At 69.7% G+C, this 54,542-nt stretch carries 50 protein-coding genes, 1 tRNA gene and 1 pseudogene (1 of these 52 only partly in view); 19 read left to right on the top strand and 33 right to left on the bottom strand.

Annotation, left to right across the window (positions count from 1 at the left end):
- Nucleotides 1-40 precede the first annotated feature (40 nt).
- Entirely contained in the window at nt 41-262 is a 222-nt protein-coding gene (locus tag ACWEFB_RS28425; RefSeq protein WP_452290245.1) for a winged helix-turn-helix domain-containing protein, read from the bottom strand.
- A gap of 311 nt (nt 263-573) precedes the next feature.
- On the opposite strand from ACWEFB_RS28425, the gene ACWEFB_RS28420 reads away from it, so the two are divergent.
- The 3 genes from ACWEFB_RS28420 to ACWEFB_RS28410 are packed head-to-tail and all read left to right on the top strand — an operon-like array spanning nt 574 to nt 3,169.
- Nucleotides 574-957 (top strand): DivIVA domain-containing protein, encoded by a 384-nt coding sequence (locus ACWEFB_RS28420; protein WP_452290243.1) that lies wholly within the window; start codon nt 574-576, stop codon nt 955-957.
- Complete coding sequence (locus tag ACWEFB_RS28415) at nt 954-1,217, top strand: hypothetical protein (protein ID WP_452290241.1); 264 nt, start codon at nt 954-956, stop codon at nt 1,215-1,217. Before ACWEFB_RS28420 ends, ACWEFB_RS28415 begins: the two co-directional genes overlap by 4 nt.
- On the top strand, nt 1,214-3,169 hold the full coding sequence (locus ACWEFB_RS28410) for a hypothetical protein (RefSeq protein WP_452290239.1): 1,956 nt from the start codon (nt 1,214-1,216) through the stop codon (nt 3,167-3,169). The genes ACWEFB_RS28415 and ACWEFB_RS28410 overlap by 4 nt, the downstream gene beginning before the upstream one ends.
- 8 nt (nt 3,170-3,177) lie before the next feature.
- On the opposite strand, the gene ACWEFB_RS28405 is transcribed toward ACWEFB_RS28410, so the two are convergent.
- The 5 genes from ACWEFB_RS28405 to ACWEFB_RS28385 all read right to left on the bottom strand — a co-directional run bounded on the left by ACWEFB_RS28405 (nt 3,178) and on the right by ACWEFB_RS28385 (nt 9,585).
- The gene (locus ACWEFB_RS28405) at nt 3,178-4,014 is read right to left on the bottom strand and encodes a GNAT family N-acetyltransferase (protein WP_452290237.1); all 837 of its coding nucleotides are present in this window, start codon (nt 4,012-4,014) and stop codon (nt 3,178-3,180) included.
- 33 nt (nt 4,015-4,047) lie between these two features.
- On the bottom strand, nt 4,048-4,884 hold the full coding sequence (locus ACWEFB_RS28400; protein WP_452290235.1) for a GNAT family N-acetyltransferase: 837 nt from the start codon (nt 4,882-4,884) through the stop codon (nt 4,048-4,050).
- Nucleotides 4,885-5,027: 143 nt separating this feature from the next.
- A complete protein-coding gene (locus ACWEFB_RS28395; protein ID WP_452290233.1) occupies nt 5,028-6,677 on the bottom strand; it encodes a hypothetical protein in 1,650 nt (549 codons plus the stop codon).
- 155 nt (nt 6,678-6,832) lie between these two features.
- The gene (locus tag ACWEFB_RS28390; protein WP_452290231.1) at nt 6,833-8,335 is read right to left on the bottom strand and encodes a hypothetical protein; all 1,503 of its coding nucleotides are present in this window, start codon (nt 8,333-8,335) and stop codon (nt 6,833-6,835) included.
- Between the two features lie 206 nt (nt 8,336-8,541).
- Nucleotides 8,542-9,585, bottom strand: coding sequence for a YeiH family protein (locus tag ACWEFB_RS28385; protein ID WP_452290229.1), 1,044 nt, complete (start codon nt 9,583-9,585; stop codon nt 8,542-8,544).
- Between the two features lie 97 nt (nt 9,586-9,682).
- Between ACWEFB_RS28385 and ACWEFB_RS28380 the strand changes: the two genes are divergently transcribed.
- The 3 genes from ACWEFB_RS28380 (at nt 9,683) to ACWEFB_RS28370 (ending at nt 12,350) form a co-directional block, all read left to right on the top strand.
- The gene (locus ACWEFB_RS28380) at nt 9,683-10,612 is read left to right on the top strand and encodes a LysR family transcriptional regulator (protein WP_452290227.1); all 930 of its coding nucleotides are present in this window, start codon (nt 9,683-9,685) and stop codon (nt 10,610-10,612) included.
- 151 nt (nt 10,613-10,763) lie between these two features.
- A complete protein-coding gene (locus ACWEFB_RS28375) occupies nt 10,764-11,297 on the top strand; it encodes a hypothetical protein (RefSeq protein ID WP_452290225.1) in 534 nt (177 codons plus the stop codon).
- 111 nt (nt 11,298-11,408) lie between these two features.
- Nucleotides 11,409-12,350 carry a LysR substrate-binding domain-containing protein gene (locus ACWEFB_RS28370; RefSeq protein ID WP_452290223.1) on the top strand — a complete coding sequence of 314 codons (942 nt, stop codon included), beginning with the start codon at nt 11,409-11,411 and terminating at the stop codon, nt 12,348-12,350.
- Between the two features lie 312 nt (nt 12,351-12,662).
- Here ACWEFB_RS28370 and ACWEFB_RS28365 read toward each other — a convergent pair whose 3' ends face one another.
- The 7 genes and pseudogenes from ACWEFB_RS28365 to ACWEFB_RS28335 form a co-directional block, all read right to left on the bottom strand.
- Complete coding sequence (locus ACWEFB_RS28365; protein ID WP_452290221.1) at nt 12,663-13,577, bottom strand: GNAT family N-acetyltransferase; 915 nt, start codon at nt 13,575-13,577, stop codon at nt 12,663-12,665.
- A gap of 14 nt (nt 13,578-13,591) precedes the next feature.
- Nucleotides 13,592-15,382, bottom strand: a complete 1,791-nt coding sequence (locus ACWEFB_RS28360) for a protein kinase domain-containing protein (RefSeq protein ID WP_452290219.1) — start codon at nt 15,380-15,382, stop codon at nt 13,592-13,594.
- Nucleotides 15,383-15,413: 31 nt separating this feature from the next.
- Entirely contained in the window at nt 15,414-15,881 is a 468-nt protein-coding gene (locus ACWEFB_RS28355) for a hypothetical protein (RefSeq protein WP_452290217.1), read from the bottom strand.
- A 283-nt stretch (nt 15,882-16,164) separates the two neighbouring features.
- Nucleotides 16,165-19,851 (bottom strand): annotated as a pseudogene (locus tag ACWEFB_RS28350) (adenylate/guanylate cyclase domain-containing protein); the annotation flags it as partial.
- On the bottom strand, nt 19,848-20,717 hold the full coding sequence (locus ACWEFB_RS28345; protein ID WP_452290215.1) for an MBL fold metallo-hydrolase: 870 nt from the start codon (nt 20,715-20,717) through the stop codon (nt 19,848-19,850). The pseudogene ACWEFB_RS28350 and the gene ACWEFB_RS28345, both read right to left, overlap by 4 nt.
- A 227-nt stretch (nt 20,718-20,944) precedes the next feature.
- Nucleotides 20,945-21,406 carry a RidA family protein gene (locus ACWEFB_RS28340; protein WP_452290213.1) on the bottom strand — a complete coding sequence of 154 codons (462 nt, stop codon included), beginning with the start codon at nt 21,404-21,406 and terminating at the stop codon, nt 20,945-20,947.
- Nucleotides 21,403-21,558, bottom strand: a complete 156-nt coding sequence (locus ACWEFB_RS28335) for a hypothetical protein (RefSeq protein ID WP_326561638.1) — start codon at nt 21,556-21,558, stop codon at nt 21,403-21,405. The genes ACWEFB_RS28340 and ACWEFB_RS28335 overlap by 4 nt, the downstream gene beginning before the upstream one ends.
- Nucleotides 21,559-22,638: 1,080 nt before the next feature.
- Here ACWEFB_RS28335 and ACWEFB_RS28330 point away from each other — a divergent pair.
- From ACWEFB_RS28330 to ACWEFB_RS28320, 3 genes are read left to right on the top strand one after another with little or no spacing between them, the layout of a single operon-like run.
- On the top strand, nt 22,639-23,217 hold the full coding sequence (locus ACWEFB_RS28330) for an Rv0361 family membrane protein (protein WP_452290253.1): 579 nt from the start codon (nt 22,639-22,641) through the stop codon (nt 23,215-23,217).
- A 39-nt stretch (nt 23,218-23,256) separates the two neighbouring features.
- Nucleotides 23,257-24,231: an ArsA-related P-loop ATPase gene (locus tag ACWEFB_RS28325; RefSeq protein WP_452290211.1), complete on the top strand. Its 975-nt coding sequence runs from the start codon at nt 23,257-23,259 to the stop codon at nt 24,229-24,231.
- 54 nt (nt 24,232-24,285) lie between these two features.
- Nucleotides 24,286-25,437, top strand: coding sequence for an ArsA family ATPase (locus ACWEFB_RS28320; protein ID WP_452290251.1), 1,152 nt, complete (start codon nt 24,286-24,288; stop codon nt 25,435-25,437).
- Here the strand turns inward: ACWEFB_RS28320 and ACWEFB_RS28315 are convergent.
- Nucleotides 25,424-25,720 (bottom strand): WhiB family transcriptional regulator, encoded by a 297-nt coding sequence (locus ACWEFB_RS28315; RefSeq protein WP_326561641.1) that lies wholly within the window; start codon nt 25,718-25,720, stop codon nt 25,424-25,426. The genes ACWEFB_RS28320 and ACWEFB_RS28315 overlap by 14 nt on opposite strands.
- Before the next feature lie 409 nt (nt 25,721-26,129).
- Between ACWEFB_RS28315 and ACWEFB_RS28310 the strand changes: the two genes are divergently transcribed.
- Nucleotides 26,130-28,562 carry a penicillin-binding protein gene (locus ACWEFB_RS28310; RefSeq protein ID WP_452290209.1) on the top strand — a complete coding sequence of 811 codons (2,433 nt, stop codon included), beginning with the start codon at nt 26,130-26,132 and terminating at the stop codon, nt 28,560-28,562.
- Between the two features lie 140 nt (nt 28,563-28,702).
- Here the strand turns inward: ACWEFB_RS28310 and ACWEFB_RS28305 are convergent, their stop codons facing one another.
- Nucleotides 28,703-29,158 (bottom strand): GatB/YqeY domain-containing protein, encoded by a 456-nt coding sequence (locus tag ACWEFB_RS28305; protein ID WP_326561642.1) that lies wholly within the window; start codon nt 29,156-29,158, stop codon nt 28,703-28,705.
- A 25-nt stretch (nt 29,159-29,183) separates the two neighbouring features.
- Here ACWEFB_RS28305 and ACWEFB_RS28300 point away from each other — a divergent pair, with 25 nt between their 5' ends.
- The 3 genes from ACWEFB_RS28300 (at nt 29,184) to ACWEFB_RS28290 (ending at nt 31,101) form a co-directional block, all read left to right on the top strand.
- Nucleotides 29,184-30,077 (top strand): metallophosphoesterase, encoded by an 894-nt coding sequence (locus ACWEFB_RS28300; protein WP_452290206.1) that lies wholly within the window; start codon nt 29,184-29,186, stop codon nt 30,075-30,077.
- A 95-nt stretch (nt 30,078-30,172) separates the two neighbouring features.
- A tRNA-Pro gene (locus tag ACWEFB_RS28295) sits at nt 30,173-30,246 on the top strand.
- A gap of 678 nt (nt 30,247-30,924) precedes the next feature.
- Nucleotides 30,925-31,101: a hypothetical protein gene (locus ACWEFB_RS28290; RefSeq protein ID WP_452290204.1), complete on the top strand. Its 177-nt coding sequence runs from the start codon at nt 30,925-30,927 to the stop codon at nt 31,099-31,101.
- Nucleotides 31,102-31,169: 68 nt separating this feature from the next.
- On the opposite strand, the gene ACWEFB_RS28285 is transcribed toward ACWEFB_RS28290, so the two are convergent.
- The 13 genes from ACWEFB_RS28285 to ACWEFB_RS28225 all read right to left on the bottom strand — a co-directional run bounded on the left by ACWEFB_RS28285 (nt 31,170) and on the right by ACWEFB_RS28225 (nt 40,229).
- Nucleotides 31,170-32,333, bottom strand: coding sequence for a site-specific integrase (locus ACWEFB_RS28285; protein ID WP_452290202.1), 1,164 nt, complete (start codon nt 32,331-32,333; stop codon nt 31,170-31,172).
- On the bottom strand, nt 32,333-32,530 hold the full coding sequence (locus tag ACWEFB_RS28280; RefSeq protein ID WP_452290200.1) for a helix-turn-helix domain-containing protein: 198 nt from the start codon (nt 32,528-32,530) through the stop codon (nt 32,333-32,335). Before ACWEFB_RS28280 ends, ACWEFB_RS28285 begins: the two co-directional genes overlap by 1 nt.
- A 182-nt stretch (nt 32,531-32,712) precedes the next feature.
- The gene (locus tag ACWEFB_RS28275) at nt 32,713-34,050 is read right to left on the bottom strand and encodes a DUF3631 domain-containing protein (protein WP_452290198.1); all 1,338 of its coding nucleotides are present in this window, start codon (nt 34,048-34,050) and stop codon (nt 32,713-32,715) included.
- A complete protein-coding gene (locus tag ACWEFB_RS28270; protein WP_452290196.1) occupies nt 34,047-34,931 on the bottom strand; it encodes a bifunctional DNA primase/polymerase in 885 nt (294 codons plus the stop codon). Before ACWEFB_RS28270 ends, ACWEFB_RS28275 begins: the two co-directional genes overlap by 4 nt.
- Nucleotides 34,932-35,083: 152 nt before the next feature.
- A complete protein-coding gene (locus ACWEFB_RS28265) occupies nt 35,084-35,380 on the bottom strand; it encodes a hypothetical protein (RefSeq protein ID WP_452290194.1) in 297 nt (98 codons plus the stop codon).
- On the bottom strand, nt 35,377-35,628 hold the full coding sequence (locus ACWEFB_RS28260; protein ID WP_452290192.1) for a hypothetical protein: 252 nt from the start codon (nt 35,626-35,628) through the stop codon (nt 35,377-35,379). Before ACWEFB_RS28260 ends, ACWEFB_RS28265 begins: the two co-directional genes overlap by 4 nt.
- 141 nt (nt 35,629-35,769) lie before the next feature.
- Nucleotides 35,770-37,965, bottom strand: a complete 2,196-nt coding sequence (locus tag ACWEFB_RS28255; protein ID WP_452290190.1) for a cell division protein FtsK — start codon at nt 37,963-37,965, stop codon at nt 35,770-35,772.
- A gap of 93 nt (nt 37,966-38,058) precedes the next feature.
- Nucleotides 38,059-38,193 (bottom strand): hypothetical protein, encoded by a 135-nt coding sequence (locus ACWEFB_RS28250; RefSeq protein ID WP_452290188.1) that lies wholly within the window; start codon nt 38,191-38,193, stop codon nt 38,059-38,061.
- A complete protein-coding gene (locus ACWEFB_RS28245; RefSeq protein WP_452290186.1) occupies nt 38,190-38,327 on the bottom strand; it encodes a hypothetical protein in 138 nt (45 codons plus the stop codon). The genes ACWEFB_RS28250 and ACWEFB_RS28245 overlap by 4 nt, the downstream gene beginning before the upstream one ends.
- Nucleotides 38,328-38,414: 87 nt before the next feature.
- Entirely contained in the window at nt 38,415-38,570 is a 156-nt protein-coding gene (locus ACWEFB_RS28240; protein WP_452290184.1) for a hypothetical protein, read from the bottom strand.
- Nucleotides 38,570-39,037, bottom strand: a complete 468-nt coding sequence (locus ACWEFB_RS28235; protein ID WP_452290182.1) for a DUF3307 domain-containing protein — start codon at nt 39,035-39,037, stop codon at nt 38,570-38,572. Before ACWEFB_RS28235 ends, ACWEFB_RS28240 begins: the two co-directional genes overlap by 1 nt.
- Before the next feature lie 92 nt (nt 39,038-39,129).
- The gene (locus tag ACWEFB_RS28230) at nt 39,130-39,978 is read right to left on the bottom strand and encodes a DUF2637 domain-containing protein (RefSeq protein ID WP_452290180.1); all 849 of its coding nucleotides are present in this window, start codon (nt 39,976-39,978) and stop codon (nt 39,130-39,132) included.
- Nucleotides 39,975-40,229, bottom strand: a complete 255-nt coding sequence (locus ACWEFB_RS28225; protein WP_452290178.1) for a DUF6284 family protein — start codon at nt 40,227-40,229, stop codon at nt 39,975-39,977. The genes ACWEFB_RS28230 and ACWEFB_RS28225 overlap by 4 nt, the downstream gene beginning before the upstream one ends.
- Nucleotides 40,230-40,390: 161 nt before the next feature.
- Between ACWEFB_RS28225 and ACWEFB_RS28220 the strand changes: the two genes are divergently transcribed.
- Entirely contained in the window at nt 40,391-41,272 is an 882-nt protein-coding gene (locus ACWEFB_RS28220; RefSeq protein ID WP_452290176.1) for a GntR family transcriptional regulator, read from the top strand.
- Nucleotides 41,273-41,856: 584 nt separating this feature from the next.
- Here the strand turns inward: ACWEFB_RS28220 and ACWEFB_RS28215 are convergent.
- Nucleotides 41,857-42,816 (bottom strand): AbiTii domain-containing protein, encoded by a 960-nt coding sequence (locus ACWEFB_RS28215; RefSeq protein ID WP_452290174.1) that lies wholly within the window; start codon nt 42,814-42,816, stop codon nt 41,857-41,859.
- Nucleotides 42,817-43,585: 769 nt separating this feature from the next.
- On the opposite strand from ACWEFB_RS28215, the gene ACWEFB_RS28210 reads away from it, so the two are divergent.
- Nucleotides 43,586-44,998, top strand: a complete 1,413-nt coding sequence (locus ACWEFB_RS28210) for a diguanylate cyclase (protein ID WP_452290172.1) — start codon at nt 43,586-43,588, stop codon at nt 44,996-44,998.
- Between the two features lie 150 nt (nt 44,999-45,148).
- Here the strand turns inward: ACWEFB_RS28210 and ACWEFB_RS28205 are convergent, their stop codons facing one another.
- Entirely contained in the window at nt 45,149-46,216 is a 1,068-nt protein-coding gene (locus ACWEFB_RS28205; protein WP_326561646.1) for an aspartate-semialdehyde dehydrogenase, read from the bottom strand.
- 6 nt (nt 46,217-46,222) lie between these two features.
- The gene (locus tag ACWEFB_RS28200; RefSeq protein WP_452290170.1) at nt 46,223-47,488 is read right to left on the bottom strand and encodes an aspartate kinase; all 1,266 of its coding nucleotides are present in this window, start codon (nt 47,486-47,488) and stop codon (nt 46,223-46,225) included.
- A 313-nt stretch (nt 47,489-47,801) separates the two neighbouring features.
- Here ACWEFB_RS28200 and ACWEFB_RS28195 point away from each other — a divergent pair, with 313 nt between their 5' ends.
- The 3 genes from ACWEFB_RS28195 to leuA all read left to right on the top strand — a co-directional run bounded on the left by ACWEFB_RS28195 (nt 47,802) and on the right by leuA (nt 51,474).
- Nucleotides 47,802-48,770, top strand: coding sequence for a hypothetical protein (locus ACWEFB_RS28195; protein ID WP_452290168.1), 969 nt, complete (start codon nt 47,802-47,804; stop codon nt 48,768-48,770).
- Between the two features lie 85 nt (nt 48,771-48,855).
- Nucleotides 48,856-49,401, top strand: a complete 546-nt coding sequence (locus tag ACWEFB_RS28190) for a nitroreductase family protein (protein WP_452290166.1) — start codon at nt 48,856-48,858, stop codon at nt 49,399-49,401.
- 324 nt (nt 49,402-49,725) lie between these two features.
- Entirely contained in the window at nt 49,726-51,474 is a 1,749-nt protein-coding gene (leuA, locus tag ACWEFB_RS28185; RefSeq protein WP_452290164.1) for a 2-isopropylmalate synthase, read from the top strand.
- 66 nt (nt 51,475-51,540) lie between these two features.
- Here the strand turns inward: leuA and ACWEFB_RS28180 are convergent, their stop codons facing one another.
- Nucleotides 51,541-53,046 carry an MFS transporter gene (locus ACWEFB_RS28180; RefSeq protein WP_452290162.1) on the bottom strand — a complete coding sequence of 502 codons (1,506 nt, stop codon included), beginning with the start codon at nt 53,044-53,046 and terminating at the stop codon, nt 51,541-51,543.
- 88 nt (nt 53,047-53,134) lie between these two features.
- Here ACWEFB_RS28180 and ACWEFB_RS28175 point away from each other — a divergent pair, with 88 nt between their 5' ends.
- Nucleotides 53,135-53,797 carry an HNH endonuclease family protein gene (locus tag ACWEFB_RS28175; RefSeq protein ID WP_326561651.1) on the top strand — a complete coding sequence of 221 codons (663 nt, stop codon included), beginning with the start codon at nt 53,135-53,137 and terminating at the stop codon, nt 53,795-53,797.
- Between the two features lie 63 nt (nt 53,798-53,860).
- Here ACWEFB_RS28175 and ACWEFB_RS28170 read toward each other — a convergent pair whose 3' ends face one another.
- Nucleotides 53,861-54,542, bottom strand: the 3' portion of a protein-coding gene (locus tag ACWEFB_RS28170; RefSeq protein WP_452290159.1) for an ABC transporter ATP-binding protein. 452 nt of this gene lie beyond the right edge of the window; 682 of the gene's 1,134 nt are visible here — the last part of the coding sequence; the start codon falls outside the window, past its right edge; it ends in the stop codon at nt 53,861-53,863.

Here is a 54,542-nt window from a genome sequence, read left to right as displayed (position 1 = left end):
CCGCGCACGGCGAGAGCATTTCGATGGCCGATCCACTCCTTCAGGCACCTCGATCCACAACATAGACGCCTCGGCCCTGCTGGCCGTAGACGAGGCCCTGTGCCTTGAGCTGGATCATGACGAAGCGGATCACGGTCTCGCTGACCTCGTACCGCTCCATGAGCTGCTTGGTGCTCGGAATCCGGTCGCCGGGCTTGAGCACGCCGCTGTTGATCTGCTCGGCGATGTCGTTGGAGATCTGTTGGTACAGGGGTGTGGACATACGTCGCTCCCTCGGTCGGCAGCGTCAACACACCACACGCCCGGGGGAACATGCGTTACGGGGTAGCCTTACGTTACTCCGTAACGTAAGTTGAAGGACGAGATCGCTCGGTCGGCACTGAGCCTCTCCCGTTCAGGTTCCACCGGCACAGGCAGCCCCACCAACTGTGCCGTTCGGTTCTCTACCAGCGACTTTGTCGGCATACGGCGACCCGAAGGGCGTACGCCGACAGAGGCGGGGATGGTCTGTCCGTGCTCAGCACGCGGGCAGGCCATCCCCGGTCACCTCGTACCCGAAAGGCAGGTCTGCCCGTGCGTACGTTCCTCCGTCGCCTCTTCGCGTCCCGCTCCCGCCCACCGACCCCGATCCCCACCACCAGCACCCCACCCACACCCCGCCCCGACACCGGCCCGTTCCACCGGAACTCCCGTGCCTCCACCTACCGCAGCACCGCCCAACTCCCCCTCCGCCCGTGGCACGTACGCAACCAGCGCTTCCACCCCACCCGCCTCGGTCGCCGTGGACTCGACCCCGACGAGGTGAACGTCTTCCTCAACCGGGTGGCCGATGACCTGCAACGGGTCTACGCCGAGCTGGCCGCGAGCCGGGACGAGAACGTACGCATCAAGACCGCTCTGCGGCAGTGGCAGTCGACGCAGGCGCCGCACCCCCGTCACCTGGCGAGGCACCGGTGAGCGGCAACCGCCGGCAGTTCACCGTCCACCTGCCGATCCGGGCCGCGAACCCGCAGACCGCGGCCGTCATCGCCCGCACGATCGGGCACACGATCGCGGCGGCGTTCCGCGCGCTCGACACCCGGGACATCACGCTCACCTCGCCGGACGAGCCTGAGGTCGTACACCGGGTGTTCTGTGGTCGGGCCTTGACCACCGGACGGCGTTGCGTGCTGCGCAGCGACCATTCTGGCGACTGCAACCCCCGGATCGCCCGATGACCGGACCACCAGCCCCGGTCGAGTGCCCGGACTGCGCCGGCACCACGTTTCTCCTGGTCAACTGCCGGTGCACCCGAGGCGGGAACCGTCTCCTGGTCGACACCACCAACCCCACAACCCACGAGGCGTACGTCGACTGCCTGCTCTGCCACGGCATCGGTACGGTCGCGGTCCCCTGCCACGACTGCCGCCAGCTCGGCACCCGCCGCCCCCAGCTTGTGCTGACCGTCGTCAACCTCGACACCGGTGCGGTCGCCTCCGCGAGTGTGGTGCCCGGCAGTGTCGAGCCGGGCTTCGACCGCGAGGGTCATCCCGCCCTCGACCTGGCCCCGTTCGTCCTGGACCTCGCCGCCCAGGTCGGCGTCGCCTCCGTCCACGAACCGACCACCCCTGACCGGCCGTTCGAGGAGCTGACCGTCCTGCTCCCCGACGCGTGGCGACCGGACCTGCCCGCCGAGCAACGGCGGAGCCTCGAAGCCATCGCGCTGGCCCGCCGCTCCGGGGACCCGTGGCTCGTCCACCTGGGCCGCAGCACGCCGGCCCCGCCACCGCCCACCGTCCAGGAGCGACTGGCCCACCTGGCGATTTTCGCCGGTCAGCTCTGCCTGGACCTGGTCATCGAGGCCCGCAGCCAATGGTCAGGCGACCTGACCTGGGCGATCCGCTACGACACCCCGGCCGCGCCCGTACCCACCGAGCAGCATCGTCGGTTCGACAGTCTGACCGCCGCCCTCGATTCGACCACCGTCACCGACGCCCTGCACGGGCTGCGCGAACGTGCCCTGACCGCGCCGGCCTACCTGGTCGTGCCGAACGGCCCACCGCAGCCGCCCACCACTCTCGACCTGGACGTGGACCGGCTCGAACAGCGAATCCGCGCCGACTGTGTCGACGCCTGCACTGACAAGCCGATGCTCGGTGCCCAGGCGATCTGGCGGGACGGCCGCTGGTGGCACACCGGGCTGAGGCGGGCCGGAAGCTGGGAGACGTACAGCGCTTCGGACACCGGCCAGATCGTCCGTCGCCGGCACACGCGGGCAGAGAGGGCCTGCGAACCGCCGGATCCGAGCTGGCAGGGCGCGGCGGTCCCGAGCCTCGACTGCCCCGACTGCACCGGCTCGCAGTCACCGTTGCCGGGCTGCCGCACCTGTCGGGGCAGTCGTCGGCGCTATCTCGGCGCGGTTGTCATGATCACCGACCTCGACAACCGAGTGCTGCACCTCAACTGGCTCGCCGACCCCGAGCGACCGGTGCCCGCGCCGCCGGTCGCCCTGCAACCCGACGGCACGCCGGTGGTCGCCCTCCCCAGTCACTACCGGCTCGCGCACTGGGCCAACATCCTCGGCGTACGACCGGAGCACCTGACCGAGCTCGACACCGGTGTCCCCGTCGATCCGGGCAGCCGGGACGGGCTCATTCCGCTGCACCACCCCGACGATGACCCACTCACCCGACACGTTGCCACCCTCACCGCCGGCCGCCCCGCCGCCCGCCTCCTCGTACGTACCAGCCTGCCGGCCGCGCCCCCGCTGCCCGAGCTGATCCGGCTGGTCCACGGGCTGCACCTCGCCCTGGCGGTCACCGTCGAAGTGAACCAGCCCCAGCCCCACACCTCACTCCGTCAGTACGCCGAAGCGTGGCAGGTCGACGTGCTCCGGCCCGACCAGGTCGAGCACTTCACACCCCAGCGCCCGTTTCATCCGAGCGTGGGGTCGGCGGTTGCCACCTGTTGGGCGTACCTCGGAATGTCGATCTGTGCGGCCGTGCCCACCGACCCACGCCGAGCAATCCCGGTGCCGCAGTCCCCGGCGCTGGCGGCCGGAACCGGCGACGACCCGGAGGAGTGCATTCGCCAGCTCGGTCGTCGCCATCCTGGGCAACCGGTCGCCGCGCTCCTCACACCCACCGGGTGTCACATCCACCTGCGGTTACCCGACGGCAGCGGCACCTGACAGGCCGGTCAGTCGGTGCTGCTGGGTTCGCGTCGCCAGACCTGTCCCTGGCGTTCGTAGAGCGGGGCGAAGCCCGAGCGGACCAGGTTGTTGTAGGAGGTAACGGGGAGGTCCGCCGTCGGCTTGGCGGTGACGGCCGTCAGCCAACGGCAGCCGGATTCGGCGGCGGCCACCGCCCTGGCGGTCACCAGGGCCGACTGGGCACCACGGTTGCGGTGGGTCGGCTTGGTGATCCCCATGTTGAACGAGGCGCATTCGCCGTACACGAAGAGGGTGGCGACGGCGACCAGTTCGTCCCCGTCCCACGCGGCGAACGCACGGACCCGGGGGTTCGCGACGAACGCGCCGAGCATCCGGAGCATGTCCGGGTCGGTCGACCGGAGCACGGTGCCGACCAGCCTGGTCCAGTCGTCCACGTGCGCGGGCAGGACCGGGCCGACGCGGAGGTCCGACGTGGCCGGCTTGAAGTCGTCGACGTCGCAGGCGAGTTTCACCTGACGGTCACCGGGGATGAGGCCGTACGCCGAGCAGATTGCCTCCCAGTCCGGGGGCAGGAAGTCCGGGGCGATGGTGATCTCTGTCCTCGGGCTGCCGTGCTCGCGGTGGAAGTTGACGACCCGACCGATCAACTCGTCGGTGACCGGTTCGGTGACACCGAACGCGCCGGACTTGTCCCAGAACCCACCGGTCGGGTCGTTGCTCATCGCGAGCACCACACCCCCACCGATCCGGTCCACGGTGACACCGAGAGCCGACCGTACGGACTCCGGGGCGCTGCTTCCGAGCTGGTATCCGAATTCGGCCTCGGTGAGTTCCGCGAGGGCGATCAGTTCCGGTGCTGACATCCAGTCCCCCGTGAACGTCGGTCGTCGTACGGGTCAGCCTGCGGTGGTGTTGCCTTCGGGGCGCCAGATCCAGCTCTGGTTGTTGTACATCGGGGTGAGCCCCGAGCGGATCATGTTGTTGAGCGACGGGTTCGACTCGCCCTCGGCCGGCTTGCCGGTGTCGCTGAACAGCCAGCGGACACCCGCCTCGACGGCGGCCTGCGCCCTGGCCGTCAGCAGAGCCGACTGTGCGCCACGGTTGCGGTGACTTTCCCGGGTCGCCCCATTGTGCAGCGAGGCGAACTCGCCGTACAGGAAGAGGCCGGCGCCGGCGACCATCGTGTCCCCGTCCCAGGCCGCGAAGGTGAGGAAGTCCGGGCGCCCGACGGCGGCGACGAGCGACGAGTTGAACTGCTCGGGCAGGCCGAAGACCTCTTCGAGCATGCTCGCCCACTCCTCGGCGTCCTCCACCCCGACCCTGCCCACCCGCAGGTCGGTGGTGCCGGGTTTGAAGTCGTCCACGTCCCCGACGAGCTTCACCGTGGCGTCACCGGCGGTCAGCCCGTACGCGGCGCGGATGTCGTCCCAGTCCGGCGGCAGGACCTCCGGGGCGAGCTGGATCTGCGCCGACGGGCTGCCGTGCTCCCGGTGGAAGTCGACAACCTCGCCGATCAGTTTCGCGCTCACGGGTTCGGTGAAACCGAGTCCGATCGTCTTGTTCCAGCCACCGTCGGTGGGGTCGTTCCGCATCGCCAGCGCGGCGCCGCCGCCGATCCGGGCGCCGGTCAGACCGAGTTCGGTCCGGCCGCGCTCGGACATGATTTCGACGTACTGGAAGTTCAACTCGGCGGTGATGAACTCGGTGATCCTGGTCAGGTTCTCTGACGGCACGGGACATCCCAATGAATATTCGCGGATTCGCGAGGCTTTCGCGGAGACGCCGCAATTCAACCGGCAGGCCCCGGTTGCGGGTAGCCCCGGAAGGCGATTGTGATGTGAATCGCCGGACAAACGGGCAGTTCACTCGCGTCGGGTCAGCAGCCGGAGGGGCGGCTCACCGTACCCGACTTGGAGATCCGGGTACCGGTGATCATGTCCCCGTTGACCCACACCTCCAACTCCCAACCCGCTGTGGGCGACGTCAGCTCGTGGTCCAAGCCGTAGTACTTCGGCACGGTCCCGGAGAAGCTGGTCGAGCCGTCCCCGCTGATCGGATAGCCGTAGATGGTGCCGTTCTGGTGGTCGACGCCCCCGTGCGGGTCGTACCCGACCGACGCGTTGTGCAACGTCCCCGAGATGGAGAAGCCCCAGCTCCCGCCGCCCCGACACTCGGTGCTCACCGAAGCGGTCAGGTACGGCGTGGCCGCCGGCTTGGGCTGTGGCGCCGGTGCCCCCACGGGCTCGTTCCCCCTGGCCGGGGTCGTCGGCGCGGTGGTTCCGGGCCGAGCCGTCGTAGGCCGTACGGCAGTCGGGCTGACCGGAGGGCGGGTGGAGGTGGCCGTGGCCGGGGTTGGCGTGACGGTCGGCGCGGGCGCGTTCGGGGCGGGATCGGGCGTGCCGTCCTGCACCGGTACGTCAACGCCCTCCTCCTCCCCCGGCTCTTCGTCCAGGGCGTACGGGTCCTCGACGCCGGGCTGGTAGCCGTCGTCGGGTGCGGGGCGGAGGTATCGCAGGACCCCACCTACGCCGATCAGCAGGAGGATCAGCACCAACGCCCCGGAGAGCACGCGTGCCGCCCAGCCGGTCCGGTACATGATCGGCGGGATCAGCCAGCGCAGCCCCGCCGGCCTCGGCACGTCGACCGCCGGGTCCCGCCGATGTACACCCGTCCACCGGTAACGCTCCTGTAGCGCTGTCGCGGCAGCCAGCGGCCGTGGCGCGGGCTGCGTGGTCGGCCACCCGTCCCCGGCGTCGCCGCGCTCCTCCCCTGCCGGCTCGCCGGCAGGCTCGTCTGTCGGCTCGTCTGTCGGTGGCTTTGCCGGCCGCTCATCCGTCGGCACCTCCGCGGACCCACCCGCCCGCAGCTCCCCCGCCGTTCCGCCCTCTGCCGATGGCACAGGTTCACCGTCTGCCGATGGCACGGGTTCACTGTCTGCCGGTGGCACGGGTTCACCGTTTGCTGAGGGCGGGACCGGCGTGGGACCGGCGTCGGCGAAGCGCTCCTCCGCCATCACGGTCGCCGGCTTCGCCACCGAGGAAAGCTCCTCCGCAACCACGGGAAACCCTGCCGCGACCACGGGGAAACCTGCTGCGACCAAGGGAAGCTCTGTCGCAATCGCCGGAGGTTTCTCCGCGACCACGGGCTTGTCCGCAGACGCTGGAGGCTCCGCCGCCGGCATGGACACGAGTTCGTCGGCTGGGGGCTGCTCGGTTCGGGCGGCGATGCTCTTGCGGATCGCCACCCACTGCTCGACCGCCGCCTCGGAACCGCCACAGGCGCGTACGAACGCGCGCAGCAGCTCCTCCCGAGGAAGGGTGCCCCGGCCGAGTACGGCCGCGAGGGTGCTGTGCGGGAGCACGTCCCCGGCCGTCTGGGCCCGACCCTGCAACTGCCGGTACGTGAAGCCCGACCATTGGCGTAACGCGCGCATCGCCCTGACGAACGTCGCCGCGGATGCCGTCGCCTCCGGTGGCCCCGGCAGAGCGTCGCTTTCTTTACGCGCACCACTGTCGTGCGTCGACACGATTACCTCACCCCCGTGATGGTCCCGATCACCTGCCGTTCGTACGGTCAGAGAGCGGGTTCGATGCCACGCAACAGTTCACCCTGCCCGGTCATCGCTGTAAAGGACCGATCGGCCGACGCCGCCCGGCTGGAACGATGGCAATGCCGGCAGTTTCACCGCGCCTCGATGGCAAAAACCTGGTGTTTACCGCCGTCACAGCGGGTCTGGATCAGTTGCACACCCACGTCGTCGCTGCCGTTGTAGACCCCGATGCAATAGCTGCCACCAGCGACGGAACGTATCCGGTGACCGGCCGCCGGTGTGCTGACCGGTTCCAGGGTGAACTGCTGGTCCTTCCGACTCGCTCCGCAGTTGGCCCCGGCGACCAGCAGGCCGTCGCCGGCCGCTCCTTCGTCCACTGTGGCGCATCCGATGCCGTGCGTCGGGTGGTCGAGTTTGATCCGGTAGACGCTGCCGCTGACCCGTTCGAGAATCGTCGGCGGTCCCGCCGATCCGCAGCTCTGCTGGCCGAGCACGGTACGCCCCGACGACTTGTACAGCTCGGGCCCTTCGCCGACGCAGAGGCCGGTGTGCGCCGGACGGATCCGGTAGACACCGGCGAACGTACCCGGATTGCCGTTGGCCGGGGCTGGCGCGGCGGCCGTGGTAGGGGCGGGTTTCGGAGTGGTGGGCTTCGGGGTGGGCGTTTTGGCCTGTGGCTGGGCCGGTGCGCTACCGGGGGCCGGGGTGGGTGTGGGTCCCGTGGTCGGGGCCGGGGGCGTGACTCCACCGGCGCCGTCGTCGAGGGCGTCACCGGTCTCGGCGGGCTCGTCGCCCTCGGGTGCCTCGGCCAGGGTCGACGGGATCGCGCCGGGGTCGTCGCCGCCTACCTCGCGGATGATCCGTACGGTGACCGCCGCGGCGACGAACACGAGGACGACCACGATTCCGGCGGAGAGGACGCGGGTCGCCCAACCCGTCCGGTACATGATCGGCGGCACCAGCCAGCGCAGCCCGGCCGGGCGCGGCACGTCGACGGCGGGGTCGTACCGGTGGGTCCCGACCCACTCGTCCTTCTTCCGCCGGGCGACCGTCGACGCCAACGTCCCCGAGGCGAACGACGGAACGGCCGGTTCGACGCCGGCCCGGTCCGGGGTCGACTCCTGCTCCGTCGCGTCCCCCGGTGGCGGCCCGTCGTCCGCCGCCGGCTCCTCCTCGGGTACGACCACAGCCGCTGAAACCTCAACCGGTTCAACGTCAACCGGTTCAACCTCGGCGGGCTCGGCGACGGCGGTGGCGGGCGACGGTTCGTCCGTACCCGAATCGGGGGTCGCCTCGACCGCGGCGGGCACGGGCAGACCTGCGGCGATCCGCTTCCGTACGGTGAGCCAGCCGGCGGCGGTCGCCTCGTCCTGGCCGCAGGCGCGGACGAAACCGGTCACCAGGTCCTCGCGCGGCAACGTGTTCCGGCTCAGTGCGGCGGCGATCGTGCTGTGCGGCAGCAACTCGTCGACGGCCGCCGCCCGGCGCTGGAGCTGCCGGTAGGTCAGGCCCGACCACTCCTTCAACGCGCGCATCGCGTTGACGAACTCACCCGGAGAGGTGGCGCCGTACGGATCCGGAGCCCGCATCACGTCGCTCGCCGGGTTCACCTCCCGACTGTCAATCCCCCGCATAACCGCCTCTTTTCCCCGTACCTGCCGGCTGTTTGCCTCCACAGGTTAGGGTCGCCGGTCCATTGTGGCTACCCGAGTCGGTCAAGGGCATTGCTCGATCACGCAAGACCACGATCACGGGGCCGCTGTGGAATACGCGCGGGACAAACGATTCCCGTACTCGCGGGAGCAGTTAATGAAACGCACTCTTCTCGTTCGGAGAAGCATCAGGGGGTCGCGACGACCAGCAGCCCGCCGAGCGACGTGGCCGCCAGGACAACCGTGCCGACCGCTCCCGTCGCCAGGGCCCGTCCACTGCTCCGGGTGACCGTACGCAGGTCGACCGAGGTTCCGACGGCGAACATCGCGGCGGCCAGGAGCAGTCCGGCGCCCGTCGACACCGAGGAGACCACCTGGTGTGGCAGGAGGCCGGTGGAACGCAGTGCCATCGCCGCCAGGAACCCGACCACGAACCAGGGCAGGACGGGTGGCCCGGAACGCTGCCCCTCCACCGTCGCCGTCGCGGTACGGCGGCCGATGGCGACCAGCGCCACCAGCGGTGCGAGCAGTACGACGCGGCAGAGCTTCACCACGACGGCGGTGGCGAGGGCGGCAGCTCCGATCGCACCGCCGACCGCCACGACCTGGCCGACCTCGTGGATGCTGGCACCGGCCCAGAGGCCGATCATCGTGTCGTCCAGGCCGAACAGCAGTCCCAGGGCGGGGATGAGCAGCATGCAGAGCGTGCCCAGGACGGTGACCACCCCGATGGCGGTCACCACGTCCTCCTCCTCGCCGTCGGCGACCTCGTTCATGCCGAGCACCGCGGACGCACCACAGATCGAGACCCCGGTGGCGACCAGGAGCGACGTGGCGGGACGCAGGCCGAGTCGGCGCCCGACCCACCGGGTGGTGAGCCAGGCCACCGCGACGCTGACGACCACCACACCGATCGGCCCGAACCCGAGGTCGACGATGTCGGAGGCGACGAGTTGCAGGCCGAGCAGGACGATTCCCGCCCGGAGGAGCCCCTTGGCGGCGAAGGTCAGTCCGGGGCGCATCCACTCCCGGTAGCCGCCGAGACTGCGTACCAGTACGCCGAGCAGGATCGCCACGATCATCGGGCTGACCGGGGTGGCTAGCTGGTTGACGCCGTACCCGATTGACGCCACGGCGGCGGCGAGGGCGAGGCCGGGCAGGATGGCGGTGGGTCCGGGCGGGGTCGGGGCTGGTGCCCGCCCGCTGACTCGTACCCGTTCCGCTACCGCCACCCTGTCACCCCCCGATACCGGTCCCACCGGCCCAGCCTGCGCCGACAGCTCGGCCGGCAGTAGTCCTCGATCACGAACGACGTCATAGCCTGGGGCTATGAGTGGTCTTCCGGATCTCGAAACCCTGCGGCTCCTGGTCGACGTGGCCGAACTCGGCAGCATCGGTCAGGCGGCGCGGGCGGCCGGTATCGCCCAGCCGTCGGCGACGAAGCGGCTCGCCGCCCTGGAGCGCTGGGCCGGGGTGCCGCTGCTGCTGCGCACCCACCGGGGTTCACCGCTCACCGACGACGGAAGGGTTGTCGTCGGCTGGGCCGTACAGCTGCTCGGTGCGGCGGACGAGTTCCAGCACAGCCTCGTCGCGCTGCGTGAGGCGCGGGCCGCCCAACTCCGGGTTGCCGCGAGCATGACGGTCGCCGAGGCGCTGCTGCCCCGGTGGCTGCACCACCTGCGGTTGACGTACCCGGACATCCGGGTCGGGCTGACGGTGATCAACTCGACCGAGGTGGCCCGGTTGGTCCTCGCCGACGAGGGGATCGACGTCGGTTTTGTCGAGGGACCGACGGTCCCGGAGGGGCTCGACAGCCTGATCGTCGGGCACGACCAGTTGATCGTGGTGGTGGCGCCGGGGCACCCGTGGGCGCGACGGCGCCGACCGCTGGAGCCGGCCGAGTTGGCCGGCACCCGGTTGGTGGTACGCGAGGTCGGTTCCGGCACCCGGGAGACCCTGGAACTGGCGCTGGCCGACCTCGACCCGCTCCCGCCGGAGCTGGCCCTCGGTTCCAACGCCGCGGTCAAGGGCGCCGCCATGGCCGGGACCGCCCCGGCGGTGCTCAGCCGGAACGCGGTGGAGATGGAACTGTCCGCGAAACTGCTGGTCGAAGTGCCGGTACGGGACCTTCGGCTGGCCCGTACCCTGCGGGCGGTCTGGCCGCGCGGACGGCGACTCACCGGCTCGGCCACGGCGCTGCTCCAGGCGATCGACCGGGCCGCGCGGACGCACCCGCCCGAGCATCGTCCCGCCGGCTGAGCAGGCCGGGCGCGACCGGCTCCCGGCCCGACCCATAAGCCAGGCTTTGACCCGGCCAAGAAATCGCGATTGGTACGCCGACCGCCCGGTCCGCACACTGACCCTTGGGTGCCCGAGTCATCGCAGCTACTCGGGCCGGAAGGGGGCGAAGATGTCAGCGGAGCAGCTCGGCAACCTGGTCGACAGCGTGCGGGCCGCCGCCAACCGGGTCTGCCCACCGGAGGAGACCGCCGCCCTGGTCAGCGCCGCCCTCCAGGCTCACCTGCCGACTCGGGAGATCCTCACCCCGGAGCAGTTGGCCGGTGACCCGGACGGCTACGTGCAGCACGTACTGCACGTCGAGCCGGACGGCCTCTTCTCCATCGTCGCCCTCGTCTGGCGCCCCGGACAGGTCACCCCGATCCACGACCACCTCTGTTGGTGCGTGGTCGGAGTGGTCGACGGGGTCGAGTCCGAGGTCCGGTACGAGGTCACCGAGCGTGAGGGGGACGTGTTCCTGTCCCAGGCGGAGGTGACCGAGAACCCGACCGGGAGCGTCTGCGGCATCGCCCCACCCGGAGACATCCACGAGGTACGCAACGCCGGCACCGCCACCGCCGTCTCGATCCACATCTACGGCGCGGACATCTCCCGCGTCGGCAGCAGCATCCGCCGCCGCTACCACCTCCCGGTCCTCGTCGGTTAGCCGTTCCCCGACGGGTCGGGCGTCCCGTTTCGACCGTTGACGGCGTCGCGGCCGTCACAGCCCGTGATCGGACAAGCGGGAAGGTCGATAAGCAGTGGTTATGCTTCCGCCGTGATCGACCTGCGCCAGCTTGTGATGTTCCGCCAGGTGGTGGAGAGCGGCTCGTTCTCCGCCGCCGCCCGCGCCATGCACTGCACCCAGCCGGCGGTGAGTCAGCAGATCAAGGCGCTGGAGCGTACGGTCGGCGGTCCGCTGTTCGCCCGGGTCGGGCGTACCCTCCGGTTGACCGAGGCGGGCACCACGCTGGCCCGGCACGCCGTCGACATCCTCGACAACATGGCCGTCGCCCAGCAGCAGGTCAGGGCGGTCGCCACCCTCGAAACCGGGACAGTACGGGTCTGCGCCTTCCCGAGCGCCAACGCGACCCTGGTGCCGTACGCAGCCGCCGCGCTCAAGGAACGCCACCCACAGGTACGGCTGGAGCTGCTGGAGGCCGAGCCACCCGAGTCGTACCAGGTCCTCCGGCGGGCCGAGTGTGACGTGGTGGTCGCCTTCACGTACGAGTCGGACCTGGCACGGCCGGCGGAGAACGGCCCGGCCGAGGCCGGCATGCTGGAGGTGCCGTTGCTGGTCGACTCGCTCGTCCTGCTGGTGCCGACCGGGCATCGGCTCGCCGGGCGGCGATCGGTACAGCTCTCCGACCTGGCCGAGGAGACCTGGATCGCCGGCTGTCCCCGGTGCCGGAGCAGCTTCGTGGACGCCTGCGCCGGGAGCGGGTTCACGCCCAGCATCGCCTGCGCCACCGACGACAACCTGGCATTGCAGGGCCTGGTCGCGGCGGGTCTCGGGGTCGCCCTGCTGCCGAGTCTGGTGCTCGCCTTCCTCCAGCACCCCGACGTCGTGGCGGTACGGGTCGAGCCGGTGCTGCGACGTACGGTCTCGGCGTACACCTGGCCGGACCTGGCGAGGACGAGCGCGATCACCGCGATGCTGGAGTCGCTGCGTTCCGCCGCCGACTCGATCGGCCCGACCGCCTTCGCAACCTCCCCGTAGGGCGGTCCGTCGCCACGAGCCCCGCCCGATGGTCAGATGTTCAGCAGGCCGCCGTTGCATAGGTTGTCGTCCTTGATCGCGATCAGATTCGCGGAGACGTACGGAATGTTGTGCTTCTGGTGCCACTCACTCGGGAAGTACGTGCCCAACCGCGACGCCTGGAATCGGCATTTGACCCACACCAAGCGCGTCCGCGTAGCTGCGGGAACTCGGCCGATCTTGCAGTTGTGGTGCCCGAAAAGCGTTAGTGACCCGGCTTTGCGTACCACCACAAGTGCAAGATCGACGCGCTGCTCGGGGCGGGCGGAGGGGCTACGGGTGGGGTGGGGGTGGGCGGTGGTAGCCGTACGTCTGGTGGCGTCGGTGGAAGCCGAGGGATTCGTACAGGCGGGCGGCGGGCTCGTTCTCGGTGTCGTGGTTGATGGTTACGGTGGTCATTCCGGCCGCGCGCATCAGGCGCATGGCGTGCAGCATCACCGCCCGTGCCAGCCCCCGCCGCTGGAATTCGGGGTGGGTGCCGACCGGCTCGAAGTGCCCGGTGCCGTTGCGTACGTCGACCCAGTAGACGGCGAACGCGGCGATCCGCCCGTCCGGCGCCTCGACCACGATCTCCCGTTCGGGCTGGTAGCCGGGTTTCTCCATCACTGCCGTCCGGTACAGCTCCCCGGTCCAGTTGTCGTCGAACGAGTGCTTGCGTGCTGCCGCGAGTTGCTCGGCGTCGGCCATCCGCGCCGAGCGGACCACAAAACCGGTGGGCACCGGGGAGTCGCCGACGGGGTCGGACAGGTCGCGTTCCCTGCTGTCGTCCCAGGTGCGGAAACGGACGAAGCCGAGTTCATTGAGCAGCCCGATCCGGGTTGTGTCGCAGTCGAACACGTCGGTCAGCACGTACCCGTCGCCGGATCCGCCGGTCAGCAGGCCGGCGGTGGTCTCGTACGCGTCGCGCAGCATGCGCAGCTCGGCGGGCGTACCGCGTAACGGGGGTGCGGTGAACACGTCGAACGCGGAGCCGAAGCGGAGATTGATGGCGAGACCGACGATGGTGTCCCGGTCCTCCCACAGGTGCACGAGGTCGCCGACCGGACGCTGTCCACGGAGGTTCTCGTAGATCCGGTGCGGCAGCTCACCGATGTGGTCGTAACCGCATCTACCGGCGGCGGCGATCCAGTCGGCGAAGGTTTCCTGGAGCCGGGGCAGGTCGTGGTCGGCGTAGGGGCGCTTGATCACGTCGGTCGATCCAATCAGCGGCCGAGGGTGGGACCGGTCAGGCCGTTGGTGCCCTTGCCTGCCAGGCACCGGAACAGGCGCTCACCCGGCGCCAGTTCGGCCCCGTTCGGCGGCAGTACCTGGAACTGCCAACCGCCGGTGCTGCGCAACTGGGTGGCGACCCGGAAGGTGTTGTCGTTGCAGATCTTCTGCACGGTCGAGTCGCGCCAGATCGCCTGGTGGTCCGCGGCGTCGACCTCGGCCGGCAGGTCACCCACGGCGTACGCCTCCCAGGTATGCCGGCCGGCGCAGGAGACGGAGGTGGCGGCGGCCTGGGTGCCGTCGATCCGCATCGGGCCGAAGCACTCCAGTGCGTCGGTGCAGCGTCCCCCGCCCGGCAGCGGGGCGCCGCATCCGGGCAGCGCCCCACCGACCGGCAGGTTGGCCGTGGACCCGGTCGGTGGCGCGGCCGGTTCGGTCGTACGGACGCCGCTGCTCGCCGACATCGGCGGGTCGGACCGGGCCACGTACCAGGAGCCCGTGGCGGCGGCCACCATCAGGGCGAGTACGCCGAACCCGCCGAAGAACCAGCGCAGCCGCCGACGGCGCGGGTTGGTCCGTACGGTCGGGTGGTCGTCGTCGTAGCGGGCGGCGGCCGGCGGACGCGGCGCGGGCGGCTCGTCACGGTGGCCGAAGCCGGCCGGGGGGCGCGGGCCGGGGACCGTTGCGCCGCCGGTGTCGTGCGGGTGCGGTGCGGTCGGGCCGGTGAACGTGTTGCCGAACGCGGGTGCCCCGGAGACGGGTGAACCGAAGCTGGGCGGGCCCGAGGCCGGTGGGCCGTAGCCGGGTGGCCCGGAGACCGGTGAGCCGGTGTCCGGCGGGCGTGGGGTGCCGGAGGTCGGCGACGCCGGGTACGGGGAGGAGGTGAACGGGGACCCGGAGACCGGTGCACCGGAGGTGGGGATGCCGGAGACCGGGGCGCCGGAAATCGGGGCGATCGGGCCGAGCGGGAGCGCGGCGAGCAGGTCCCGGAACTGTTCGGCGGACGGCCGTGCCTGCGGGTCGTTGGCCATGCCGAACCGGAGCACCTCGACCAGTTCGGGCGGGACACCGGGGAGGTCGGGGATGGGTTCGCTGAAGAGTTCCATCAGCGTGATCAGGCTCGGGTTGCGGTCGGCCCGCCAGCGCGGGGGCTTGCCGTGCATGACCGCGTAGAGGGTGGCGGAGAGGGCATAGACGTCGACCGCCGGGGAGGGCGGGCTGTGCCGGAACATCTCCGGCGGCGCGTACGCCGGGGTGAGCACTTCCAGGGTGACCGACGAGTCCCGGACCTCGGCCAGCACGGCCAACCCGAAGTCGGCGAGGACCGCCGGGTTGAAGTGGGAGTGCAGGATGTTCGCCGGTTTCACGTCGCGGTGCAGCACGCCCATGGCGTGCGAGTGGGCCAGGGCGTCGGCGATCTTCACCCCGAGGTCGCGGGCCTCCGCCGGGCCGAGTGGCGAGTTGCGCATCCGTTCCGCGTACGAGCCGTCGCAGAGTTCCATGATCAGGTACGGGTGCTGGTCGGCGGTGACCCCGGCGTCGAAGAGGTCGACAACGTGCGGGTGCGAGGACATCCGCCCGGCGGCCCGCGCCTCGCGGAGGAACCGGCGCTGGTCGCGTTCGCTACCGAGGGTGCGGTTCTCCACCTTGACGGCGACCTCGCGCCCGACCGACCCCTGCGTGGCCCGGTAGACGGTGGCGTATCCACCCCGGGCAAACACGTGCAAATCCGTCAGACCGGGCACCACTGGTTTCGGTAGCGCGCCTGGCGGGGTGTTGGTCACGGTAACGAAAATACCGAAGACGGCGGACGCGTCAGCGGCCCGCATCGGTCGGCGACCGGACAACACCGGTCGCCGGGGAGGTCAGAGGCACATCGGACCGTCGCGAATCAAGCCAGAGCCCGACCCCCGTGGCCACCGCACCCAGCCCCTCCCAGGCTGCCACGCCGAAGAATTTTCCGGGCGCGGAGTCGGTCAGCACCAGGGTGGTGAAGACGCTGAACGTGACCAACCGGAAAAACACCGTGAAACGGAAGAACGCTCGCCATTCAGTGTGCACGGCGACCAGGTAGTAGACCCCCATGTTCACCGCGGCCATGGACGACGCCGCGATGTACGTACGGGTGTAGTCACCACTCGCCCGATCGGCCGCGTCGATCACCTCGAAGCCCAGCAGACGCAGCAACGCCTCCGGCCGGATCAGCCCGACCAACCCCAGCACCAGGGCGAGTACGCCAAAAACGGCGATCGTCCAGCCCGCAGCCGAGCGCGGCAGCTTCATCGGTTCCTCCAGACACCCGGCGTACGCAGACGGCCCGACCTGCGCACCCGACCCGACAGCCGGACGCGCGGAGGTGTCCCGCGCGCGTCCGGTGTGGACCGTGGAAGATCTACGCTAGCGGCTGTGCGGCCGACCCGGACTCGGCCAGACCGGCAGAGTCGGTCAAACCCGCCGCACCGGCCAGACCGGCGGCGTCGGCCAGACCGGCCGCGCGTGCCAGGGCGGCCGAATCCGACAGGGTGTCGCCGCCCGGAGTCTCGTCGACCCTCGGGGCGGGCAGGCGCGACGCCAACTCGGCGCAGAGCGCGTCCACCCCGGCCCGCTCGCTCGTCTGCTGCGTCGAGTACGCCAACCGCACCGCCTCCGCGGCGGCCACCCCGGCCTCCGCGTACTCGCCCATCGCGGCCAGCGTCTCGGCCAACGTCCGGCGCGCCAGCACCACGCTGCGTACGTCCTCGGCCGATGCCGCCACCGCCCGACGCGCCCAGTCCAGCGCCTGCACCGGCTGACCCTCGGCGAGCAGCGCCGAGGCGTACCGGGCCAGGGTCTGCTGGCGGGAGAAGAGCAGCGACGGGGTGCTCGCACTGGTCGCCAGCGGGGCCAGCAGCCCCACGGCGGTGCTCGGGTCACCGGCGGTCAACCGGGCGGTGGCCAGCAGGACCCGGGGACCGACCTGCACCGGGGCCAACGAGTTGTGCGGCTCGACCGCAGCCAGGACCGCCCGGGCGTCCCGCTCGGCCGTCTCCACGTCGCCCCGCTCCAACGCCACGAAACCGCGCAACGTGCCGGCCAGACCGGTCAGCAGCGGGTGCGCGGTCCGGTCGCCGTACGACAGGGCGTCGGTGAGCAGGTCGGCGGCGTGCTCCGGCTCGCCCAGCCCGCGCGCCACGACCCCGCGTACGACCAGGGCGAAGCCCCGGCCCCAGTCGTCGGAGACGGCCGCGAAGTCCCGGTACGCCCGGCGGGCCGCCCGGTCGGACTCGGTCAGCTCGCCCAGTTCGGCGGCGGCGAACGCCTCCACCGCGCGCAGGGTGCCGACCGCCCACGCCTCCCCGACCCGTTCACCGAACGGCAGGAAGACCCGGGCCAGCCGGCGGGCCTCGGCGAGCCGTCCGGCGAGCAGCCGGGCGAACGCGGTCGTACCGCGCAACCAGGCCTGCCCAACCGGATCATGGGTTTCGGCGAAGAGTCGGGCGGCCCGGCCGAGCACCGCGTCGGTACCGGCGAAGTCGCCCCGCGTGGTGGTCACCCAGGCCAGGTTCTGCAACGACCAGGCCTGCCCGCGCCGGTCGTCGGCAGCCAGGTTGACCTGGTACGCCCCGGCGAACCGGCTGCTCGCCTGGCTCAACCGGCCGTTGAAGAAGTCGCTCATGCCGAGCCGGCGCATCGCCGAGGCCCGGGGCGCCGGCAGGTCGGCGGCGGTCGCCACCTGCAACGCGTCCTGCCAGGTGTCGACCGCCCGCCGGTGGTCACCGATGGCCTGGTACGCCTGCCCCGCGATGAGCAGGGCCCCGGCCCGTCGGATCGGGTCGTCGGCGGCGTTGGCGCCGATCTTCTCGGCGAAGGTGAGCGCGTCGGCGGGGCGTCCGATCTGCAACAGGGCGCGGGCGTGGACGAGCTGGTCGGAGCCGGGCACCTCGTCACCGGCGAGCGCGGCGGCGCGTTCGGCGTACTCGACCGCGAGGGACGGTTCCCCGGCGGCGATCGCTTTCCGGGCGGACCGGTTCAGCGCGCTCACGCCCAGCGGGGCAACCGTACGGGCCACCGAGTCGGTCCGCAGGCCGACCGCGTCGGCGAGCGCGACGGCCCGTTCGACGTGTTCGGCGACGAACGCGTCCCGGAGCCCCTCCGGCAGCCCGGACCGGTCCCGGACCACGCCCAGCGCACCGTCGACGGCAACCGCACCGTCGGCCGGTCCGAGCCCGTCCGCCGTACGCAGGAGCCCGTCGGCGGGTTGGGGCAGTTCGCCGGGTGCGGCCCACCGGGCGAGCGCGGCGTGCCGTTCGGCGAGGTCGGCCTTGCCGATCCCGGCGTACGCGGCCTCGCGCATCAGCGGGGTGGCGAAGGTGTAGCCGTCGCGGGTGCGGTGCAGCATCCGGCGTTGCAGGAGTTCCTCGACGGCGCGGTCGAGTTCGCCGGTGTCGACGGAGGCGGGGCCGCCGTCGCGTCCGGTCCGCCGCTCGCGCAGCGCCTCGAGTGCGCCGGCCGGGACGGTGTCGCCGACGACGGCGGCGTCACGCAGCACCGATCGGGCGTCGGCGGGCAGTGCGTCGATCCGGGCGGCGAGGACCGCGGCCAGGTCACGGGAGAGCAGCCGGCTGCCCAGCGATCCCGGCACCAGCCGCCAGGTGACACCGGTGCCGGCAACCGGCTGGGTCGCCTGTTCCCGCTCGCCCACCTCGACCAGGGCGCCGCGTTCGATCAGCAGGGTGACGAGTTCGGCGAGGTAGAACGGGTTGCCCTGGGCGGTGGCGAGCAGCCGGTCGGTGTCGGCCTGCGGCAGCCGGCCGCCGCCGAGGTACGTGGTCAGCAGCCGGGCCGCGTCGGCACCCCGCAGCGGTGGCAGGGCGTTGACCTCGGCGTCCGCGACCCCGGTCAGGGCTCCGGCCGTACGGACCAGTTCGGGGCGGCCGAGCAGTAGCGCCAGCACCGGTCCGGTCAGTCGGGACAGGGTCTGGCCGAGGGCGTCGACGGTTTCCGGGGTGGCGTCGTGCAGGTCGTCGACGATCACCACCATCGGTGTCTCGGCGGCGAGGGCGCTGAGCAGGTCGGAGACCGCCGCCGGTACGGCACCGGCGTCCGGGACCGGCCCGCTCGGCGCCCACTCGGCGGTACCGACCGGTACGCCGGCAGCCGGCGTCAGGTCGCCGTACCCGAGCAGGGCGAGGAGCAGGTCGGAGGGGATCGGTGGCTGGTCGGGGCGGAACCGGGCCAGTCGCTGGCCGAGCCGGCGCAGCCGTTCCTCGACCACCGGCCGGGTGAGCGCGGGGTTCCCCCCGCTGGGCAGGCCGACGGCGGCGCGTACGAGGTCGGCCAGCGGCGCCAGCCGGCGACGCTCGCCGAAGGCGGCACAGCGTACGGAAAGCACCCTGGCGCCGGTGTGCGCGGCGAACCGGCCGGCGCCGACGTCGTAGCCGGCGGCCAGCCGTTCGACCTCGGCCGCGAACCGGGACTTGCCGACCCCGGCCTCGGCCGTCATCAGCAGCACCCGGGACTCGCCCCGGTCGATCACCTCGGCGAGCCGGCCGGCGACCCGACCGATCTCGGTTTCCCGGCCGACGAAGGGTGCCTCGTCGCCGAGCCCGGACCGGGTGCCGGGGGCGTCGAGCAGACCGAGCAGTTCGTACGCCTCGACCGGCTGGCGCTTGCCCTTGAGCCGCAGCGGACGCAGTTGCCGCCAGGAGGAGACGTGCCGGGTGACGGCGGCGGTGCTGGCACCGGCGTAGACCGCGCCGATCGCGGCGGCGTCGGCGAGCCGGGCGGCGGTGTTCACCGTGTCGCCGATGACGGTGTACTCGATGGCGGCCTGGATGCCGGCGACCACGTCGCCGGTGTTGAGCCCGACCCGCAGGCCGAGCGGGGCACCGCCGCCACGTTCGTCGTCGAGCACCCGGCGGACGGCCCGCTGCATGGACAGGGCGGCCCGTACCGCCCGTTCGGCGTCGTCCTCGTGGGCGACGGGGGCGCCGAAGACGGCCATGATCCCGTCACCGGTGAGCTTGTCGACGTGGCCGCCGAAGGTCTTGACCGCACCGGCCAGGGAGGCGAGGACCCGGTCGGTGACCGCGCCGACCCGCTCGGGGTCGAGGTCCTCCGACCAGGAGGTGAAATCGGACAGATCACCGAAGAGGACGGTAACCACCCGGCGTTCGGCCGCCGGCAGGGTCGCGGCAGCCGGCAGCGCGGCGCCACAGTTGTGGCAGAACCGCGCGCCGGGCACGGCGACGGTTCCACACACCGGGCAGGTCACGGGAGGTCCAACCCACCGGCCCCCGGCCCGTGTTCCCGAATTTCGGGATCGGGCCCGTTTTCCCGGGCGAGGTAGTCGAGTTGGGCGCGGACGGACCATTCGGCGGCCCACCAGAGCGACCGGTCGACGTCGGCGTAGACGGCGGCCACGACCTCGGGCGCGGTGGTCGCACCGGCGGCGACCGCCTGGCGTACCTGGTCCAGTCGGGCCCGCCGGTGGGCCAGGTAGAACCGGGCCGCCACGGCGCAGTCGGCGAGCGCCGGGCCGTGTCCGGGCAGGGCCGGCAATCCGTCGTACGCGGTGAGCAGCTCCAGGCTGTCGAGGTACTGCCCGAGGTCCCCGTCGGGATGGGCGACCACGGTGGTGCCCCGGCCGAGGATGGTGTCCCCGGTGAAGACCGCCGCCGGTGGTTCCGTCTCGATCAGGTCGGACGGTTCGACCAGGTAACAGACCGAGTCGGCGGTGTGTCCCGGGGTGTCCAGCGCGGCGAACTCCAACCCGTACGCGTCGAAGCTCTCGGTCGCCACGAGGGGGTCGGTGCCGACGCAGTGGGCCGCGTCCGCCGCGAGTACGCGGGTCCCGCCCAGCAGGTCGGAGAGGCGGCGGGCGCCCTCGACGTGGTCAGCGTGCCCGTGGGTGATCAGGATGAGCCCGATCGGCCCCTGGGCGGCGATCGAGGCGAGGTGTCCCTCGTCCAGCGGTCCCGGGTCGATCACGACCCCGGCGCGCTGCCCGGCCGCCCGCAGAAACCAGGTGTTGGTGCCGTTGAGGGTCATCGGACCCGGGTTCGGTGCCCGTACCAGCGTCACCCAGCTCGGTAGCTGGTCGGCGAGCGCCGCAGCCGGCGCGATCACGTGGCCAGTCATGGCAGGAATGGTACGACCCGCCGATGTCACCCCCGTGTCGCCTTTCCCCCACCCCACCCTCCCCGCCCCCTCCCCGCCCCCTCCCCGCCCCCTCCCCCCACCCCTCCCACTCGCGCGATCTTGCACTTGTGGCGGTGGACGTACCCACGCATCGGGGACAATTCCCGGCACCACAAGTGCAAGATCGCCGCAGAGGAAGGGGTGAGGAGAGGGAGGGGGTGGGTGGGTCAGGCGACCTCGACGATGACCTCGACCTCGACGGGGGAGTCGAGGGGGAGTTCGGCCACGCCTACGGCGCTGCGTACGTGGCGGCCGGCCTCGCCGAAGACGGCACCGAACAGGTCCGAGGCCCCGTTGAGTACGCCGGGCTGGCCGGTGAAGCCCTCCGCCGAGGCGACAAACCCGGTCACCTTGACGATCTTGACGACGTTCTCCAGCCCGACCAGCGAGTCGACGGCCGCCAGGGCGTTGATCGCGCACCGCTCCGCGAGGTCCTTGGCCTGCTCGGCGGAGACCCCGTTACCGACCTTGCCGGTGGCGAGCAGCTTCCCGTCCACGACCGGGAGCTGCCCGGAGACGTAGACGTGGTGGCCCGACTGCACCGCCGGGACGTACGACCCGAGCGGCTGCACCACGTCGGGCAGGCTCAGCCCCAGCTCGGCGAGCTTGGCGTGTGGTCCGGTGCTCACGACTTCGGCCGCTTGAGGTACGCGACGAGCTGCTCCGGGTTCGGGCCCGGCACCACGCCCACCAGCTCCCAGCCGTCCTCGCCCCAGTTGTCGAGAATCTGCTTGGTCGCGTGCGTGAGCAGCGGCACCGTGGCGTACTCCCACTTCTGCATCGCTGGCTGGCTCCCTCGTTCTTGGCTGCTTCGCCGGACGGCGTACGGATGTGCCGGACAGCCTACGGGCAGCGTCCGGCCCCTCCCGGTGCCGCCACCCCGCAAGGGTGCAACTGACACCTGGCGGCAGGGGCAACGCCGGACCGACGTATCCATGCACGTGGCCGTACCCGTTGCTCGCGGATAGCCGTACCCGTTGCTCGCACGTGGCCGTAGCCGCGACCTGACGGCTGGTGCACGACGGCTACCCTCAGCCGCGGGCGGGCACGTATGCTCTCTCGCCAAGCCTGATCACTGCGCCAGCTCTGGGCGGCCCTGCCGGTGAGCGGTAGGGCTGCCGTGGGACCGACGTACCGAGGCCCTACGGGGGAGACGATGACTCAACCGCCCAACGGCGGCGTGGCCGAACCGCGGGGCGGTCAGCCGCCCCACGACGACGAGGCCGCGCGGCCGACCCCGGTGTCCCCGGACGCCGGACCCGCCGAGGCCGACGGCACGCCGACCCCGGCGGTCGAGCCGGAAACCACCCCGGCCGCCCCCGCAGCGGACCAGACACCTTCCCCGCAGCCGGCCGAGCAGGCACCCCGGTCGAAGACCGAGTCTGAGCCGGCAGCGGCAGTGGAGGCTGAGTCGACCGCATCGCCAAAGACGTCGGAGCCGACCGCGGCACCGCCAGCAACGTCGGAGCCGACCGCGGCACCATCAGCGGCGTCGGAGCCGGCCGCGGCACCGCCAGCCCAGCCGGGGCCGGCAGCGCCCGCGCAGGCGCAGGTGGAACCTCCGGCGCCGTCGCAGGAAACCTCAGCGTCGTCGGAGGAGCCCTCGGCACCTTCGGAGGAGCCCACGACGCGGCCGTTGGCGGAACAGTCGCCGTCAACGGCGGAACAGGCGGCGGCTCCGTCGGAGTGGGCCCCGCCCCAGCCCGGCACGCCCGCCGCCGGGGTGCAGTCGCCCCCGACCCAGCCGATCGCGGGACACACGCCGACCGAGCCGATCGCGGGCCAGACGCCCACCCAGCCGATCCCGGGCCAGCCCTGGTCGGGACAGCCCGTGCCGGGGACGCCGTACCCGGGACAGCCCGTGTCCGGGGTGCCGTATCCGGGGCAGCCAGTGTCGGGACAGCCGTATCCGGGGCAGCCGGTGCCGGGGGCGGCCGAGTTCGGGCAGCCGGGTTATCCGGTGCCGCCGGGCTACCCGCTGCCGGTGCAGCCGCCGAAGAAGAGGCGCGGCCTGCTGATCGCCTCGATCGTGCTGGCGGTGGCGGTGGTGCTCTGCGGTGGCGGTGGACTCGCGGCGTTCCTGGTGCTGCGCAACGCGGAGACCGGCCAGGGCGCACCGAACCCGGCCACGGCGGTGGACGGGTTCCTGAAGGCCGTCTACACCGACAAGGACGCGGACAAGGCCGCCTCGTTGGTCTGCGCACAGGCCAACGACAAGGCGGCGGTCGCGGACAAGGTCGACGAGGTGAAAAAGCTCTCAGAGACGTACAAGACGCCCCGGTTCAAGTGGAACCCGCCGAAAGTTGACGATCAGGCCGGTGACCGGGCAATCGTCTCGGTGCAGCTCACCATGACGACCGGGGACGAGAAGACCGCGGAGCAGCAGCTCAAGTTCACGGTGATACAGAAAACCGGTTGGCGGGTCTGCGAGGTGGGCTAGCTCGTGGCGTAGCCACTACGGCTGGTTACGCTCGTATACGTGCGAGCAGGTGAGGGGTCGGTCGGTCAGCCCGGTAAGGGCTGGCCGTCCCGTCTGCATGTGGTGACCGGCAAGGGCGGGACCGGGAAGACCAGCGTCGCCGCGGCCCTGGCCCTCGCGCTGGCCAGCGAGGGGCGACGCACCCTGCTGGTGGAGGTCGAGGGCCGGCAGGGCATCGGCCAACTCTTCGGCACCGGGCCGCTGCCGTACGAGGAGCGGCGCATCGTCGAGCTTCCCGGCGGCGGCGAGGTACGCGCACTCGCCGTCGACCCCGAAGAGGCGTTGCTGGAATACCTCGACATGTTCTACAAGCTCGGTGCCGCCGGCCGCGCGCTGCGCAAGCTCGGCGCGATCGACTTCGCCACCACCATCGCCCCGGGCCTGCGGGACGTGCTGCTGACCGGCAAGGTCAAGGAGGCGACCACCCGGACCGCGGACAAGCGCCGGGTGTACGACGCCGTGGTGCTGGACGCCCCGCCCACCGGCCGGATCGGTCGTTTCCTCAACGTCACCGCCGAGGCGGCCCGGCTGGCGAAGGTCGGCCCGATCAAGACCCAGAGCGAGGGTGTGGCGGCCCTGTTGCGCTCACCGATCACCTCCGTGCACGTGGTCACGCTGCTGGAGGAGATGCCGGTCCAGGAGACGATCGACGCGATCGGCGAGCTGAACAAGCTGCGCATCCCGGTCGGGAAGGTGATCGTCAACAGCACCCGGCCGGCGCTGCTGGCGGCCAAGGTGAGTCAGGCGGAGCTGCGCCGGGGACTCGCCGCGGCCGGACTGCCCGCCGACCGGGCCACCGTTGCCGGCCTGCACACCGAGGCCCGCGACCAGCTCACCCGCCGGGAGTTGGAGGAGTCGCTCCGGTCCGATCTGGTCGAGTTGGGGCTGCCGTTGGTCGAGTTGCCCCTGTTGCCGGATGGGGTGGACCGAACGGCTCTCGACCGGCTCGCAACGGTCTTGGCCAGCGCCGATTGACTCACACCTGAGCGCTGCCCTGGGCAGTGGGCGGCTCAATCCCGATACGCTCGGATCGTGCCTTCCGATCAACCAGCGCCGCAGCTGGACGTCGACCAGATCCTCGCCGATTCGGGCGTACGGATCGTGGTCTGCTGTGGCTCGGGCGGTGTGGGTAAGACGACCACCGCGGCGGCGCTGGCGCTGCGCGCGGCCGAGGTCCACGGCCGGCGTACGGTCGTCCTCACCATCGACCCGGCCCGCCGGCTGGCCCAGTCGCTCGGCCTGACCGAGCTGGACAACACGCCCCGGCAGGTCAAGGGCATCGACGTGGAGGCCAGCGGCGGTGAGTTGCACGCCATGATGCTGGACATGAAGCGGACCTTCGACGACGTGGTGCTCGCGCACAGCGATCCCGCGAAGGCCGCGGAGATCTTCGCCAACCCGTTCTACCAGGCGATGAGTTCGACCTTCGCCGGTACGCAGGAGTACATGGCGATGGAGAAGCTGGGCCAGTTGCACGCCCGGGGCGAGTGGGACCTGATAGTGGTCGACACCCCGCCGTCCCGGTCGGCGCTGGACTTCCTGGACGCCCCGGCCCGGCTCTCCCGCTTCCTCGACGGACGGATGCTGCGGCTGTTGCTGGCTCCGGCCCGTTCCGGCGGGCGGAGCATGTTCAGCCTGGTCACGGCGTCGTTCGGGATGTTCTCGCGGGCGGTGCAGAAGGTGCTCGGCGCCCAGTTGCTCACTGATCTGTCCGGGTTCGTCGCGGCACTGGACTCGATGTTCGGCGGCTTTCGGCAGCGGGCGGAGCAGACGTACCGGATTCTGCAGGCCGGGGAGACGGCGTTCCTGCTGGTCGCGGCGCCGGAGCCGGACGCGGTCCGGGAGGCTGCCTATTTCGCCGGTCGGCTCGGCGAGGAGCGGATGCCGCTGGCCGGGCTGGTGATGAACCGGGTGCACCGTACGGCGGTGGACGAGCCGACGGCACCGGAGGCACTGGCTGCCGCGGACCGGCTCGCCGAGCTGGGCGGTCACGAGACCACGGTGGAGACGCTGCGGGCGCATGCGGCGTTGGCTCAGCAGGCGGCCCGGGAGCAGCGGGTGGCGTCGGCGTTCACCGAGGCGTACCCGCTGGTGCCGACGGTGGCGGTCACGGCGCAGCCCGCCGACGTTCATGACGTCGACGGGCTGCGAACGATTGGCGCCGCGATCAGCCGGTCGTGACCAGAGACTTGTCCTTGTTCTTCAGCGCGGCTTCGAACATCTTGCGCCAGCTGGCCACCTGCGGGTGCCGGCGCAACAGCGCCCGCCGTTCCCGCTCGGTCATGCCACCCCAGACGCCGAACTCGATACGGTTGTCGAGCGCGTCGGCCAGGCACTCGTAGCGCACCGGGCAACTTCGGCAGATCCGCTTCGCCACGTTCTGTTCGGCGCCCTGTACGAACAGCGCGTCAGGGTCACCGTTCTGACACGCCGCCAAAGTGGGCCAGTCTGTGATCATGCCCATCTGTTCACGTCCCCCCTTGCTTTTCCCGCTACCGACTCGTGCCGATCAGCCGGCCACTAACCCCCCGGCCATCCGTCGCGCCTGCCCCCAGGCGGCACGGACGACGTGCGATTTCCCTCGCCGGACCATCATGCTCTGTAGTCGACTGATTACGCAACGTTGTCGGCCAAATTCATTAATCCGGACACTCCGGGCTTCTTGCCCGGTCGTCTGTGCTGTCTACCCGGCTGCGATGTACGAAAACGCTGCGGAGATCCGTCGAATGGAGGAGACTCGGCAGCACGGTGCCCGCAACCGCATGCCTGGGTCCGTGCGTTTAGCACAACGAGACCAGCGCCCGCAGGAAATGGGGAAAGTACGCGGAGCGCGACCTCGATGCTGACTCACGTACCCTGACGAGGTGACCCGGATGCGGAAACGCGACCACAATGTCTTTGCCAACGGCGCATCGCTACTGATCTGTGGCCTGCTGGCCGGGGTGGTGGTCGCCGCGGCCGCCTTCCCCGCGGTAGCGATGTCCGGCCTGGCCGCCAAGGCCGGCGCCGAGACCTTCGACAAGCTACCGACCGAGCTGACGGTCAAGATGGCGCCACAGATCAGCTACCTGTACGCGTCGGACGGCAAGACGGTGCTCGCCACCATGTACGACGAGAACCGGCGGGACGTCCCGCTCAAGGACATCGCCCCGATGATGCAGAAGGCCATCATCGCGGCCGAGGACCACGACTTTTACCAGCACAACGGCGTTGACATGAGGGGCATCGCACGAGCCTTCGTCGCCAACAACAGCGCCAACCAGACCACCCAGGGTGCCTCCACCCTCACCATGCAGTACGTCCGGCAGGCGATCGCGTACTCGGCGACGCACCCGCAGGACGTGGTGGCGGCCACTGAGGACACCACCGCGCGCAAGCTGCGCGAGATGCGCTACGCCCTCCAGATCGACAGCGAGCTCTCCAAAGAGGAGATCCTGGAGCGCTACCTGAACATCGCGCCCTTCGGCAACGGTGCGTACGGCATCTTCGCGGCCAGCCAGGTCTACTTCAACAAGCACCCGAAGGACCTGACGATCGACGAGGCGGCGATGCTCGCCGGCCTGGTCAAGGCTCCCTCGGAGTACAACCCGGCGACCGCCAGCGGTTACCCGCAGGCGGTGGAGCGGCGCAACTACGTCATCGAGAACATGTTCGACATCGGCGCGATCACCCGCCAGGAAGCCGACACCGCCAAGACGGTCAAGCTGACCATCAGCGGCCAGCGGGCGCCGAACGGCTGCGTGGCCACCAGCAAGAACCACTGGGGCTTCTTCTGCGACTTCTTCTACCGCTGGTGGATGGACCAGGAGACCTTCGGCGCGACCACGTACGACCGGGAGCGGCGGCTGAAGTCCGGCGGCTACAGCATCGTCACCACGCTCGACGTCCAGGCGCAGGATTCGGCGAAGAAGGCGGTCGAGAAGCACCTCGCGACCGGCAAGAAGGAAGCGTTGATGGTGGCCGGGATCGAGCCGGGCACCGGTCGGGTGCGCGCCCTCGCGGTCAACCGGAACTACAAGCTCGACGACCCGAACAAGCCGGCGAACGGGCCCTCCACCAACCCGAAGGCCCGCAAGGGCGCCCGGGGCACCTACCCCAACACCACCAACCCGCTGCTCAGCGGCGGTGGCGACATCACCGGTTACCAGGCCGGGTCGACGTTCAAGATGTTCACCATGGTGGCGGCCCTGGAAAAGGGCCTGCCGCTGGCACACACGATCAACGCCCCGGAGGAGTACGTCTCCAAGTACCCGGTCGGGTTCAACAGCGACGCGGCGTGCAAGGGCACGAGCAAGTACTGCCCGCGTAACGCCAGCAAGAGCATGGCCGGTCCGCACAACATGTGGAGTGCCTTCGGCATGTCGGTGAACACCTACTTCGTGCCGCTCGAGGAGCAGGCCGGTGCCCTCAACACGATCAAGGCGGCCCAGCGGCTCGGCATCAACTTCCGGTCGAGCAAGGACGCCACCATGGCCACCGAGGAGGGCGGCGGCGACCTCTGGGGTGCGTTCACCCTCGGTGTCTCCGCGACCACGCCACTGGACCTGGCCAACTCGTACGCCACCCTCGCCGCCGACGGCAAGTACTGCGAGCCGATCCCGGTGCAGGAGATCCGCGACCTGAGCGGCAAGACGCTCGACATCGCGAACCCCCGCTGCGAGCAGCGGTTCAAGGCCGAGGTCGCCCGGGCGGCCGTCGACGCCGCCCGGTGCCCGGTCGGTGACAACTCGCCGACCACGCAGTGCAAGAGCCGCACCGCCGCCAACGTACGCGGCATCGTCGGCAAGCCGGTCGCCGGCAAGAGCGGCACCACCGACTCGGACCGGACCGCCAGCCTGGTCGTCATGACCAAGCAGCTCTCCGTGGCCGGCATCCTGGCCGACCCGGACTGGCCCGAGACCACCGAGAAGATGGACCACGACAAGGTCAACCCGGCGGTCTACGAGACGCTACGGGACGCGATGAAGGGCAAGCCCAGCGTCCAGTTCACCCCGCCGAGCGGCAAGCTCGTGCAGGGCGACCAGCGCTCGATCCCGAACGTGGAGTGCCAGTCGATCGAGTCGGCAAAGTCCAGGATCAAGGGCGCCGGCTTCGAGGTCGAGGTGGCCCGGTCGCAGACCGACTCGAAGTGCCCGGCCGGCACCGCCGCCGGCACCAACCCGGACGGTCGCACCACCAAGGGTGGCGTCGTGGTCATCCAGGTCAGCAACGGCAAGGGCGGCGGCCCCACGCCGGGCGGAAACGGCCCCGGCCGCCCCGGTACCGGCCCGGACGGCCCCAACCTGGGTCGACCCCCGGGCGAGTGACGATCGGGTACGGCAGACAGTGATGGGCGGGCACTCAGGTGCCCGCCCATCGTCGTTGCGTACGTCGTCGTTGCGCCTGGCTGCCCCGCGGTCGGGCGGTGAGGAGCCGCAGGACCCCGTTGAGGAGCCGCAGGGACCGCTCAGGAGCCGAGCTGCCGGCGTACCTCGGCTGCGACCCTGCCGCCCTCGGCCCGGCCCGCCACCGCGGCCTGGCTCGCCTTCATCGCCGGGCCCAACTGGGCCTTGTTCTCGAAGCCGCCGACGGCGAGCGCCCCACGGACCAGCTCGGCCAACTCCTCGTCACTGAGCTGCTTGGGCAGGTAGCGGTCCAGCACCTCGCCCTCGGCCCGCTCCTTGGCCGCCTGCTCGGTACGGCCCGCGTCACCGAAAGCGGTCGCCGCCTCGCGGCGCTTCTTCGCCTCCTTGGTCAGCACCGACAGCACCTCTTCGTCGGAAAGCTCCCGCTTGGCCTTGCCGGCGACCTCGGCGTTGCCGATCGCGGCGAGCGCCATCCGCAGGGTCGACGTGGTCAGCTCGTCCCGCGCCTTGAGGGCGGTACGCATGTCAGCGGTGAGGAGGTCCTTCAGCGTGCTCATGACTCGTCAAACTACCCTGGTCGCCATGCAGAAGCGCACCGTATTCCGACTGGCGGCCGGCACCGTGGCGGCCGGAGCGGCCACCCTCGCGTACGCCTCACTCGTCGAGCGCAACCTGTTCACCCTCCGCCGGTTCGACGTACCGGTGCTTGCCACGGACGCGGAGCCGTTGCGCATCCTGCACCTCTCCGACCTGCACATGACCCCGGATCAGGGACGCAAGCAGCGCTGGGTCGCCTCCCTCGCGGCCACCGACCCGGACCTGGTGGTGGTGACCGGCGACAACCTGGCCCACCCCGAGGGCGTGCCGGGGGTGCTGCGGGCGCTCCAGCCGCTGCTGGACGTGCCGGGGGCGTTCGTCTTCGGCTCCAACGACTACAAGGGCCCGGTCTGGAAGAACCCGCTGAGCTACGTGCTGCCGGAACGGGACTACGTCCAGGGCGTCGACCTGCCGACCGAGGACCTTCGCGAGGTGCTGGTCGGAGCCGGCTGGGCCGACCTGAACAACGCCCGTACGACCATGAAGGCCGGCGGCCGTACGGTCGAACTGGTCGGGGTGGACGATCCGCACGTCGAGCGGGACGACTACGCCTCCGTGTCCGGGCCGGCATCCGAGCAGGCCGACCTCACGATCGGGCTGACCCACTCGCCCGAGCCGCCGTTGCTGGACGAGATGGCCGCCGACGGCTTCCAACTGCTGCTCGCCGGGCACACCCACGGCGGCCAGGTCTGCGTACCGTTCTATGGCGCCCTGACCACCAACTGCGACCTGCCCCTGTCGATGGCGAAGGGCCTGCACCGGTGGCCCGACTCGGACTCGTGGTTGCACGTCTCGGCCGGCGTCGGCACCCATCCGACCGCCCCGATCCGGTTCGCCTGCCGGCCGGAGGCTTCGCTGCTGACCCTGATTCCGCGCTGACCTGCCCACCCGGGCCGGCAGCGGTCCAGGTCGGCGCCCCGCCGGGATACCGAATTTGACCACCGAGGCTGGTGGGCTACTATTTGTCGGCAGCTCGGGGTGTAGCGCAGCTTGGTAGCGCGCTTCGTTCGGGACGAAGAGGTCGTCGGTTCGAATCCGGCCACCCCGACGAGTTGAGGGGCCACTTCCCATCGATGGAAGTGGCCCCTTCTGCTGTCTGAGTGACTGACTGAGTGACTAAGCGCCTCGGTAGTGCGCCTGCTCGGGCCAGTTGGCCCCACACCGACACTGCCACCCGACGTGACCCGCCTCACGTCCACCGGCGCGGCGAACGGCCCTTTGCGGTAACAAAGGGCCGTTCTGTCCGAGGTGTGGCCCTTTCGGAAGTCCACATCTCGCCCTGAGAACGAGGGTGTCCCGTCAGGGGAACGGGCAGACCTGCATCTGAGTAGTGCCACGACCCGGCGTAAGTATCCCGATGACACGCGAGTAACACTCACGTACAAATGGTCATCTTCGCCGCGCAACGTATCCGAAGGATGCTCGTTATCTCGGGTGAAGATCGCATCTTCCGCTCTCGCTGGCGGTAACCAGCACGGGCAATCTCCCGGAGTTGCGGTCCTCTGTCCGAGGTAGGTAAGGCCCTGTCAAAAGTTGCATCTCTTTTTTGGGAGGAATTGTGGCAAGAAATAATCGGAGTGGTCGGCGCATGCGCTCCGATAGCCCAGCTCGTAACGATGTTCCAACTGTTCCACAGCCCCGCAGCCCCGAGCGTCCACCTCCGTCCGACGGCGACCGGGGACATCCAGCTAGCCAAGAGCACCCCCTGCTGTCCCAGCGACTGCTCTTGATCCTGATGATCGCGATAGCTGTAGGCCTGGTCGCCGGAACCGTCACCGCCGTAACCGTCGCGACAACCAGTAACACCACGCTGGGAATGCTGCTCGGCTTCGCCTCTGGTCTTGTGACGCTAACGCTGACCAGCCTGGTAGTAGCGACCAAGTTGCATAAGCTCGTCAAGTAAGGCTACGGATGTGGGGCCCACCCTCGTTACCGCGAAGGTAGGCCCCACATCTGACTACACCGTTGGCGCTACCCCACTTCCCCGAGGGCAAAGATGCGGTCCATCGCTACCGCGCCGAGCAGTAACACCGGGCGTAGCTGGTGCCGGTAAACCTTGTCCGTGACGGCCGTCCCAGAGTGTCCGCAGAGATCCGCGATGTCTTCCAGGGTGACCCCACTGCTCGACAGCACGGACACGAAACTGTGTCGCAGCTCTCGGGGTGTCCAGTCGGCTGGGTCAAGTCCGGCCATCTTCACCGCCTGACGGAACGCGCGCCGAACGTTCGCAGCGTCGAGAGCCGTGCCGACCGTACTGGCGAATACCAGCCCGGTCGCCTGCCACTTCTTCCCCGCCGCCTCCCGCTCTCGGTCCTGGCGCTGCTGGTGGTCGCGCAGCGCCGTAACGCACCGGAGCGGCAGCGCGAGCGTGCGCCGAGACTTTCTCGTCTTCGTGTCGCCACCCGCCCGGACGGAGTGCCAGACGGCAACGGAGGGCGGCACGGGTGGGTCAAGATCCGGCTTCCCCGCCAGGTCGACGTGTTCCCAGGTGAGGGCACGCAGTTCCTCGGTACGCGCGCCGGTCAGCAGGGAAAGCACCACGTAGGCATAAATCCGGTGATGCTCGGCGGCGCGCAAAACCGCCTTCGCCTGCTCGATGGTCAGTGACTTTGAAGGGCGCCCTTCCTGCCCCTTTGGGATTTTGCAGAGCGCGACCACGTTGCGTCTTACCTTGTCGCGCGCCATGGCACGGTTCATCGCGCGATTCAGGCAGGCGTACAACTCCCTGAGCGTGCGAGTGCTCAGGGTCTTGGCCTTGTCAGCCAACCACCGGTCGACATCCTCGGCACTCAAGTCACGGAGCTTCCGGGCACCGAGATCCGGGATGATGTGGCCTCGGCAGAGGTAGCCGCACTTTTCGGTAGTCCCCTGGGCCACCCCATTGAGTCCGTAGGTGAGCCAGTCGGTCACGGCGTCCGCGACGGTGACCCCGTGCGGGGCGATGGTTACCCCGTCTTCGTGGTCGCGCATGACCTCCTTGAGTTTGGCCTTGGCTTCGGTCTTGGTCTTGCCGCTGCCCCGCCGGACGATGCGCTTTCCAGCGGGGGTGTAGCCGGTGGTGACGGAGGCAATCCAGCGCTGGCGGGCTTCGTCCCAGTGCAGGCCACCGTCTCCACGGCTTCGACGCTTGCTCATCAGGCGGCTACTCCTTGTGCGGTTTCACGTTCCAGCAGGGCTACGTACTCGGTGATGGCGGTAGCGGGGATGCGCCGGTCGGCACCTTGGCGGACGTACCGGAGCCGACCCGCGCGCATCTCCTGGTAGATGACGGTCCGGCTCATGCTGAGCAGGGCCATGGCGTCAGCGACGCGATACAGGGCTTTGAGGGGCATCGTCGGCGCCTTTCCGCTTCGGTGGTGGTCGGCGGAGGGTTGGGGGGTCAGCGCGGTACAGGCCGTTTGGGAGGGGGCCTGAGAGGCCCGTAGCGGCAAGATCTCTGATAGACCAGTATTTATGAATGGGCCGGATGCTCTCAGGGCTTCTGAGGAGGCCGTTTCGGCGGTCCGGTGGCGGGTCATGCCGGGCGGCCGGTGACGCGTGGCCGGGGGGTATCCGTACCATCCGTACCAAGCTCGTTTTGCCTGGTCAGGGCTGGTACGGATTGGTGTGCTGGTACGGATTGATGCGTACCAGGGACACGGGTGAGGGTGGTTCGTGGTACGGATTGATCCGTACCAGGCAGGGGATCCGTACCGGGGATGACCTGCGGAAACGAGGTTGGTACGGATGGTACGGATACCCCGGCGGCCGGTGTCGACAGCTCGGGGCAGTACCGGTTCCACGCGTCGGTGAAGGCATCCCTGACGTAGCCCTTGGCCTGCCCGACGGGGAAGCGGATGGTGTCCGACTTGATCCCGAACTCCCGGAGCAGGTCCCCGAGCTTCTTACCGGTCAGCCCTGCTGGCCCGCTGTCGGCCCATGGTGCTTCTGGGTCGCCGTTCAACGCCGTGAGCAGTTCGTGAGTGGAGGCGGCCGGCGGGTCGCCGAGCACGGTGAACGCGGTCCGCACGTCGGCCAGCAGCCGCACGCGGGTCGACACATTCCCTGCGTCGTCGGCTTCTGCGGTGAGGGTGGTGACCGCGATCCGTGCCCGTTGCGGCCACGTTCCCCCGGCCAGGTCGGCTACGGCTACGAGGGGTTCCCAGGTGTCGGCGGCACGGTCTTCGACCGGCATGGCGGGCTCGGCGGCTTCCAGGTCGGCTAGGTGTGCGCCGAGCCATTCGGTCAGCTTCTCGGCCACCCGCCGCAGTGCCGGGCTGTCACGCCGGTGCCGGTACGGCGCCACCGTCTCCCCCGGCGCCCGGCGGCGCATCCGGACGATGACGGCCCGGTCTTCGATGGTGTCGGGCATGGCGCCGATCCCGGCCAGCGCGGCCATGGCGAAGGTGGGGATCTTTTCCAGGCTGTGCGTGTTGTTGTCCCACCGGATCGCAGCCCGGTTGCGCTGGTGACCGGCGTTCAGCAGCCCGCGTAGGTCTTCGTTCGCCTCAGCGTTCTTTCCGCCAAAGATGGTGTCGGCTTCATCGACCAGCAGGGTTGGCGGGTTGTCGGTGCCGATGGCCCGGTACACGGCGGCCGGGGAGGCGTTGACGGTGATGAGGGGGTTGTGGCAGGTGCCTTCCACGATGTCGAGCAGCCGGGACTTCCCGCAGCGCTTCTCGGGTGCCCGGATGACCAGCCGGGGAGCGTGCGCCCATGCCCGCAGCGCGTGACTGGCCGCGATCCACAGCACCACGGCGTCTACGGCTTCCGGCGACGGGAGGATGACGTACCGGGTGAGGCAGGCGTGTAGGTCGTCCAGGATCGCGGCACCGTCGAGGCGCTGACCGGTCGGCAGGGTGTTCTGGTTCATGCTGCGACTCCTTCGGCACGGAATCCGCCACGGATAGCGGCGCGGATGTCTCGGTCGGTCTGCTCGGCGTTGCGGCCGGCGGTGGTGAGTGCGCTGATGGCGTCTTCGCGGGCGATGGCGTCGGCGGCGACCATGCGGGCCACCCCGCGTGCCGCGCCGTAGAGGGTGGTTCGGCGGGTGCCGGCGGTGGCGCGGCTGATGGCGTCGAGGTGTGCGGCCAAGAGCCGGTCGGGATGGGAGATGCCCCCCGCCTCACGGGTGCTGATCGGCCCGGCCGGGGCGGTCGACGGTGCCGGCGCGGCCGGTTGGCAGGCGGTCACCAGGGCGGGGGGCATCTCCTCCACCTGCCGACCCGGTACCCACCGGTACGGGCGGCCGGTGGACGGGTGGATGGACGGGGGGAGCACGACGTATCCGCCGTCGGATTTCACGTCGATGCCCGGACCGAGCCCCATGCCGGGCTTGCCCTGGCTGCACGGGACCGGGGTGCCGGGGTGCCGGTAGTACAGGTGCCGCCCGCCCGATCCGGTGACCACGTGGACGGTCGGCGGGAGTAGCCCGGCGGCGATGAGTTCGCGCATGGTGGTGTCGCCGCCGTTGCGGGGGTCGATGTCGACCACGACCAGTCCGGACGCCGTACCGGCCCGCAGCGCGAGTTGCCCACCGGGGACAGCGGCCACGATCGCGGCTACCTGCAACGGGTCAGTGCTGGCCGCGTAGAACCCGTGGCAGGTCAGGCAGGTGCACGCGGCTGGGTCGTGGTCGTCGTCGGCTTCCCGGCACGGCTCGCAGTTCGCCACCGGGCGCTTTGACCGGCCGAGCATGAACACGGGCCATCCCTGTTCGACGTACCGCAGCGCGGGGGTGAGCAGGTCAAACACGGCATCCTCCCGAGGTGAGTGGGGTTGGCAGGTGGGGTGTCGGTCGCTGTCGGCGGCCGGGTCGACGGGCCACCCGCACCCGGTGGCGCACAACGGCCAGCCACGAGCGACCCGAACAGCGGCAGCCATGTTGACCGGCTGATCAGTGCTCATCACGCGGCCCGCCGAGCAGGCCGGGGACGGCCGACCAGGGCGGCGCGGGTGACCAGTGCCCGCGCGCTGGTCAGGATGGTGACGAGTTGTCGGCGGGCGGCCGGTTCGACCGGGGCGAGCGCTACCCGCATCCGCAACTCGGCGTACTCCCGGCCGTCTTCGCCGCGTACGCGGTTGAGGACGGCGCGGCCGTAGCCGGGAAGGTCGACCACCATCTCTTCCGATCGGTGCTCGGCCAGTCCGCAGCGGTGGTCACGAGCGCACCAATCCGTGTGGGCGGTCGGTCGGCGCTTCACCGGTTGCCCCGGCGGTACTCGGCGCGGATGCGGTTGACGATGTGGGTACCGATGCGGATACGGCGTCCGGTGCCGTCACAGGGCCGGCACTCATGGCGGCGGCGGCCGATGCGGAACCGCTGTTTGCCGGTGCCGTGGCAGTGCCGGCACGGCCCGAACGGCGAGACCGAACACACGGCGAGGTAACCGAGGGTGACAAGGCTGGTGGTGGGGCAGAGCAGGCTAGCGATCACTGCGAGCGTGTCCACAAGTGCCTCCACAGGCTGTTTTTGGGTGCACAGAGCCGGGGCCGCTAGATCGCTAGCGTCCTGGCAGGGTTACGGATTCGGGGCTAGCGGTGCCGCTAGGTCTAGCGGGTGGTGGGGCTAGACCTAGCGGCCCGCTTCGGGTTAGCCGGCTTTCCGCTTCCGGTCACGCTCGGTGACAGCGTTGGTAATGTCGTCGCGGTGGATGCCCTTGCGGTTGGCACCCTTGCCGGTGACCGGGTCGGTACCCCACACCTGCCGACCTACGGGGATGCCGTGGGGCTTGAGCGCGGCGGCCAACTGTGCCGGCTCCCACCCGTGGTAGACCTCCGGGCGCAGCTCGGCCAGCCGGGCGACGACGGTCTCTGACCACACCTTCGGCTCGGCCGGCGGGATCACGGTCAGGATGTCGTCCAACAGGGTGTCCGTGCGGCTGGTCGACGGCTCCGGCGCCTGCCCGATCGCGTGTCCGGTGAGGGTGCCGGCCGCGCGTCGCAGCTCCATCGCCCGGTTCACGACCACGTCGACGTGTTCGGTCTTGGCGAACGCCGTCCGGACCGTCAACGCCTCTTCCACGCTGCCGGAGTCGTCGGCGCCGAGCAGGATCCCGACACCCTTGTGGGAGCGCTGGAACCGGGACGAGTCGTACCCGGCCGGGTAGGTGCCGGCACCCAACACGGCCTCGGATGACTGCCACGTCATGGTCTTGAGCGCGAACCGGGTACCGATGTTGTCCCGCAGCCCGGTCGGCACGGCCTTCCCGTCCGGCTTCTGCGTCGCGAGCAGGATGATGATCCCGACCGAGGGGCCGACCTTGCACAGCTCGGTGAGCAGGTCAACGATCTCTTCCCCGTGGACCGGGTGGCCGGAGTACCGCTGGAACTCATCGATCGACACCAGCACCGGCCACAGCTTCAACGACCGCTTGTCCGCGATCTGCCGGGTGACCTTCGACTCCGGGCACAGGTCCGGCGGCAGGGTCGAGATCGTGTCGTAGCGGCGGTTCATGTCCGCGACCAGGTCCCGCAGGTCTTCGACCAGGGACAACACCACGTCGTCCCGCACACCGAACCCGGCCCGGTGCGCGATCCGTTCGAACGCCCGCCAGTCCTGCCCACCCTTGCCGTCGTACACGTGCAGCTCCACCGACACGTCGAGTGCGGCAGCGAGGACGGGCAGGCGGGCGGCGAACGTCTTACCCATGCGCGGGATCGCACCGACCAGCAGGGACGTGAACATCAGCAGCAGCGGCACCACCCGGCCGCGCTGGTCCTGCCCGAACGGGAACGGGGCGAAGATGTCCACCGTCCCGCGCTCGATCAGCGACCACAGGTCAGACGGCTTCGCGTAGGGGTCCTCGTCGGCCACCCACAGCCGCAACCGGCGGGCGGAACCCGAGGTGCCCCGCACCCGCTCCGGCCACACCTGCACCTCATCCAGGTCCAGGCCGGCGGCGATCTGGTCCCGCTTCTTGATTGCCTTGTCCGCCGAACTCCAGTACGGCAGGTCGATCATCGCCAACCAGCCGTCACCATCACGGGCGATCGGCACCGGGATCGAGATCAGGTCATCGGGCTTGCACAACCCGGCCGCGAGGAACGCCCGCTCCAGCACGTCCACCGACAGCCGACGCACACGCGGCTTCACCGCAGCCACGTCGATCAACGGCACGTCCTTCGGCTTACCGGCCAGCCCGAACAGCACCACCGCGCCGACCATGAGCGCCCACCGCTGCCACGAACCCGCCAACGCCATCAGCACGGCGACGGTCGGCAGGCCGAGCAGCAGCACAGCGGACAGGACCAGGCCACGCCACCGCACCCGCGCGTCCCGCTGCTTCGACAACTTCAAGTACAGCTCAGTCTGCTCGGTGCGGACGGCCGCGAGCCGGGCCGGCTTACCCTCAGCGTCAAAAACCCACCGAGTCGTCGCGCCGAGCAGCCGGGCCACCCCGAACGGTGCCCGCCACGCCAACCGACCGGCGTACTTCGGGGACCGGGTCAGGTGGTACAGGCCGGTGTGCGAGTAGTGCCCCGTCGCCCACCGCGCGGCCTTGCGCAGCTCGTCACGCGACCGCAACCAGGTCGGCAGGATCGGCCGACGGTCAACCGCCTGCCCGGACCGGGCCGCCTCGTAGAGCGACGGTGCCGCCACCGGCGTCGGGTCAACCGGCGGCAGGGTGTCGTCGTAGTCGTCCCGCTCGTCGTCCAGGTCAGCCGTGAACGCCCGCGCACCATCGGCCTGCCGACGACGACGCGTGTCCAGGTCGACCACCTCAGCGCCGTCCGTCGCGTCTTCCTCAGCGGCCTGCCAGTCGAAGTCTTCGTTGGGGGAAGTCATGATGAGTGCTCCTCCATCAGGGATGTGATCTCGGGTCGGAGGGGGGCGGGGCACGGCCGGCTTTCCTAGGGCGTAGGCCGTGCCCCGCGCTGGCTACTTCTGCTTCTCGTCCTTCGGTGCCTTCTCGGCCGGTGGCTGCGGACCGAACGCCCGGCGCATCGCGTCGACTACCTGGCCCATCTGCCGGTCGAGTCGGTCCGCCGGGTCCTCTGCTTGCTGGCCCGTCACTGGTGCATCCCGCCGGTCCAGTTGCCGGCTACCTGGCCGTCGTTGCGCTCGACCACGACCCGGCTGGTTTTGGTCTTGATCTCGACCCGTTCGCCGTTGCCCTTGGCCGGCTCGGTGGGCTTTTCCTTCGCCACTTCGGTGCTCCTCAGGTTGGGTTCGGTCCGCCCGGTCTGGCGTCCGCCGCGTGCGCCCAGGTGATGAGCTGGGCGCCACAGCGGCCGTCAGTTCGTGGTGGTGAAGCCCCACTCGGAGTAGCTCCAACCGGAGTGCTTGACCTTGTCGTGTTGCGCGCGGCGGGCTTTCGCGGTCGTCTCGTCCGCGACCACGGTCGTCGTTCCGCAGTGAGCGCAGCGCCAGTAGTAGACCCGTACAGGCATCACGCACCCCCGATGACCAGCGCGGACACGAACAGGAAGCCGACGTGCCAGGACTGGTCCAGGGCGTAGGCGCCGGTACCGAGCGACGGGTTATCGTCCCGACCGGCGCGGGGCACCCCCAGGACGTAGAACCGGCCAGCGCCGGTCAACTCAGCGATCCGCCGAAGCGGCGTACGGCGGTCAGCGATGTAGTGCGTAACCGCGCTGATCAACAGCCCGACCAGCAGCGGAACCGGGGCCGGGCGCCACCCGGTCGACAGGGACAACGCGGCAAGCGCCAGCACACCCGTCAACGTGTAGGTGGCCACATGAGCCAGGCAGGCCCGACGACCGGCCCAACCAGGCAGGCCCTTGCAGTCGGCCTGGTGCTGGGTCTGGATCCAGTGGTCAGCGACCTGGTGAGCGGCGTAGAGAGCGATGAACACGGCAGCGGCGGTAGCCAGATTGCCGGTCGGATCTGACAGCATGGAGCTTCCTTCCCGAGGTCTTCGGACAGCGGAGGTAGGACCGGCGGCACGGCATCGGTTACCAGGCCATAGGGCCGTGCCGCCGGGCGAAATCAGGTACGGGACTTGCGCCGGGCGGTCACGATCAGCGCGGCTGAGGCCATGAGCATCAACCCATCCACAGCAAGGGGGCCGAGCGCGGACGTGATGGCGTCTTCGCCGTAGTGGGTGAGCAGCCCGGACAGGTGCCGGTACGACACCAGCGCGGCGACCAGGGCCACGGGCAGCACCCCGACGAACCGCAGCAGGGTCGACGGCCACCCGGCCTTCCAGGGGGTACGGGCCAGGATCTCCACCGCGACGAACAACGCGATCGGCCAGAACACGGAGAACGCCACCGCGAGGGGTTCCGGGGACCATCCGGACCCGGCACCGGCCGGCGGGAGGTAGGTGTGGGCGATGTTCGCCGCGATCGACACCACCCCACCGAGGATCACCCCGAGGTAAGCCCACCCCCGCCCACCCGAACGCTTCACCTCACCCGTAACCGGCGGCACGGACGCGGGCGGGACCGGGGCGGTCGTGATGTTGGAAACTGGTTCTACGGACGGGATGGGCTGCGGAGATGCCCCGCCCCCCGAGGGAACTACGACCGGCGGCACGGCGACCGTGAACTCAGCCGTGTCCGGCGCCGTGTCCAGGTCCGGCCGAGTGTCCGCAACGGGAGCAACCGGGGGCGGGGGCACCTCCTCGGTGACCGCAGCCGTGCCGGCGGCGAGCGCGGTGGACACGTTCTCCAACGCCTTCCGCAGCTCCCGCGCCTTCGGCGCGCCCACCTTCAGTTCCTTCATCAGCCGGTTCTGCGACGGAAGCTCACCCAGCTTCCCGGCCAGATCCCGCGCGTCCGGCAGCAACTCCTGCACCGGCTTCGGGTAGACGCTGTTCATCGTCGGCGTCGTCATGCCGCCCGCCCAAGCAGCGACACAGCCGACACCGGACGGCCGTAGAACACGACGGCCTCACGCTCGACCCGCCGCACCGCGCGACGCACCCGGCGCCAGTCCAACTCGGTCGGCAACGGCTCGGCCGACAACACGGTGATCTCGGCGTCCAGTAACGCCACCTCGGCCTCAATCAGCGGCAGCTCACGCTCGATCTCGGCCAGCTCAGCCCCGCTCGGCGTGTCGCCAAGGGGATTCGGCTTGATCCTCACAGTATGTCCCTCCGTCGATGTCGCTCGGTGACAGAAGGAAGCTAACAACTGATAGGGAGCATCGTCAACTGTTAGGCGAAGCCGATCAGATTCGGGCCATGTACTGGACAGATGGCAAGTGATCTGTTAGGCGACTGGTATGCTGCGGGGGTCACGTGTCAATGTCCAATTTGCCACGGAAGGTTCCCATGTCGTCCCCCCAGAATCGGCTGAATCGGTCCGACTCGCTATTTCAACAAGTTGCACGCAACATCAGGAATGACATTGAGGCAGGCATATTACGCGACGGAGAAGTGCTGCCATCGACACGCGAGTTAGCATCTCGATGGAACGTCAGCGTTTTCACGATCACGGAGGCCATGAAGGTTCTCGCTCAGGAAGGACTGGTAATTAGTGCGGCGCGATCAAAGCGGGTAGTTCGTGCTCCAGACCAGATGCGAACTGGTCGAATTCGACTCCATCGACCAAACGTCGTACTGATCGGAGGATACGCGGGTAGCGGCAAGACTGAACTCGGCCGCATTCTCGCCCGCGAAAGCGGGTGGCCAATGCTTGATAAGGATACGCTAACTCGCCCGGTTGTCGAAGCGGCATTAGAAGTTCTTGGGCGTTCCCCTCACGACCGGGAGTCCGAGACGTACCTGAACCGTATTCGGCCTCGGGAATACGAAGCGCTCGCAGCAGCAACAGCAGAAAACGTCGCTTGCGGAAATAGCGCCATCGTCACCGCTCCGTTCGTTCGAGAATTTAGCGATGTAGCATGGATCGATAGAGCGCAGGCGACTTACGGAGCCATGGGTGCACGTACAGCGTTGGTATGGGTTTACTGTGACGAGGATACGATGCACACTTATGTTCGCCACCGTGGAGCAGCGCGAGACACGGCGAAGCTGGCTGACTGGCAGGGGTGGGTGTCCAGCATTGACGTATCATTCCGGCCGGTCGTGGCACACGTTGTGATCGACAACTGTGCCACCGGAAGGCCCTTGCAAAGTCAGGCCCGGGAACTTCTTGAGACTCTATCGAAGGACGATTTGGCTTGATGAGAGGAGTAATTCTTTACGGACCGCCGGCAGCCGGAAAGGACACCGTGACTCGCGCACTCAGTAGCCTGAGCGCCGAATATGTCCTCTTCCAACGACTTAAAGTCGGGGGAGGCCGTACCTCGGGGTACCGAATGACCACGCTATCGCTGGTGAATAGACTTCACGCTCAGAACGATGTTCTCTGGGCGAACGAGCGATACGACGCGGTCTATGTGGTCGATCGACCATCATTGCGTGAAATGCTCGCGATTAGCATACCGGTTCTGCATCTAGGCCAGACCAAGGCGGTCAACGCCATCACCGGTGCTCTCCCAGCAGTCTCCTGGACAACCGTGTACCTCTGGTGCCCACGCGACGTTGCAAGGCGGCGAATTATCGAGCGCCGAACGGGAGACGTGCCGGCAAGAATGCACGCTTGGGATGAGACCAAGCCGCTTACTCAGGCTAACCTCAGCTTGAACACGGCAGAGGTTAGCCCAGAAGAGTGCGCTTACCAGGTCCATGAGCACGTGCGAGAGGCAGGTAACAAACCGAGCGACAACCGACCCGTAAGTTAGCGGACGGAGGCAATCGGCACAGGATCAGGCTGAAGGAGTGACGGTGTCCTCCACATGCGGTGCCAATGCCAGAATCTCGCCTAGCACAACATAGCTCTCAAGGAAAAGGAACCGAGCCTCGGTGGGAGTCACGTCATCATGTACGCCTGCCGAAACTCGTTCATAAATGCCTCGAATTGCTTGACGCAAACGCCGCTGCCGACTACCGCTGGTCGTGTACTGCCGAACGTAGGCATCGATCCGGTTTAGGACCTTGCCTTTGTCAAGTGCTATTGCTTGACCATCCACGACCGCCGGCTCGCTGCGTGGTGGGTAAACGGCGTCCGCAAAGCTATCAATTAGTCGTCTGCAAGTGTTCATAGCTTGACTGATAGCCTCTTGCTCCCCCTTCCCTAAGCGCTCAACGATTGATTCAATCCTTTCAAGAGCGCGGTCACTGACGGGGGCAAGCATGCCGTCAATATCCCGTCGGGCCGTCCGGAAAAGCTCCTCCTGCTCCTCACCGAAGGTCAGCGCATAGTAAGTTCTCGCCGCGAATTCATGGATTTGAGCTAGAACGGCTGAGCGAATTCGCCCGAGGGTCATGAGGTTTGCGCTTGCGCCATTTATCTGATTGTGGACTCTGTCAAGCGCAAGTCCCAAGTATTCGCCACTCAGGCTTCCTACCTTCAGGCTGCCAATCCTAGCCTCCTCAGTGCGAATTGCGACCTCGACTGCACCGAGTGAGATTATATGTGCTTTATCTCGCGCACCTCCGTTATCTATGATTCGATGCATCCGCTCAAGCATTGGCGTAGTCTCATCCGTAAACTCATAGCCGTGAAGCTCTAGTTCGAGCCATTGAAGACTAGAGTCGTCACTGATTAGGCGGGCCAGTCGTACGGACTTTAGGAGGATAGGTTCCGCTCCCAACCGACTTAGTTCGATGTCGGCCAGCAGTTCTTCAGCAAGACTTCGCGCTTCGGCTTGGCGATCCCGGGCCACGTACGTCTCCTCACGTTGGTCGTCGCCATGGTGCCAGGCCCCAGCGACACTATGGCGACCGGTCACCAAGCGAGATGGCGCCAGGGGGTGCGAGGCCCCGCTATACGTGCATCACGCGCAAAGGCCGCTGAACATGCACGAACTGGCAGAGACGCGTCTTTTAGCCAGGCATGGTGGGTGACTACCTGGGTGACAACCGCAACGAACGCGTGCGGACGTACACGAACGATGGCGAACTATCTCGCCAGGTCAATCGCGATGCGGCCGCAGATCAACACTCCATGATCATTCGTTCGGGACGAAGAGGTCGTCGGTTCGAATCCGGCCACCCCGACGAGTTGAGGGGCCACTTCCCATCGATGGAAGTGGCCCCTTCTGCTGTCCGCTCTCAACAGCCACCCCTCGCGTCCGAGACGAAGGTCGCGCGCGATCCGGGCGGTCCCCCGCGCCGCTGGCCGCCGTCGTCCTGCTCGCCCTGCCGGCCGCGAACGCCTTCTACCAGTCCGACCGCCCGTGATCATCCTGTGAGAGGCACCACACGGGTGGTGGCCGTGGCGGATACCGAAGGTGATGAGCACTGCTCAGAGCCGCGTTCACAGCCACCTATGATGATCGACTTAGGGCAGCGGTTTCGAACCCGTGGGTAATCTTGGTCGTACGCCGCCCGGTCTGCCGCCGGGCGGTCACCCCTCCCCAGCCCCTCCTGGAACGACAAAAGGTGCCCCCGGAACCCGATCGAGTCATCCCCGCCCTGACGGCCCGCTTACCCATGGCGTCGACCGCTCTGGAGGCCTGCCAGCTCACCGTCACCGCCGTCGGGCGGTACGCGCCGGCGCAGGTCTCCGTACTCCTGCCGCTGCACGACCGGCTCCGGCGGGTCGCCGCCACCGGCTCCTGGCAGATCTTCGCCACCCTGCCGATGAAGACCGGCATCGCCGGCAAGGTCTTCACCTCGGGGGAGCCCCTCACCACCGGGCAGGGCGCGACCGTCGAGGACGAGGCTCGCATCGAGGCGGACGAACCGCCGCTGCGCGCCGGGGTGGTCGCCCAGACCTGCGTACCGATCCTCGACCCGGCCGGCGGGCCGGTGGGCGTACTGGCGTTGGAGTGGACCGAGAAGGTCGATCTTGACGCCTGGCAGGCGGTCGCCGAACAGGTCGGCGGCCGACTCGGTGCCCGGATCACCGCCCTCGGTGGCCCACCGGCGGAGAGCCGGGACGAGAAAATTCTCCGGCACGCCGCCGCGCTGACCGCTGCGTCCGACGAACCGGACCTGGTCGCCGCCGCGGTCGACGCCGCCCGGGACGTGTCCGGTCTCACCTCGGCGATCCTGGTACTCGCCCGTCCCGCCGGCCTGCGGCTGGTCGCACCCGACCCGCGCAGCGGCGACCCGGCCGAGCCCGAGTGCCGGATCCGCACCAGCCTGTCCGCCACCGAGCGGTACGCCGCCCTGGACCGGCTGATGAACCGGGTGCACCACTGCGGTTCCACGTACACCCTGGCCCAGGCCGGGGCGACGGTGGCCGACGACGAGTACGACCTGCCGCTGCCGGACGGGGTCGGCACGCTGATCGCCGTACCGCTGGGTCCGGCCGACACCGGCGGCCTGCTGCTGGTCGCCGACGAGCGGGTGCGGCGACCGGATCCGACCACGGTGAACCTGCTGGAGCTGCTCGCCGCACAGGCCTGGATCTGCCTGGACCGGCTGCGGAGCCTGGCTGGGCTGCGCGAGCGGGCCGGCTCCGACCCGTTGACCGGGTTGCGCCACTACGGCTCGTTCGGCGAGCGGATCACCGAGACCACTCCCGGCCGCACCGCGCTGCTCGCCATCGACGTGGACGACTTCAAAATCATCAACGACACGTACGGACACCAGGCGGGTGACCAGGTCCTGGTGGAGCTGGCCCGCGCCCTGGAGTTGGCGTTGCGTCAGGGCGACGAGTTGTACCGGGTCGGTGGTGACGAGTTCATCGCGGTGATCGAGGTCGGGCGACCCGAGGAGGCGGCCGGAATCGCCGAACGCCTGGTCACGGCGGCCCGCCGAATCGGTCGCACGATCAGCGTCGGCGTGGCCGTCCAACACGACGCCGAGTCACCCGAACTGACCCTGCGCCGCGCCGACGCCGCCCTCTACGACGTCAAACGCGACGGCCGCGACGGCATCCGCCTAGCCGCCGCCTAACCCGCCCCGCTTCGTCGGCGATCTAGGGCAAATACGTGCTAGTTGATCTCCGATGACCACCATTTGCCCTAGATCGCGGACGAGGGGTGGGGGCGCGGGCGCGGGGCGCGAGGGCACAGCGGGGCGCGGCGGTGCGGGGCGCGGGGTGGGTCAGCGGGGGGTGGAGGAGTATTCGGCGGCGAGGAGTTCGGCGATCTGGGCGGTGTTGAGAGCGGCGCCCTTGCGCAGGTTGTCGCCGGTGATGAAGAGGTCGAGCGCCCGGGGGTCGTCCATCGAGCGGCGAATCCGGCCGACCCAGGACGGGTCGGTGCCGACGGCGTCGATCGGCATCGGGAACTCGCCCCGCTCGGGGTCGTCGACCAGGATCACCCCGGGCGCGTTACGCAGTGCCTCGCGCGCCCCCTCAGCGTCCACCTCGGACCCGAAAACGGCGTGTACGGCCACCGAGTGCCCGGTCACCACCGGGACGCGTACGCAGGTTGCGGAGACCTTCAGATCGGGCAGGCCGAGGATCTTGCGGGACTCGTTGCGCATCTTGAGTTCCTCGGACGACCAGCCCCCGTCGGCGAGCGAACCGGCCCACGGCACCACGTTGAGCGCCAGCGGTGCGGGGAACGGGCCCAGCTCGTCCCCGACCGCCTGCCGTACGTTGCCGGACCGGGAGCCGAGCCCCCGGTCCCCGGCGATCTTCGTGAGCTGGTCGTGCAGGGTGTCCACGCCGGCCTGACCGGCACCGGAGACCGCCTGGTACGACGCGAGCACCAGCTCCCGTAGGCCGTACTCGCGGTGCAGGGGCGCGATCGCGACGATCATGCCGAGGGTGGTGCAGTTGGCGTTGGCGATGATGCCCCTGGGCCGGTTGCGTACCTGCTCCGGGTTGATCTCCGGCACCACCAGCGGAACGTCCCGGTCCATCCGGAAGGCCCCGGAGTTGTCGACCGTCACCGCGCCACGGGAGACCGCGATCGGCGCCCACTCGGCGGCGACCTCGTCCGGTACGTCGAACATCGCCACGTCGACGCCGTCGAACGCCTCCGGGGTCAGTGCCCGTACGGTGAGCTGCTCACCCCGGCAGAGCCGCTGCTGCCCGACGGACCGCGCGGACGCGATCAGCCGGATCTCCCCCCACACGTTCTTCCGGGACGAGAGCAGATCGCACATCACGGTGCCGACGGCACCGGTCGCCCCGACGATCGCAAGGGTGGGCAGCTGGCCCATGAGGGGTTACCTCCCGGTTCCGGCGTACACGACGGCTTCCTCTGTGCCACCGAGGTCGAACGCGTCGTGCACAGCGCGGACCGCGGCGTCGAGATCGGTGTCCCGACACACCACCGAGACCCGGATCTCCGAGGTGGAAATCATCTCGATGTTCACTCCAGCCTCGCCCAGGGCAGCGAAGAAACTGGCCGCGACGCCCGGGTGGGAGCGCATGCCGGCACCGATCAGCGACACCTTACCGACGTGGTCGTCGTAGAGCAGCCCCTTGAACTTGACCGGCTCCTGGATCTTGCTGAGCGCGGCCATCGCCGTCGGACCGTCGGTCTTCGGCAGGGTGAACGAGATGTCGGTGCGGCCGGTCCCCTCGGTGGAGACGTTCTGCACGATCATGTCGAGGTTTATCTCGGCACTGGCCACCGTCTCGAAGATCCGCGCCGCCGCACCGGGCTCGTCCGGTACGCCGACGACGGTGATCTTCGCCTCGCTCCGGTCGTGGGCAACCCCGGTGATCAGTGCTTGCTCCACGGCAGGTTCCTCCATCGATCCGGTGACCATCGTGCCGGTGTTGGTCGAGTAAGACGAGCGGACATGGATCGGCAGTTGGGCCCGGCGCGCGTACTCGACGCTGCGCAAGTGCAGCACCTTCGCGCCGCAGGCGGCCAACTCCAGCATCTCTTCGTACGTGATCTGCTTGATGTGACGTGCGTTCGGGACGATCCGCGGGTCGGCGGTGAAGATGCCGTCGACGTCGGTGTAGATCTCGCAGACGTCCGCGTTCAGGGCTGCGGCCAACGCCACCGCGGTGGTGTCCGAGCCGCCCCGGCCCAGCGTGGTGATGTCCTTGGTGTCCTGGGACACGCCCTGGAACCCGGCAACGATGGCGACCGCGCCCTCGTTGAGCGCGCCCTGCAACCGGCCGGGGGTGACGTCGATGATCCGGGCCTTGCCGTGCACCGAGGTGGTCAGCACGCCGGCCTGCGAGCCGGTGTACGAGCGCGCCTCGTAGCCCAGGTTGTGGATCGCCATGGCTACCAGCGACATCGAGATCCGCTCGCCGGCGGTGAGCAGCATGTCCAGCTCGCGGCCGGGCGGCAGCGGGCTGACCTGGTGCGCCAGGTCGAGCAGTTCGTCGGTGGTGTCCCCCATCGCGGAAACCACCACGACGACGTCATCTCCGGCCTTGCGAGCGGCGACGATCCGCTCGGCCACCCGCTTGATCCGTTCGGCGTCGCCGACGGAGGATCCGCCGTACTTCTGCACGACCAGTGCCACGACGGTCTGCTCCTTCCCACGGCCGGTTCACTCAACCGGCCACCACGCTGCCGGGCCGGCCGGTTCGCACCGGTCGTGGGCAGCCTGCTCCATTCAACCCGGAGCGTGCCGACGCCGCCGGCCACTAACCGGCGGCGCCGTATGAACGACCCTCAGGGTACCGGCCCTGCCTGTACCGGGGGCAGCCACGATCCCACCATCCGGCCCACCTTCCGCCGCGCGGCGGCCGGGTCGTGGTGACGCCCGCGACACGCCGAACACCGCTGACCCGACTGACTGATCAGTACGCCCGGACACCCCCGACAATGACACGATGCGTTCGGAAGCCACCCTTCCCGACACCGAACCGGTCGCCACCCGGCCCGACCGGCCCGACCCGTCGGCACCGGCCACCGGCACCGGGTTCGTCGACCGGATGCCGCAGCCCCGGATCACCGGTCGGCACGGTGCACCGGATCGTCCACCGGCCCGCCGCGACAACGGTTCCCGGCTGTTCGCGTGTCTGCTGGCCGGGGCGGTGCTGCTGCTCGGCGGGTGCGGAGGCGGTGACGTACCTCCGGTGGAGACGCCGGCCGCCGACGGTTCCGCCACCCCCGGTGGATCGGCGTCCGCGACGGCCGGGGTGACCGACGCCCGGGCGCAGCTCGCCGGACTGGCGGCGGCGGCCGAGGACCGGCACCTGACCGCGCTCTACACCCTGTCCCGGTCCGGGCAGCCGAACCGGTCGGTGACCCTGGTCAGCGCCAACGACGGCACCTGGCGGGTCGACATCCCCGGCGGGGCACTCGGCGGCACCGTCGACGTCACGATCGCGCAGACCCGCGACGGGATCTTCCAGTGCGCGCTGACCTCGACCCGGCGACCGGATCCGCCCACCTGCGTCAAGGTCGCCGCACCGGGCAAGGCCCTGCCCGCGAACATCGATCCTCGGGTGCAGCACGTGTTCACCGACTGGCGCAGGGTGCTCATCGACCGCCAGGCGTCACTGGCGATCTCGACGACCAAGGCGCTGCCGAACTCGCGGGGCGCGTGTTTCTCGGTCGACTCCACCGCGGCCTCGCTCAGTGCCCCGCTGGACATCGGCATCTACTGCTTCGACACCGACGGCACGCTCACCGCGGCCAAGGTGTCGTTCGGCACCCTCCTGTTGACCGGAAACCCGACCGCGGCGCCACCCACCGTGACCCTGCCCGGCCCGGTGGTCCCCGGCCAGGCGCTGCGTACGGCCGCTCCGCCCACCCCGAGCGCCTCCCCGACGCCCGACATCACGCCGAGCAGATGATCTCCGTTCACGTACCGGGTGCAGTCGAACACAACAGGTGACCCCGGCGGTCGCACAGAAGGTGCGATACGGCACACTCGGGCGCATGGTGGAGCTATCCCCGTTGCTCGCGGCCAGGTGGAGTCCGCACGCCTTCGACCCCGAAGCCACGGTCACCGACACCGACGTGCTCTCGCTGCTCGAAGCGGCCCGGTGGGCACCGTCCGCGGGCAACAGCCAACCGTGGCGGTTCATCGTTGGCCAGCGCGACGACGAGACGTACAAGCGGATCCTCACCAACGTCGGTCCGGCCGACCAGCGCTGGGCCGGGAACGCGTCCCTGCTGCTGCTCGGCGCGCACACCGCGACCATCCCGGCCGGCTGCCCACCCACCCAGGCCGCGTACGACCTCGGTCAGGCGGTGGCGCACCTCACCATCCAGGCGACCGCCCTGCACCTGTACGCCCACCAACTCGCCGGCATCGACCTGGCCGGGCTCCGGATCGACCTGGACCTGCCGGTCGGCGTACGGCCGCACGTGGTGGTGGCCGTGGGTCGGCTCGGCGATCCGTTGGCGCTCCCGGACGACCTGCGCCGGTGGGAGACCGGGCTGCGCCAGCGCCAGCCGCTGGCCGACCTCCTGCTCGGCTGACCCGCCCGACCCGACGCTGCCAGCCGGCGCCTGGACCTGCGGAAGTGCGATTCGCATCCCAGACTGCGGACGAAACTTCCCGAACCGGAAATGCTCACGTAGGGTGACCGATGTCATGTGGCAGGCGCTCCTTCTTCGCTGCCGCGACGAGGCCCATCTGGCCGGCACCTCGTCGCGGAGTTGACGCGCGCCGTCCAACACCGCCGGTTGACCATCGTCGACCAGCCGGTTTCCGCCCGACACCTCAGTTCTTTTCAGGCGCGAGCAGCGCCTTCACGTCCGCTTCACGACGTCTGACGCCGCATGACCACGGGAGTCTTCGACATGCCCAACCCAGCCGACACCGACACTGATCCGATCGCCCGGCAGCGCCCGAGCCGGATGCCGTACCAGCGTTACCAGCCGTACCACCAGCAGTTCGCCGTCGACCTGCCCGACCGGCAGTGGCCGACCCGACAGGTCGAGGTCGCACCCCGGTGGTGCGCGGTCGACCTGCGCGACGGCAACCAGGCGCTGATCGACCCAATGTCGCCGGAGCGTAAGCGGCGGATGTTCCAGCTGCTGGTGCAGATGGGCTACAAGGAGATCGAGGTCGGCTTCCCGTCGGCCAGCCAGACCGACTTCGACTTCGTACGGCAACTCATCGAGCAGGACCTGATCCCGGACGACGTGACGATCCAGGTGCTGACCCAGTGCCGGGAACACCTGATCGAGCGGACCTTCGAGTCGCTGCGCGGCGCCAAGCGGGCGATCGTGCACTTCTACAACTCGACCTCGACCCTGCAACGCCGGGTGGTGTTCGGGCTGGACCGGGCCGGGATCACCGACATCGCCACCCAGGGCGCCCGGCTCTGCCAGAAGTACGCCGAGATCCACACCCCGGACACCGAGATTTTCTACGAGTACTCGCCGGAGTCGTACACCGGCACCGAACTCGACTACGCCCTGGAGGTCTGCGCCGCGGTGATCGAGGTCATCGACCCGACGCCGGACCGGCCGCTGATCATCAACCTGCCGGCCACGGTCGAGATGGCCACCCCGAACATCTACGCCGACTCGATCGAGTGGATGGACCGGCACCTGCCCCGGCGGGACAGCGTCATCCTCTCCCTGCACCCGCACAACGACCGGGGCACCGGCGTCGCCGCCGCCGAGCTGGGCCTGCTGGCGGGCGCGGACCGGATCGAGGGCTGCCTGTTCGGCAACGGCGAACGGACCGGCAACGTCGACCTGATCACGCTGGGCCTGAACCTATTCTCCCAGGGCATCGACCCGCAGATCGACTTCTCCTCGATCGACGAGATCAAGCGGGCGGTCGAGTACTGCAACCAGCTCCCCGTGCACGAGCGGCACCCGTACGCGGGTGACCTGGTCTACACCGCCTTTTCCGGCTCGCACCAGGACGCGATCAAGAAGGGGCTGGACGCACTCGAAGCGGACGCGCGGGCGGCCGGGGTGCCGATCGACGAGTTCACCTGGGGGGTGCCGTACCTGCCGATCGACCCGAAGGACCTGGGTCGCACCTACGAGGCGGTCATCCGGGTCAACTCGCAGTCCGGCAAGGGCGGCGTCGCGTACATCATGAAGGCGGAGCACAACCTGGACCTGCCGCGCCGGCTCCAGATCGAGTTCTCCGGCGTGGTCCAGCAGGTCACCGACCACGCGGGCGGCGAGGTCGAGCCGGGCCGGATGTGGGAGATCTTCGCCAACCACTACCTGGTCGACCACCAGCCCGACCCGGCGTTGTCGCTGGTGTCGTACCGGACCGGCACCGTGGACGGCAAGGTCGAGGTCGAGGCCGACGTCCGGTTCGGCGACGAGCACCGGTCGCTGTCCGCGGTCGGCAACGGCCCGATCGACGCGTACGTGAACGCGCTGCAGAGCCTCGGCATCCGGGTCCGGGTGCTGGACTACCACGAGCACGCCCTCTCCTCCGGTGGCGACGCCCAGGCGGCGGCATACGTGGAGGCCGAGGTCGACGGTCGTACGGTCTGGGGTGTGGGGCTGGACGCGAACATCGTCACCGCGTCGATCACCGCCCTGACCAGCGCGGTCAACCGCGTACACGGCTGATTCGGGAACGTACGACGATCGAGGGGCCGACCGGCGCACTGCCGGTCGGCCCGCTCGTTGCGAGGGTCAGTCGGACTTCGGCGAGTCCTGGTGTGGCCGTGGGCGGTGGATGAGCACCGCGGCCAGGAGCGCGCCCACGATCAGCAGTCCGGCGCACCAGAGCATCGCCGCCCGGAACGCGTTCGCCAGTTCGGCGGGCATCCGGTACGCGGCCCCGGAGAGGCCGACCAGCAGCGGGAGTGCCGCCACCGCGAGCACGCTCCCGACTCGGGATGCGGCGTTGTTGAACCCGCTCGCCACCCCGGCGAACCGGTCGTCGACCGCGGCCAGGACCGACGTGGTCAGCGGGGCGACGACAAACGTGAGCCCGAGCCCGAAGAGGAAGACCCCCGGCACCACGTCGGCCCAGAAGGACGCGTGCGGTCCGATCCCGCGCAGCAGCAGTACGCCCCCGGCGGCGATCAGCGGCCCGACGGTCAGCGGCAGCCGGGGGCCGATCCTGGCGACCAGCGCACCGGCCCAGGGTGAGCCGACGAGCAGCAGGACGGTCATCGGCAGGTTCGCCAGGCCGGTCTTCAGCGCCGAGTACCCGGCCACGTTCTGCAGGTGTACGGAGAGGAAGAAGCTGAACCCGCCGAGGCTGGCGTACACGACCACGGTGTAGATGTTCAGGACCGAGAAGAGGCGGCGGCGGAACAGCGCCGGTGGCAGCATCGCGGCGTTGCCCTTGCGCCGTTCGAGCAGTACGAATCCCACCGCCGCGAGTACCCCGACCACCGCACCGACCGCGACCAGGATCGTGGCGCCGCCGCTGCCGGGCTGGGCGGCCTCGATCAGGGCGAAGGTGATCCCGGCCAGCCCGAGCGCGCCGAGCAGGGCGCCGGTGAGGTCGAAACGCGGTGCGGCGCTGCCGGCCGCACCGATCACCGCCCCGCCGGTGCCGGACGCCGCCTGGTTGGCCGCGCCGGTGGCCCGGCTCTCCGGGGCCCAGCGCAGGGCGGCGAACACCACGACCACCGCGAGCGGCACGTTGATCAGGAAGATCCACCGCCAGGAGAGGGCGTCGATCAGCCAGCCGCCGAGCAGCGGCCCGACCGCGGTCGACACCCCGGAGAAACCGGACCAGGCGCCGATCGCCTTGCCCCGGTCGTCGGGGTGGAAGCTGGCCTGGATCAGGGCGAGCGAGCCCGGGGTGAGCAGCGCACCGCCGGCCCCCTGGAGGAACCGGGCGGCGATGAGCCACTCGATGTTCTGGGCGATGCCGGACAGGACCGAGGCGGCGGTGAAGCAGACCACGCCGAGGAGGAAGATCCGGCGGCGGCCGTACCGGTCTCCGAGTGCGCCGCCGAGCAGGACGAACGCGGCCAGGGTCAGGAGGTAGCCGTCGACCGTCCATTGCAGACCGGAGACGCCGGCGTCCAGGGAGCGGCCAAGGTGGGGCAGCGCCACGTTGACCACGGTGCCGTCGAGGAACACCATGCCGGAGGCGAGGACGGCCGCGAACAGCAGTCCCCGGCCGGCGGGGCCGGCGAGCCGGATCGGCGTTGACGGTGGGGCCACGATCTCCAACATGCCCTGCCCGATACGGCGAATGTCACGAAACGCCGAAACCTCCGGTGGATACTGTGCGGATATCCGGATCAGCCCGCAAGCTTGGCTGGTGTCGTATTCGCGTACCAGATCAGCAGCCCGACGGGTCATCTCGGCCGCGCTCGTCGCGGCGCTCGCGCTCGGCGGCGCCGGCTGCGCACCTACCGCACAGTCCACGCCCGGGGCCGACCCGAGCGGCCCGGCCGGGGTGGACGGCGCAACCGCTCAGCTCGGCCAGTTGACGGTGGCCCAGGCCAGCTCGATGAAGGGCTACAGCCGGGAACACTTCCCGCACTGGCGTGACGCGGGCAAGAACTGCGACGTCCGGGACACCGTCCTGCAACGCGACGGTGAGGACATCAAGCTCGCCGGCTGCAACGTGGTCGGCGGACGGTGGACGAGCGTCTATGACAAGAAGACGCTGACCGACCCGGCGGACGTCGACATCGACCACATGGTCCCGCTGGCGAACGCGTGGCGGTCCGGCGCGGACGAGTGGAGCGACGCCGAACGCGGCGACTTCGCCAACGACCTCACCCGGCCGCAGTTGCTCGCGGTGTCGGCGGGCAGCAACCGGGGCAAGGGCGACCAGGGCCCGGAGGAGTGGCAGCCGCCGAACCGCGACTACTGGTGCACGTACGCCGAGAGCTGGATCACGGTGAAGCACCACTGGAAATTGACGGTCACCGCCGCCGAGAAGACCACGCTCACCGAGATGCTCGGCACCTGCTGACAGGTGCGGAAGGGCTCCTTCTCCCGGTGGGAGAAGGAGCCCTTGTCGACGGTGACGCGTGACCTAGACGGTGGGGATCAGGTCGCCGGTCTCGCCGGGGGTGGCCAGGTCGGTCGGCCGGACCAGCTCCGGCTCGACGTCGTGCATCCCGATCCGCCCGGCCGCGATGTCCTCGGCGAAGTGGCAGGCCACCCGGTGACCGGTCGACGTCTCCCGCAGCGCCGGCCGCTCGTCGCGGCAGCGGGTCGGCTGCGCCCACGGGCACCGGGTGTGGAACCGGCATCCGGACGGCGGGTTCGTCGGCGAGGGTAGGTCACCGGCGAGCAGGATCCGCTCGCGGCGGTCCTCGACCACCGGGTCCGGCACCGGCACCGCCGACATCAACGCCTTGGTGTACGGGTGCATCGGCTCCCGGTAGAGGTCGTCGCTGGACGCCTCCTCCACCAGTCCACCGAGGTACATCACGCCCACCGTGTCGGCGATGTGCCGGACCACCGCCAGGTCGTGCGCGATGATCAGGTACGTCAGTCCCCGCTCGGCCTGGAGGTCCTCCAGGAGGTTGATCACCTGGGCCTGGATCGACACGTCGAGCGCGGAGACCGGCTCGTCGGCGACGATCAGGTCCGGCCCGAGCACCAGCGCGCGGGCGATGCCGATCCGCTGGCGCTGGCCGCCGGAGAACTCATGCGGGTACTTCCGCAGCGCCGAGGCGGGCAGACCGACCGCGTCGAGGGTTTCCCGGAGC

The organism is Micromonospora sp. NPDC004704 (assembly GCF_053601675.1).
This window is presented reverse-complemented; position numbering and strand designations above follow the sequence as displayed.

Bases quoted from the DNA above. Each gene is read 5' to 3' on its own strand.
- ACWEFB_RS28425 (WP_452290245.1), bottom strand. From the start codon at position 262: ATGTCCACACCCCTGTACCAACAGATCTCCAACGACATCGCCGAGCAG.
- ACWEFB_RS28410 (WP_452290239.1), top strand. From the start codon at position 1,214: ATGACCGGACCACCAGCCCCGGTCGAGTGCCCGGACTGCGCCGGCACC.
- ACWEFB_RS28405 (WP_452290237.1), bottom strand. From the start codon at position 4,014: ATGTCAGCACCGGAACTGATCGCCCTCGCGGAACTCACCGAGGCCGAA.
- ACWEFB_RS28390 (WP_452290231.1), bottom strand. From the start codon at position 8,335: ATGCGGGGGATTGACAGTCGGGAGGTGAACCCGGCGAGCGACGTGATG.
- ACWEFB_RS28380 (WP_452290227.1), top strand. From the start codon at position 9,683: ATGAGTGGTCTTCCGGATCTCGAAACCCTGCGGCTCCTGGTCGACGTG.
- ACWEFB_RS28375 (WP_452290225.1), top strand. From the start codon at position 10,764: ATGTCAGCGGAGCAGCTCGGCAACCTGGTCGACAGCGTGCGGGCCGCC.
- ACWEFB_RS28355 (WP_452290217.1), bottom strand. From the start codon at position 15,881: ATGAAGCTGCCGCGCTCGGCTGCGGGCTGGACGATCGCCGTTTTTGGC.
- ACWEFB_RS28345 (WP_452290215.1), bottom strand. From the start codon at position 20,717: ATGACTGGCCACGTGATCGCGCCGGCTGCGGCGCTCGCCGACCAGCTA.
- ACWEFB_RS28335 (WP_326561638.1), bottom strand. From the start codon at position 21,558: ATGCAGAAGTGGGAGTACGCCACGGTGCCGCTGCTCACGCACGCGACC.
- ACWEFB_RS28315 (WP_326561641.1), bottom strand. From the start codon at position 25,720: ATGGGCATGATCACAGACTGGCCCACTTTGGCGGCGTGTCAGAACGGT.
- ACWEFB_RS28310 (WP_452290209.1), top strand. From the start codon at position 26,130: ATGCGGAAACGCGACCACAATGTCTTTGCCAACGGCGCATCGCTACTG.
- ACWEFB_RS28305 (WP_326561642.1), bottom strand. From the start codon at position 29,158: ATGAGCACGCTGAAGGACCTCCTCACCGCTGACATGCGTACCGCCCTC.
- ACWEFB_RS28300 (WP_452290206.1), top strand. From the start codon at position 29,184: ATGCAGAAGCGCACCGTATTCCGACTGGCGGCCGGCACCGTGGCGGCC.
- ACWEFB_RS28285 (WP_452290202.1), bottom strand. From the start codon at position 32,333: ATGAGCAAGCGTCGAAGCCGTGGAGACGGTGGCCTGCACTGGGACGAA.
- ACWEFB_RS28280 (WP_452290200.1), bottom strand. From the start codon at position 32,530: ATGCCCCTCAAAGCCCTGTATCGCGTCGCTGACGCCATGGCCCTGCTC.
- ACWEFB_RS28275 (WP_452290198.1), bottom strand. From the start codon at position 34,050: ATGAACCAGAACACCCTGCCGACCGGTCAGCGCCTCGACGGTGCCGCG.
- ACWEFB_RS28255 (WP_452290190.1), bottom strand. From the start codon at position 37,965: ATGACTTCCCCCAACGAAGACTTCGACTGGCAGGCCGCTGAGGAAGAC.
- ACWEFB_RS28240 (WP_452290184.1), bottom strand. From the start codon at position 38,570: ATGCCTGTACGGGTCTACTACTGGCGCTGCGCTCACTGCGGAACGACG.
- ACWEFB_RS28235 (WP_452290182.1), bottom strand. From the start codon at position 39,037: ATGCTGTCAGATCCGACCGGCAATCTGGCTACCGCCGCTGCCGTGTTC.
- ACWEFB_RS28230 (WP_452290180.1), bottom strand. From the start codon at position 39,978: ATGACGACGCCGACGATGAACAGCGTCTACCCGAAGCCGGTGCAGGAG.
- ACWEFB_RS28220 (WP_452290176.1), top strand. From the start codon at position 40,391: ATGTCCAATTTGCCACGGAAGGTTCCCATGTCGTCCCCCCAGAATCGG.
- ACWEFB_RS28210 (WP_452290172.1), top strand. From the start codon at position 43,586: ATGGCGTCGACCGCTCTGGAGGCCTGCCAGCTCACCGTCACCGCCGTC.
- ACWEFB_RS28205 (WP_326561646.1), bottom strand. From the start codon at position 46,216: ATGGGCCAGCTGCCCACCCTTGCGATCGTCGGGGCGACCGGTGCCGTC.
- ACWEFB_RS28195 (WP_452290168.1), top strand. From the start codon at position 47,802: ATGCGTTCGGAAGCCACCCTTCCCGACACCGAACCGGTCGCCACCCGG.
- ACWEFB_RS28190 (WP_452290166.1), top strand. From the start codon at position 48,856: ATGGTGGAGCTATCCCCGTTGCTCGCGGCCAGGTGGAGTCCGCACGCC.
- leuA (WP_452290164.1), top strand. From the start codon at position 49,726: ATGCCCAACCCAGCCGACACCGACACTGATCCGATCGCCCGGCAGCGC.
- ACWEFB_RS28180 (WP_452290162.1), bottom strand. From the start codon at position 53,046: ATGTTGGAGATCGTGGCCCCACCGTCAACGCCGATCCGGCTCGCCGGC.